Annotated in this window: 48 protein-coding genes (1 of these 48 running past the window's edge); 32 read left to right on the forward strand and 16 right to left on the reverse strand. The window is 53.4% G+C overall.

Features of this window, described 5'->3' with window-relative positions; all coding sequences use genetic code 11:
• Positions 1 to 1,011: LacI family DNA-binding transcriptional regulator (locus tag LZU96_RS22380; RefSeq protein WP_233988807.1), on the forward strand; the 1,011-nt coding region annotated here is incomplete at its 5' end.
• Positions 1,012 to 1,849: 838 nt separating this feature from the next.
• Positions 1,850 to 2,053 carry an Hha/YmoA family nucleoid-associated regulatory protein gene (locus tag LZU96_RS22385; protein ID WP_233988808.1) on the forward strand — a complete coding sequence of 68 codons (204 nt, stop codon included), beginning with the start codon at positions 1,850 to 1,852 and terminating at the stop codon, positions 2,051 to 2,053.
• Positions 2,054 to 2,177: 124 nt separating this feature from the next.
• Here the strand turns inward: LZU96_RS22385 and LZU96_RS22390 are convergent, their stop codons facing one another.
• Entirely contained in the window at positions 2,178 to 6,626 is a 4,449-nt protein-coding gene (locus LZU96_RS22390; RefSeq protein ID WP_267965526.1) for a S6 family peptidase, read from the reverse strand.
• 749 nt (positions 6,627 to 7,375) lie between these two features.
• Positions 7,376 to 7,639, reverse strand: coding sequence for a DUF333 domain-containing protein (locus LZU96_RS22395; protein WP_233988810.1), 264 nt, complete (start codon positions 7,637 to 7,639; stop codon positions 7,376 to 7,378).
• 637 nt (positions 7,640 to 8,276) lie between these two features.
• Here LZU96_RS22395 and LZU96_RS22400 point away from each other — a divergent pair.
• Complete coding sequence (locus tag LZU96_RS22400) at positions 8,277 to 11,324, forward strand: autotransporter outer membrane beta-barrel domain-containing protein (RefSeq protein WP_233988811.1); 3,048 nt, start codon at positions 8,277 to 8,279, stop codon at positions 11,322 to 11,324.
• Between the two features lie 53 nt (positions 11,325 to 11,377).
• The gene (locus LZU96_RS22405; protein WP_233988812.1) at positions 11,378 to 11,695 is read left to right on the forward strand and encodes a NirD/YgiW/YdeI family stress tolerance protein; all 318 of its coding nucleotides are present in this window, start codon (positions 11,378 to 11,380) and stop codon (positions 11,693 to 11,695) included.
• Positions 11,696 to 12,041: 346 nt separating this feature from the next.
• On the opposite strand, the gene LZU96_RS22410 is transcribed toward LZU96_RS22405, so the two are convergent.
• The 4 genes from LZU96_RS22410 to LZU96_RS22425 form a co-directional block, all read right to left on the reverse strand.
• Positions 12,042 to 12,272 carry a hypothetical protein gene (locus LZU96_RS22410; protein ID WP_233988813.1) on the reverse strand — a complete coding sequence of 77 codons (231 nt, stop codon included), beginning with the start codon at positions 12,270 to 12,272 and terminating at the stop codon, positions 12,042 to 12,044.
• Positions 12,273 to 12,326: 54 nt separating this feature from the next.
• Positions 12,327 to 12,869 (reverse strand): hypothetical protein, encoded by a 543-nt coding sequence (locus LZU96_RS22415; protein WP_233988814.1) that lies wholly within the window; start codon positions 12,867 to 12,869, stop codon positions 12,327 to 12,329.
• 106 nt (positions 12,870 to 12,975) lie between these two features.
• Positions 12,976 to 13,641, reverse strand: a complete 666-nt coding sequence (locus tag LZU96_RS22420; RefSeq protein ID WP_233988815.1) for a LuxR C-terminal-related transcriptional regulator — start codon at positions 13,639 to 13,641, stop codon at positions 12,976 to 12,978.
• A 12-nt stretch (positions 13,642 to 13,653) separates the two neighbouring features.
• A complete protein-coding gene (locus LZU96_RS22425) occupies positions 13,654 to 14,244 on the reverse strand; it encodes a helix-turn-helix domain-containing protein (protein ID WP_233988816.1) in 591 nt (196 codons plus the stop codon).
• A gap of 1,024 nt (positions 14,245 to 15,268) precedes the next feature.
• Here LZU96_RS22425 and LZU96_RS22430 point away from each other — a divergent pair.
• From LZU96_RS22430 to LZU96_RS22480, 11 genes are all read left to right on the forward strand, one after another.
• Positions 15,269 to 15,586 carry a hypothetical protein gene (locus LZU96_RS22430; protein ID WP_233988817.1) on the forward strand — a complete coding sequence of 106 codons (318 nt, stop codon included), beginning with the start codon at positions 15,269 to 15,271 and terminating at the stop codon, positions 15,584 to 15,586.
• 8 nt (positions 15,587 to 15,594) lie between these two features.
• Complete coding sequence (locus tag LZU96_RS22435) at positions 15,595 to 15,819, forward strand: hypothetical protein (protein WP_233988818.1); 225 nt, start codon at positions 15,595 to 15,597, stop codon at positions 15,817 to 15,819.
• Between the two features lie 113 nt (positions 15,820 to 15,932).
• Positions 15,933 to 16,463, forward strand: coding sequence for a fimbrial protein (locus LZU96_RS22440; RefSeq protein WP_233988819.1), 531 nt, complete (start codon positions 15,933 to 15,935; stop codon positions 16,461 to 16,463).
• Positions 16,464 to 16,527: 64 nt separating this feature from the next.
• The gene (locus LZU96_RS22445) at positions 16,528 to 17,265 is read left to right on the forward strand and encodes a molecular chaperone (protein ID WP_233988820.1); all 738 of its coding nucleotides are present in this window, start codon (positions 16,528 to 16,530) and stop codon (positions 17,263 to 17,265) included.
• Positions 17,266 to 17,292: 27 nt separating this feature from the next.
• Positions 17,293 to 19,887 carry a fimbria/pilus outer membrane usher protein gene (locus tag LZU96_RS22450; protein WP_233988821.1) on the forward strand — a complete coding sequence of 865 codons (2,595 nt, stop codon included), beginning with the start codon at positions 17,293 to 17,295 and terminating at the stop codon, positions 19,885 to 19,887.
• A gap of 14 nt (positions 19,888 to 19,901) precedes the next feature.
• Positions 19,902 to 20,960 (forward strand): fimbrial protein, encoded by a 1,059-nt coding sequence (locus LZU96_RS22455; protein WP_233988822.1) that lies wholly within the window; start codon positions 19,902 to 19,904, stop codon positions 20,958 to 20,960.
• A 67-nt stretch (positions 20,961 to 21,027) separates the two neighbouring features.
• Positions 21,028 to 21,690, forward strand: coding sequence for a response regulator transcription factor (locus tag LZU96_RS22460; protein ID WP_233988823.1), 663 nt, complete (start codon positions 21,028 to 21,030; stop codon positions 21,688 to 21,690).
• 79 nt (positions 21,691 to 21,769) lie between these two features.
• Positions 21,770 to 23,047, forward strand: a complete 1,278-nt coding sequence (locus LZU96_RS22465) for a TolC family outer membrane protein (protein WP_233988824.1) — start codon at positions 21,770 to 21,772, stop codon at positions 23,045 to 23,047.
• A gap of 26 nt (positions 23,048 to 23,073) precedes the next feature.
• A complete protein-coding gene (locus LZU96_RS22470) occupies positions 23,074 to 24,333 on the forward strand; it encodes an HlyD family secretion protein (protein ID WP_233988825.1) in 1,260 nt (419 codons plus the stop codon).
• A gap of 16 nt (positions 24,334 to 24,349) precedes the next feature.
• On the forward strand, positions 24,350 to 26,527 hold the full coding sequence (locus LZU96_RS22475) for a peptidase domain-containing ABC transporter (protein ID WP_233988826.1): 2,178 nt from the start codon (positions 24,350 to 24,352) through the stop codon (positions 26,525 to 26,527).
• Entirely contained in the window at positions 26,520 to 26,954 is a 435-nt protein-coding gene (locus LZU96_RS22480; RefSeq protein WP_233988827.1) for a DcrB-related protein, read from the forward strand. The genes LZU96_RS22475 and LZU96_RS22480 overlap by 8 nt, the downstream gene beginning before the upstream one ends.
• Positions 26,955 to 27,093: 139 nt before the next feature.
• On the opposite strand, the gene LZU96_RS22485 is transcribed toward LZU96_RS22480, so the two are convergent.
• From LZU96_RS22485 to LZU96_RS22510, 6 genes are all read right to left on the reverse strand, one after another.
• Positions 27,094 to 27,585, reverse strand: coding sequence for a FidL-like protein (locus LZU96_RS22485; RefSeq protein ID WP_233988828.1), 492 nt, complete (start codon positions 27,583 to 27,585; stop codon positions 27,094 to 27,096).
• Positions 27,582 to 28,409, reverse strand: coding sequence for a winged helix-turn-helix domain-containing protein (locus LZU96_RS22490; protein ID WP_233988829.1), 828 nt, complete (start codon positions 28,407 to 28,409; stop codon positions 27,582 to 27,584). The genes LZU96_RS22485 and LZU96_RS22490 overlap by 4 nt, the downstream gene beginning before the upstream one ends.
• A gap of 185 nt (positions 28,410 to 28,594) precedes the next feature.
• Positions 28,595 to 29,515, reverse strand: coding sequence for a substrate-binding domain-containing protein (locus tag LZU96_RS22495; protein ID WP_233988830.1), 921 nt, complete (start codon positions 29,513 to 29,515; stop codon positions 28,595 to 28,597).
• A gap of 70 nt (positions 29,516 to 29,585) precedes the next feature.
• A complete protein-coding gene (locus LZU96_RS22500) occupies positions 29,586 to 30,365 on the reverse strand; it encodes a TIM barrel protein (RefSeq protein ID WP_233988831.1) in 780 nt (259 codons plus the stop codon).
• Entirely contained in the window at positions 30,365 to 31,378 is a 1,014-nt protein-coding gene (locus LZU96_RS22505; protein WP_233988832.1) for a Gfo/Idh/MocA family oxidoreductase, read from the reverse strand. The genes LZU96_RS22500 and LZU96_RS22505 overlap by 1 nt, the downstream gene beginning before the upstream one ends.
• A gap of 12 nt (positions 31,379 to 31,390) precedes the next feature.
• On the reverse strand, positions 31,391 to 32,839 hold the full coding sequence (locus tag LZU96_RS22510; RefSeq protein WP_233988833.1) for a sugar porter family MFS transporter: 1,449 nt from the start codon (positions 32,837 to 32,839) through the stop codon (positions 31,391 to 31,393).
• A 189-nt stretch (positions 32,840 to 33,028) separates the two neighbouring features.
• Between LZU96_RS22510 and LZU96_RS22515 the strand changes: the two genes are divergently transcribed.
• From LZU96_RS22515 to LZU96_RS22530, 4 genes are all read left to right on the forward strand, one after another.
• A complete protein-coding gene (locus tag LZU96_RS22515) occupies positions 33,029 to 34,987 on the forward strand; it encodes a sigma-54-dependent Fis family transcriptional regulator (protein WP_233988834.1) in 1,959 nt (652 codons plus the stop codon).
• Between the two features lie 140 nt (positions 34,988 to 35,127).
• A complete protein-coding gene (locus LZU96_RS22520; RefSeq protein WP_233988835.1) occupies positions 35,128 to 35,742 on the forward strand; it encodes a TetR/AcrR family transcriptional regulator in 615 nt (204 codons plus the stop codon).
• 248 nt (positions 35,743 to 35,990) lie between these two features.
• Entirely contained in the window at positions 35,991 to 37,277 is a 1,287-nt protein-coding gene (gene fabF / locus LZU96_RS22525; RefSeq protein ID WP_233988836.1) for a beta-ketoacyl-ACP synthase II, read from the forward strand.
• A 307-nt stretch (positions 37,278 to 37,584) separates the two neighbouring features.
• Positions 37,585 to 38,469: an ROK family protein gene (locus LZU96_RS22530; protein ID WP_233988837.1), complete on the forward strand. Its 885-nt coding sequence runs from the start codon at positions 37,585 to 37,587 to the stop codon at positions 38,467 to 38,469.
• A gap of 14 nt (positions 38,470 to 38,483) precedes the next feature.
• On the opposite strand, the gene LZU96_RS22535 is transcribed toward LZU96_RS22530, so the two are convergent.
• Positions 38,484 to 39,437, reverse strand: coding sequence for a LacI family DNA-binding transcriptional regulator (locus tag LZU96_RS22535; protein ID WP_233988838.1), 954 nt, complete (start codon positions 39,435 to 39,437; stop codon positions 38,484 to 38,486).
• A 288-nt stretch (positions 39,438 to 39,725) separates the two neighbouring features.
• Here LZU96_RS22535 and LZU96_RS22540 point away from each other — a divergent pair, with 288 nt between their 5' ends.
• From LZU96_RS22540 to LZU96_RS22555, 4 genes are read left to right on the forward strand one after another with little or no spacing between them, the layout of a single operon-like run.
• Positions 39,726 to 40,055 carry a PTS sugar transporter subunit IIB gene (locus tag LZU96_RS22540; RefSeq protein WP_233988839.1) on the forward strand — a complete coding sequence of 110 codons (330 nt, stop codon included), beginning with the start codon at positions 39,726 to 39,728 and terminating at the stop codon, positions 40,053 to 40,055.
• On the forward strand, positions 40,052 to 41,380 hold the full coding sequence (locus LZU96_RS22545; protein WP_233988840.1) for a PTS sugar transporter subunit IIC: 1,329 nt from the start codon (positions 40,052 to 40,054) through the stop codon (positions 41,378 to 41,380). The genes LZU96_RS22540 and LZU96_RS22545 overlap by 4 nt, the downstream gene beginning before the upstream one ends.
• A 19-nt stretch (positions 41,381 to 41,399) precedes the next feature.
• Positions 41,400 to 42,800 carry a glycoside hydrolase family 1 protein gene (locus LZU96_RS22550; RefSeq protein ID WP_233988841.1) on the forward strand — a complete coding sequence of 467 codons (1,401 nt, stop codon included), beginning with the start codon at positions 41,400 to 41,402 and terminating at the stop codon, positions 42,798 to 42,800.
• On the forward strand, positions 42,797 to 43,111 hold the full coding sequence (locus LZU96_RS22555) for a PTS lactose/cellobiose transporter subunit IIA (RefSeq protein WP_233988842.1): 315 nt from the start codon (positions 42,797 to 42,799) through the stop codon (positions 43,109 to 43,111). The genes LZU96_RS22550 and LZU96_RS22555 overlap by 4 nt, the downstream gene beginning before the upstream one ends.
• 184 nt (positions 43,112 to 43,295) lie before the next feature.
• Here LZU96_RS22555 and LZU96_RS22560 read toward each other — a convergent pair whose 3' ends face one another.
• Positions 43,296 to 44,084 (reverse strand): MipA/OmpV family protein, encoded by a 789-nt coding sequence (locus tag LZU96_RS22560; protein WP_233988843.1) that lies wholly within the window; start codon positions 44,082 to 44,084, stop codon positions 43,296 to 43,298.
• Between the two features lie 131 nt (positions 44,085 to 44,215).
• Between LZU96_RS22560 and LZU96_RS22565 the strand changes: the two genes are divergently transcribed.
• The 4 genes from LZU96_RS22565 (at position 44,216) to LZU96_RS22580 (ending at position 50,357) form a co-directional block, all read left to right on the forward strand.
• Complete coding sequence (locus LZU96_RS22565) at positions 44,216 to 44,911, forward strand: response regulator (RefSeq protein WP_233988844.1); 696 nt, start codon at positions 44,216 to 44,218, stop codon at positions 44,909 to 44,911.
• A complete protein-coding gene (locus LZU96_RS22570) occupies positions 44,908 to 46,077 on the forward strand; it encodes a sensor histidine kinase (RefSeq protein WP_233988845.1) in 1,170 nt (389 codons plus the stop codon). Before LZU96_RS22565 ends, LZU96_RS22570 begins: the two co-directional genes overlap by 4 nt.
• A gap of 93 nt (positions 46,078 to 46,170) precedes the next feature.
• Entirely contained in the window at positions 46,171 to 47,307 is a 1,137-nt protein-coding gene (locus LZU96_RS22575) for an efflux RND transporter periplasmic adaptor subunit (RefSeq protein ID WP_233988846.1), read from the forward strand.
• Positions 47,304 to 50,357, forward strand: a complete 3,054-nt coding sequence (locus tag LZU96_RS22580; RefSeq protein ID WP_233988847.1) for an efflux RND transporter permease subunit — start codon at positions 47,304 to 47,306, stop codon at positions 50,355 to 50,357. The genes LZU96_RS22575 and LZU96_RS22580 overlap by 4 nt, the downstream gene beginning before the upstream one ends.
• 49 nt (positions 50,358 to 50,406) lie before the next feature.
• On the opposite strand, the gene LZU96_RS22585 is transcribed toward LZU96_RS22580, so the two are convergent.
• Positions 50,407 to 50,652, reverse strand: a complete 246-nt coding sequence (locus tag LZU96_RS22585; protein ID WP_233988848.1) for a hypothetical protein — start codon at positions 50,650 to 50,652, stop codon at positions 50,407 to 50,409.
• An 87-nt stretch (positions 50,653 to 50,739) separates the two neighbouring features.
• Positions 50,740 to 51,630, reverse strand: a complete 891-nt coding sequence (locus tag LZU96_RS22590) for a LysR family transcriptional regulator (RefSeq protein ID WP_233988849.1) — start codon at positions 51,628 to 51,630, stop codon at positions 50,740 to 50,742.
• A gap of 104 nt (positions 51,631 to 51,734) precedes the next feature.
• On the opposite strand from LZU96_RS22590, the gene budA reads away from it, so the two are divergent.
• From budA to LZU96_RS22615, 5 genes are all read left to right on the forward strand, one after another.
• A complete protein-coding gene (budA, locus tag LZU96_RS22595) occupies positions 51,735 to 52,517 on the forward strand; it encodes an acetolactate decarboxylase (RefSeq protein ID WP_233988850.1) in 783 nt (260 codons plus the stop codon).
• Between the two features lie 14 nt (positions 52,518 to 52,531).
• Positions 52,532 to 54,211, forward strand: coding sequence for an acetolactate synthase AlsS (alsS, locus tag LZU96_RS22600; RefSeq protein WP_233988851.1), 1,680 nt, complete (start codon positions 52,532 to 52,534; stop codon positions 54,209 to 54,211).
• 23 nt (positions 54,212 to 54,234) lie between these two features.
• On the forward strand, positions 54,235 to 55,008 hold the full coding sequence (locus LZU96_RS22605; protein ID WP_233988925.1) for a (S)-acetoin forming diacetyl reductase: 774 nt from the start codon (positions 54,235 to 54,237) through the stop codon (positions 55,006 to 55,008).
• Positions 55,009 to 55,213: 205 nt separating this feature from the next.
• Positions 55,214 to 56,665, forward strand: a complete 1,452-nt coding sequence (locus LZU96_RS22610) for a flagellin (RefSeq protein ID WP_262287811.1) — start codon at positions 55,214 to 55,216, stop codon at positions 56,663 to 56,665.
• Positions 56,666 to 57,019: 354 nt separating this feature from the next.
• On the forward strand, positions 57,020 to 57,671 hold the 5' portion of the coding sequence (locus LZU96_RS22615) for a CitMHS family transporter (protein ID WP_233988853.1). The gene runs 662 nt beyond the window's last position; 652 of the gene's 1,314 nt are visible here — the first part of the coding sequence; its start codon is at positions 57,020 to 57,022; its stop codon lies off the right edge, out of view.

Here is a 57,671-nt window from a genome sequence, read left to right on the forward strand (position 1 = left end):
ATGTCGCTGAAGGAGATCGCCCGGCGGGCGGGTGTCGGTCTGGCCACCGTGGATCGTGTGCTCAACGAGCGTGGCGGCGTGGCGCCGGCAACGGTACGTAGAGTCCTGCAGGCGGCGCGTGAAAGCGGCTTAAAACGCATTTTGCCGGAAGAGCACCGCCGGCCATGGCAGATAGAAGTGTTAATGAGCTGCAATGATTCTTTTTTCTTCCGGCAGCTGGCGCAGGATTTTACTGAAGCCGCTATGCATCCAGGCTATCGGCGATTGACGCTGCATCGTACTTACGTGCCGGAAGCGCAGCACGAGCGCCTGGCAAAACGCATTCTGGCGGGCAGTGAAACGCGCGATGCTCTGATCGTATTTGCGCATTCACATCCGATAATTTACGACGCGCTGGCTCACTGTCAGGCACGCGGCGTACCGGTGATCACGCTGGTTACCGATCTTCCTGACGCCGCCCGGCTCTGCCATGTCGGTATCAATCAGAAAAAGGCCGGGCGAACTGCCGGTCAGCTGATGGGGAAGATGCTGCACCAGCCGGGCGAGGTGCTGATTGTCAGTGGTCGCCTGGATTACACGGCGCACCGGGAGCGAACCGAGGGGTTCAGGGAAATATTAACCGATCGTTTTCCTCACCTTCAGCTACGTGAAGTAGTGGCGGCGCAGGAAGACCGCGACCTTATCAGCAGGTTACTGGAGAAGCAGCTGACCCGGAGCGGAAATTTGCTGGGGATTTACAATACCGGTATGGGTAACACTGAAATTGGCCAGGCGCTGGCGCGTCATCGCCGACTCAATCAGTGCGTATGGATTGCTCATGAACTCTATTCCACTACGCGAACGCTGATGGCGCAGCAAAGTATCGCCCTGACGCTGGATCAGAATACCCGGCAACATGCCCAGCTGGCACTGCAGCTGTTGCTGAATTATCTGGAACAGGGAGAAAAACCGGAAACCTACGCGGCAGGTCAGGTTGAGTTCGTGATTTACACCTCAGAAAATAGTGCTTAGCTGCGAATTACGCTGCCGCATCGTTGCCAGACGGCGTACGCGCAACAGGCACACCTCCCGCATGGATAAATGCTCAGGCGTATCAGCCTGAGCCATTCTCCTATTCGCCTGCTCAGTTCAAAAATGTCGACCAGCACATCCATCGCCTCTCTTTTAATATCAACCGTCCGTAAACTCCATTCCCTTTTACATGTTATTTCTGGACTAAGAGTTATCTTATTATTTATTAATTGTTGAGTTCAGGTGAATTAAAAATCGATTAAATTCCAGGCAGAGAGTAAATTATCTTTTAAAATACAGATAAATAGCGACGCAGATTGAAAGCCATATAAATATCAATGTTATTTGGCCCAAAAAAACCTGACCAATAAATAGTCAGCCAGCACGATTATAGCGATTTATATCAACTTTTTTATTACTTCAAATACCTGATAATGACGGCGCTGACAGCGTCGCTTTGTGCTTTTTGTCACGCCAGCACGCCTGAATCAGAGACAAAGGTACATTGACTCGTACAACCAGCACTGTGTGAACGGCATGATTTTAAATCATAAAACATTTCATGCGTTGCACATAAATTGCCATTTAACTTAACAAGGAGAAAAGCGATGTGAATCAGACTGGCGACCAGATGACGTCGATGGAAAAACAGGCAGAGTGGAATATCACGCCACCCGATGTTTCCGCTTCAGCTCTCGCTCTTCATGAGTGTGGATGAAACGTTGAGACCGGGCCCGCGCCTTGTTTTTCAAACGCCTGTAGCGGTCAGACGTCGTAATGACTGACGCCCCAATTGCAGTTGTTAGAAATATTTATGGCATTGATTTGACGAGGATATATGAACAAGATTGATTATTTAATGCAGCTTCGGAATTGTCCATGCAAGGACATTCTTGATATCGTGACCAGCTATATGCGTAACCGTGTTCCTCACGAAGATCTCTCTTCATTTGAAGGCGCTTATGATCACCGTAAAGCAGAACTGGTGATGAATGAAACTTATAGCGAAGTACCCAGTGAAGCATGGCGATATGTCAATTAACCCCGCCGCTTTCGCTCAGTTATCTATTACGGGTAACCTCCCGTGTTGTCTGAGTAGTGAATAAACAGGTGTCGGCCTGGGTAAAAAAACAGAGCACCACCGCCGGGGTGATGCTCTGTAAAATTCAGAAGTGATAAGAAAAACCGACCTGACCGCTATAGTCTGTTTTAAAGACACCGCCAAAACTATTATCCACTTTGGCATTCAGCGAAAGATTACGGCTGATCTCACCTTCTATGCCCACCGAAGAACGGTAGCGATTATCAGACCAGGCGCTATATTGACGATCTGACTGACGGTCAGAAAGCGTGGTCTTAGATCCGTTCTTCCCTGGCGAATATTGATATTCAATGCTCGCAAACAGATTAACGTTATCCAGTCCTGCACCCAGTCCGCGTTGTTTCACCATAATCCCTCCGGTTAAGAAATAGGGATTCGCCGAGCTTAAACTGACCGCAGCATCCTGCCCTTTCAGTGAATAACCGGAAAGCGTGCCGGCACTGACACCCACATAAGGTGAGATCGTCAATCGATCCTGCGCCAGCCCGAACTGATAACCACTCCGCAGGCTACCGACCAGCATCTGACTGTGACGATTTTGCGCGTTAATGCCCAGCGCCGGATCCAGCGTAATCTCCTGATTCAGATACATCAGGCGGCTCGCCGCATCGACGAACCATCCCTGTCCGGACTGCCAGCCATAATAAGCGCCAACGGTGGCCAGACGGTGGTTCTCTTTGCCTTTTCCTTCAACCTGTCCCTGGGTGTAGCTGGCGCTCAACCCAAAGAGCTGATTGTTGCTTTGCTTGTCCCAGCCGACGTTCAGGGTTTGCTGGCTGGCATCCAGACCCAGAAAACCGCCTTTTCTCTGCTCGATCGTGACCCAGGGCCCACTTCTCTCTGAAGCATCCCGCAGGCTGTCAGTACGCTGATGCAGCTGGCTTACCGCTTCGCTAAAGATATACTGCCGCGAAGCCATCATTGCGCGAGTGTTCTGAATCAGCGGCTGGTTATCATAGACAGTAAACCAGTCGTCCGGATTGAATACGGGCTCAGCTTCGGTTGCTGCCGCCGGTTCTTCGGCCGGTGTCTCTTTCTCAGCTTCCTCTTCAGCAGCAGCCTCTGCCGCTGCCGGAGTTTCTGGCTCCGCAGCTGGCGCGGTTTCTGCCGGAGCTGGCGTTTCCGGTGCCACTTCCGGGGCCGTTTCTGCCGGGGCTGGCGTTTCCGGCACCACTTCCGGAGCCGTTTCTGCCGGCGCTGGCGTTTCCGGTACTACTTCCGGAGCCGTTTCTGCTGGCGCTGGCGTTTCCGGTACTACTTCCGGAGCCGTTTCTGCTGGCGCTGGCGTTTCCGGCACCACTTCCGGAGCCGTTTCCGCTGGTGCTGGCGTCTCCGGCACCACTTCCGGAGCCGTTTCTGCTGGTGCTGGCGTCTCCGGCACCACTTCCGGAGCCGTTTCCGCTGGCGCTGGCGTTTCCGGCACCACTTCCGGAGCCGTTTCCGCTGGTGCTGGCGTTTCCGGCACCACTTCCGGCACCGTTTCCGCTGGTGCTGGCGTTTCCGGCACCACTTCCGGAGCCGTTTCCGCTGGCGCTGGCGTTTCCGGTACTACTTCCGGCACCGTTTCCGCTGGCGCTGGCGTTTCCGGTACTACTTCCGGCACCGTTTCTGCTGGCGCTGGCGTTTCCGGTACTACTTCCGGCACCGTTTCTGCCGGCGCTGGCGTTTCCGGCACCACTTCCGCAGGCTCTTGCTCCTGATTATGCTCAAGCACCCACAGAACGCGATCGTTCTCGTCCTTCACCTGATAGTTCGGGGTATAGACGCTAAAGCCGCTGTAGTTGCTGGCAAAGCTAAAGTAGTCATGTGACGTACCGGCGGGAGCGTCGATCATGACCAGATCCTGATTCAATGCGACCTGTTCATTACTCCCGACAATCAGTTTTACATCCAGCAGGTTATCGCTGCCGCTGGCGGCAGAGTTAATCGTCAGTTTATCGCTTTCCAGCGTGGACGGTTTTACGCCCAGCTTCAGATTAAGTCCGGTGGCGTCCAGAGTATCGACATCCAGACTTTTTGCCTGCCAGCCAGTCTGTGGCACCGTTGACAGCGCCGCGCCGCGTGAGGCCTGCAGCAGACTCACATGACTGTTTCCGGTCATGTTCCAGGTTGACTGACTATCCAGCGTCATGCGCGTTGTGCCACTGGAACTGACGGCGCCCTGATAGTTCACCTTCCCGAGATAGAGCGACGCATCATTGGCCAGCTGGACATCTCCCGTTACCTCACTGGCAGGAAGACGCGCCAGCGCGTCGGCATCCCGTACCGGCTGACTGCAGGAAACGTCATCTTTATAGATCACGGCGTAGCACCGCCAGCTCTTCTCCTCCGCCAGCGTACTGTCGTTATAACCCAACGAGAGGCGTGCGGATTCATCAGCCGTTATATCTGCGGTTACGCTGGCATATTCCCCCACCTGAAACAGAGCATTGCTGCCCACGTGGATTTTATCGGCCCTGAACAAGGAGGTCGTCCAGTCATCCTCAATGACCACGCTACCCGCATGGGCCACCGGCTGACCTGAGAGAACTGTTGTACCGCTGTTCGCATTTAACGTGCCATTCAGATTCATGCCACCCGTTAAGGCTGTTATCGCTGACCGGTTGCTCGGGCTGATATTGACGTCCATCGCGCCATTCACCAGGTTTTGTACTTTTTCGCCGATAAAGCCTCTGAAAACCTGCAGATTCAGCTGCGTTAAGCGATGGTTGATCGCCTCATCCGCATCCGTTCCCAAAAAAGTCCAGGTTGAGGTTGAGCTTTGATCTGTCGGGTAATACCAGTAAGAAGAGGTATTCAGCTGGAAATATTCCGTCTGCTTCGTATAAGGGTTGTTATAAACATAAATTGATCCTGGCGTGCCTGTCGGGTTACTGCCGCTAAAGGTATTAAAAGGCACATCTTTCGCGGTATAGCCGGTGATATTCAGGGTGGCCAGATCGCTGTTGTGATTGACCAGCAGAGCGCCACTGTCGGTATGATTGATTTTTTTGAAGGTCAGCGCATTACCGTTTAAGTCCAGGCGACCGCCGCGATAGCCGAAATAAATATTATCAGCACCAACCTGATTCTCATCGCTCAGCACCACGGTTGGCCGGCCACTGACCAGCGTGACGGATGAAAATGCGCTTTTATCCCCGTTCGCATCGGCGCGCTGATCGAGCACGACCGTACCATCACCCACATTGAGTGAACCCGGGTTGTTCCCTTCAGCATTGACGTGCAGCGTGCCCGCCCCGATCTTATGCAGCGCATCGTTCGCCACGCCGTTGACCTGCCACAGCACCTCTTTGCCCGCATCGACCTCAACACCGCCGCCAGCCCAGGTTGCGTTGGCCCCACTGGCCGATGCCACTGTGTAGTTATTCGAAAACTGGAGTTTTCCGGCCCCCATATTAATGGGTGCATTTAAGGTAATCAGACCACCTGCACCGTTAAATCGTAAATCTTTGGTGGCATCCAGCTCTTCGTTGGTGGCGCCCGACGGAGCAACGCCTGCGTAGGCGGTGTCCAGCCCGGACCAGGACCACGATAGCGTGTTTTGCCTGATCGCATCATTGTCCCAGCTAATCGCGCCACCACCGGCAACATCGACCACATCGGGTGAGGTATTCGCGGCTGCGATGGTCTGAATGTAGTTATCAGGAATATATTCCCAGATGCTGGTCTGCCCATAAATCTGGTCCGTTACATAGGCGCCGTGCAGAACACCAGCCACCTTCCAGACCTGCTCCAGTTCGTCATAGACCATGACAGGACTGCCGCTGTCACCGCCCATTGTTCCGATAGAAAGCGGAGAAGTCAGTGGGTTATCAGGCCCATAATTGGTTCCCTGTAGAGAGCCTGACGTCGCCTTCACCGTCGCCGCATTAATCGTTCCTCCGCTTACCCAGTTATAAGCACCGCTGAGGGTAATTTGCTCGGTCTGCGCCTCATTAACCTGGCTCTGCGTGCCGCCACCAATGCGCGTATACCAGGAGTAGCGTGATTTATCAGCCGCTATCATGTCTGATTTTTCGATCACGCTAGCGGGGGCCGACTCTGTGACCACTTTATTCAGGCGTGGCAGATGAAAATCAATATCTGACAGTGTTGATTCATTACGATTAATCAGCGTGTAATTGGCGGCATACTGCGCACCGTTACCAAATTTGAGCGTTTTATAGCCGGTGTTATGACGCACGCTGGCGACATAAGATGGCGCAACCAGTGTGCTGTAACCGTAAGTCGCCACCATGCCAAAATCCGGCATAGAAAAATCAAGATAACCTGACAGCGATCCATCTGTTTTATAGATGGCGATATTTTTAGCGCCAACAGAAAACTCCCCCAGGTTTTCAGCAAAATCGCGATAAGTTTGCACATCAACATCATGCCGCATAATTCCGGCATTTGAGCGCGTACAGATAGCTACAGTGCAGCAAAAAGCGACTCTTCCAATATATTTCAATGGATTCCCCTTGTGAAAAAATACACTTATTAATTTATTTTTTACTCGCAGGAATAATATCATTTCACATATCTGTTACCGAAATCCGCCGCCGCTTAAAGATTGATCGAGATCAATAAAACGCGGCCATTCAATGCAATTTAAACGCTAACTCTCTGAAATAAATAAATATATAAAAACACTGCCAAATAAGAATCAGCTTTATCAATATATTTAAGAAAACACCTAGTCCAGTCCAGAAATAGACTGCCGCCCATTCATTAGTTATATTTACTGTTTTCGCAACCAGACTGGCGAATAAATAGCGATTAGAAAAAATCTATTTTTTAAGGCAAAGTTATGTATTGTTGAGTCAGCCTTTCCGGCGGAGAATAAACAAACATCAATTCAGATATTTTCTATTGACATTAATTTAAGTTTGTTAGCTGCGTATTGTCATGATGGCAATTTATTTTCACAGCATTCTGCTCTTTGCCTCATCGATTCTGAATAACATCCATCACATTGACGTAACATCATCAGCGCCAGTTTCAGCGCCTGACGTTGCCATTTTCCGCTCTGCGCGGATAACGGTTCTGCCCAGCGTGATGATAGATCAGCGCGGCGGTTAATGAAGGGATAACGAGGAGAGGTAACGGGGCGGTGAGCAGTATAAACGGCGCGGGTTACTTACCGCTCAATTTCCTGTGTAAGCGGTAAAACAAGCCGTTAGTCAGAAATGAGGTTGATCTGACCGGACGGCTTATGCGGGGATATTTCGCAGGCGTGGAAGCGGAGCCGCATTCTGGACCCAGCCTCATGCAGCGCGCGGATTATTTCGCAGGCGTGGAAGCAGGATGCGCCTGGCGGTAGAGTGTCCACTGCTCGACTTGCTCACCGGAGGGTAACGTACAATATCCAACAACCCCGGCGTCCGTGTTCACCTGTGAAGGCGTACCTCCCACTTTAATGCACCAGTTTGTCGCCGGATTCGCCATGCCAATGCGTTCAGGCGCTGCGGGTTTTTGTGCGCAGGCCGTGAGCTGCAGCGCTGTCAGTACCCCGAAAATAGCCACACTCATTTTAATCAGCTGCATTAATCACCTCTTTTCCAGTTGTTCATGCGTTTGTTCTTTTCACTGACTCAGACGCAGGCCACTAGTTTCGGAACGGTCTCTTGAGTCATCATCACTGTTAGTGGAAAAGGTTAATCACACTCTTAGTTAATTAATGACCCTGTCATGGCCTTGTCATGTCAAAAAACGGATTGATTTTATCAGGTCAAGATTAAACAGGTGATTAATCACCCGCTGTTAACTGACTTTATCGACAAGAATTTCACAGCTTCCGATTATAAATATAGTCAAAAAACTATGCGTGTGATTTTTTTTAACAGGAATACCCACTTTGTCAGAGTCGCATAACCTTAATTTCAAAGAGGAACCTCATCAGACAGGCTCATTTATGTAACGATTGATTAAAAGCGGAGACTTTCAGCTTCTTTACATAATTCAGCGCTGCCCGGCATAATCCTGTCGTTTTCATTAAAGATGAAGTCGTAAATTATATGATTTCATTTAACATGACCGCTATTAATACATGAAGCTTATTCAATACGTTTAATCATTCCCTGATGGTGCCTGGATCAATTGAGCTGAATCTAAGTCATCAATAAAATCTTAAGGAAGAGTTACTGGTATGAATAATAAATTCAGAATGAGCAGGCTCGCAAAAATGCTGATGCTAGCCGGTGGTGTAGGCGTGATGCCGGGCATCGGCGATGCGGCAGTGACAGGAAGCCAGACGGGAGGCGATATTACCTTACCGGATGGTACGACACTGATTGCCGACCAGACATTGAATGGCGGACTCTACGGTATTCTGGTGCCAAACGGCACTGCCGGTACGGTAGAAACCGGTAGTGGCAGCACCGTCAGCGTTACCGATGTCGATCATTTTGCCCAGGGCATTTTTCTGAACGGTGCAAACAGCGATCTTCACGCCAACAAGTTAATTGTCACCGTATCGGGTAAAACCGCCAGCGCGATCGAACTTACCGGTAATCAGTCCAGTGCTGATTTGGGCACGGGAAGTTCGGTGACCGCCGTAGGAAGTGGCAGTGGATTCGCTGATGGCGTAACGGTGAAGAATGCCTCCACCCTGACAGCAGAAAAATTGCAAATATCGACGCAGGGCGATAACGGAATTGGCCTGCATGTTTCCGGCTATGGTACAGAGGCCGGTTTAGGTAATGACAGTGCCATTCAGACCAATGGCACCAGCAGCAATGCCGTGCAGATTGATGCCTTTACCGGTCAGGCCACGGACAGCGTTCCCCTGGTAACAGCAAATCACCTCACGATTAAAACGCTGGGCGACAGCTCTCAGGGTATTAACATTCAGGCCGACAGCTCGGTCGATCTCGGCAGCAATTCAACCATCATCACCACCGGCGAGACTTCCGTTGGCATCTGGAGCCTGGGTACTTTAACCGCCGATCACCTCAATATCAGTACCTCGGGTACGGCATCAGCTGGCCTGTCGGTCAGAGGAAACGGGCTTGCCGATGTTGGCGCGGGCAGTGTGATTTTCTCGGCGCAGACCGGTGCTATCGTGGCAATGGGCGATAGCGCCACGGTCAACTACCTTGGGACTGAAACAGAACGCAATACGCTGCAGTCGGCGGGTTCTTATGGCGCCTCTTCACAGTCAGCTGGCGCGACCGTCAACCTGCTGAATACCGATATTACCATTAACAGTGTCGATACCCTGGGTCTGGGCTTGTGGGCATTGGGCGGGCAGATCAACGGCGAAAACCTGACAATTACCGGTTTACCGGACAGTACCATCGGGGTTTACGCCATGGCTGAAGGCGAGGTTAATCTTCAGGGTGATCTGACCATTGATATGGGATCGCCTGAAGGGGTTGCGATGGCGACTCAGCATAATGAGGGCTATGCACCCAGCGTGATTAATGCTGACGGAACGATGGCGATTACCGGCAGCGTTAATTCGCTGGGAGGATTGATCGATCTCAATTTCGCCTCGGGTTCACTCTGGTCAGGCAGCGCTAACAGCGACAACGTCAATGGCGGCCACCTTAATGTCAATCTGACTGATAGCGAATGGCGCGTTGCAGGCGACTCTGTGCTCGACAATCTGCAAATGAGCAATTCCCTGGTCGATCTGACCGCCGCCACCGACGACAGCAGCTACTCCACGCTGACGGTGGCTAACCTGAGTGGCAGCGGTAATTTTGCGTTACGGACTGATATTGTCGGTGACGGGGATGGCGTTAATAATATTGGCGATAAAGTCGTGGTTACTGAAAGCAGCGCGGGTGATTACACGCTGCTCATTCAGAACCGCGGCAGTGCCGTCACGACCGGTAATGAAGTGCTGACCGTCGTCGAAACGCCCGACGGCGTCGCGACTTTCAAAGGGGATTCAGATGTTGAACTGGGCGGTTATGTTTATACCGTCAATCAGCAGGATACTAACTGGGTGCTCTCCTCGCCAAAAGCGGAAGCCGAGACGCCGGCCGACGATGCTGAGGCCACGCCGGTCGATCCCGCGGATAATGGGGCAGTCACGCCGGTCGATCCCGCAGATAATGGAGCAGTCACGCCGGTCGATCCCGCAGATAATGGAGCAGTCACGCCGGTCAATCCCGCAGATAATGGAGCAGTCACGCCGGTCGATCCCGTGGATAATGGGGCAACCGCGCCGGTCACGCCTGGGGATAACGCAACGATAACGCCAGCCTCTCCGGCAGATAATACTGCAGCAGAACCGGACAAAACCGGAGATCAAAGCAGTGCTTCACCTGCTGCCCCGGCGGGTACAGCGCCTGCAGCCAGTGGTCCGTCAGTCATTAGCAGTACTGCAAATGCCGGTGCGAATTTCCTCAATATTGGTTATCTGATGAATTACGCCGAAACCCAAACGCTGATGCAGCGTATGGGTGACGTTCGTCAGGGTAAAACCGCCGGCAATGTCTGGCTGCGCGGCATTGATGGCCGTTTCAGCGGTTTTGCGAGTGGCAAATTAAGTAACTTCAGCCTGAACTATACCGGTTATCAGTTTGGCGTAGATAAACGCGTTTCGGACGAAATTCCGCTTTATCTAGGTCTGTTTATGGGTGTGACCGAAGGCTCTCCGCACTATCGAGACGGCGACGGTAATACCCGATCCAGTCATGTCGGTATGTACAGTACCTGGATGAATGATGAGGGCTACTATGTCGATGGAGTGGTGAAATTTAATCGTTTCAAAAATCAGTTTAGTGTCAAAGACACACAGAATAATCGGGTTTCAGGTACAGCAGCGTCATACGGTTTCAGCGTATCGCTGGAGGCCGGTAAAAAATTCATTTTTTCAGAAAATGCTAACGGCTTTTATCTGGAACCGCAGCTGCAGATGACAGCAGGTTATCAGGATAGTAGCTCGCTTCGGGCATCCAATGGACTGAATATCAGCCTGTCGAACTACAAGTCTGTACTCGGCCGGGCGAGTGTGCTGGCAGGCTATGAGATGCACCAAAGCGGCTACAAGCTCAACAGCTATATCAAAACCGGAATGATGCGCGAATTTTCGGGCGATACACATTATGCGCTGAATGGTTCACGAGAGAATCTTTCCTTTAAAGGAAATGGCTGGAATAACGGCATCGGCGTCAGCGCTCAGATCAGTAATCATACCCTGTTTATGGAGGCGGATCTCGTTGATGGTAACCGTTTCAATCAGCGCCAGATTAATGCGGGTTATCGCTTCAGCTTTTAATTAACAGACATTCTTAGCTCAGGACGCTAAATTCTTCACGACAGGAGTTTAAAATGAAAAAAACCTTGCTGGTGATCTTTACCTTAATAGGTTCATCGGCGGCTTTCGCCAGTCAGCAGGTCTCGGTGGCTGAGGCGAAAAAAATGCGCGATGACCGGCATGTTACGCTCACCGGCACCATTACCGGACGTGCCGATGACGATCACTACTGGCTTAAAGATTCGACTGGCCGCATTCGGATTGATATTGACGAGGATGATGATGACGATGATCACTATCTGGTGGGTAAAAAGGTCCGGATAAACGGTGAAATTGATCGCGACGATGGCCAGACTGAAATTGATGTCGATCGGGTCGTTATTATTCAATAACGCCTCCGTTCAGAATAAACAAAGCCAGTGATTATGCTGGCTTTGTTCGACCCATCATGAAGATTTAGATTTCCTGTTCCGAAGCCGCCTGTACAGGCTCTTATGCTGCAGTTGCGGCAACCCACGCCCTCATCAATGAACAGCGTTGATTGCTGACGAATCGGCCGTGTCGTAATGCACGGTTGCCGCTTCCGCTTAGCCTGAGGTTATGGCTCAGTTAACTGAGGTTGCATCGACACAGGATCGTAATTCCCTTTTGATCTGCGTGCCGGCATACGCCTCTTCAGCCTTAATCAACAGCGCTGGCAAACGACTTAACGGCATTAATCAGGATTATACTGCCAGGTCACAATCGCGGCGTAATCATCATCATTTGATACGGCAGCAGGCATACCTGGAGGATGAAAATGCTGGCTGGCCTTCCCTGCTGCTCAGGCCTCTGGTGCTGCGGATAGGGTGTCATCGCGCGGTTTTGCTGCCGCGAATCAGGATGATAAAGAGTAATGCGTTGTCGCTTTTCGCTGACAGGAAATGAATAGTCTGCGCCCGGATTCTGTTCGCGCAATCCTTTACTCATACTCAGCGTTGTTAAATTTGTAGAGTGTCTGACTTTCTGTCTCCGCCAGAGAGATCAGGTCAGGCAGTGTTCATTTGCAACGCTGAACAGCGTCAGCAAATGTGGTTCGACGTTAAACAGCGCTTTTTCTGCTTCCTCTTCGGGTACCCAGCGTGCCGTGACCGCGTTCTGACTATTTAATGCAATCTGATAGAAATACCGCTTTCCCGCCTGAAATGTGGTTGAGCTACCCGGCAGATTTTCAGAACGGCCAAAGCGATGCTGGTCAAGCTGACCTATCGAGATATCAAGCGATCCTGCACCAGGGCAAAGGATAAGCTTTACCGCACGATTATGCGGAAGTATGCTCGTATGGTATTGATTATTAAGAAATACATTGACCACCTTATTTGACGCAGGCGATGTATCGCCATCTACCCGATACACGATAAGCTGCGCATGCGTACCGGGAGCAGGAATAACCGGCAAGGGTGAAGCCACTGCATAGTGACTGTAGAGATAACTCATCAAAAAAACCACCATACCAATAATGAGTGCCAAAATGGCCCTGATGGGGATAGAGATAATGATGGTTTTTTTCTGAGATTCATTGTTCATAACTGGCTCACACAAAAAATAGATCAAATATATCAAACTGAGAAAAATTTACTTTTTTCGCATAGCGGGATTTTACAGGCTGACTCGCATCTCATCGCCCTGCCCTCTACTCATCGTTTATCACACCCTTATATAATTCAATTAATGAAATTGAGTTGAGAAAAGAGTGGAACTCATAATCACCCTTAATATCAAACTTTTTCATTACATTATACTTGTGAGCGTATACCGTTTTAGTTGAAAGCCCGAGAAACTTTGCCGTATGCCGGACATTGTTCCCTTTCTTCAAAAAACTCATCACCTGCAGCTGCACCAGGGAAATCCGGGAAAAATGGCATCTTGTGCAATCGGATGGCTGGTAGCCGTTTTTATTTTCGTCATGCGCAAGCAGCCAGGCTTTGGTTATCTTATCCCTGATGTTTTTTACTGATTCTGTCCATGCAATCACGGTTAATGACTGATAGCAGACCGGCAGTTCTTCAGGAATAATTTTGTCAGGCTGATCGGTAAAGACCAACAATATGCTGCCTTTTTTTCTGTATTGATAGGCTGGCTGACACATATAGAGTCGCCATTGCGAAACATTGATGATGATTATGTCCGCTTTTGTCAGATTCTCACTATCAAAACCGTTTAAAAACCCCACGTTGGCGCTGAAGAGAAATGCTTCTTTTATCAGCTCAGATATACCAAATTTAAAATAATAGTTATCATCCTTGCATATGATCTTAACATCCATGTTTTTCCCTTTAACATCCAGATTTCCGAGCATGAAACTTTCCTGCTAGGTAAATTTACCGTTAACCAGCTCCAGTTCACCTTTCTCTTTCAAATCCTTTAAGACCCGGCAGATGGAGCTCTTGGAAAGATGCGAGCTGTGCTCAATTAAGTAGAGTGCTGAAAATCGTCTTTTCAGGTGTGGCGGCAGTTTTTTCCAGCGACCGATTAATGACAGCACCTCATCGTAAGAGTTGCTTTTAGGCAACTGAATATAATTCATCAGGTCAGAATACTGACCGGAGAGAATAGACATTGCATCATTAAACAGATTCTTTTCAAAAATCAACATCCAGAACTTTTCATAGTCGATAAAGCTGACTTTCCCATAATCAACCCTTTCAAGATAGATCGGTGGTTCATCCAGTGCGGGTGTCACGCCGACCACGGCAGGTGCTGACAGGATGTTAAGGACCTTATTTTCTCCTTTTAGTTTTAGCAAAAAATCGCCGTCCAGAATAAACATTACCCGGCGAACATTGTCTTTTGTCAAATGATAGCGGCGCTTTCCACGCGATATCTCATCGGGATTAGCAATTTGGGTGTAACCCGCTAATGCATCGATGATTCGCTCATGATTTTCAGTCACTCTATACATATCGATTAACTCAATCCAATTGATTCACAAGGCGATACTGGACAGCCCGTGATCACTATTTAAATTATAAAAAAACCAGTCTGCGCTGTTCTCTTTGCTTGTTCCTGGTGAAGCGATTTCTATAGCTATTTACCCCTCTAAATCCTCAGTTAGGGATAAGAGTATTATCGGTTTCGCTATAATAAAATCAGCACAGTAAAATTCAATCCCACAAACCAGCGAAAAGGTAGGATTAAAATCCAGCAACAACGAAAACAACCACACCATACACTGCTAAAAACTTATTTATCAGATCATATATCCACCAAACAGAGACATCCTGATTGCGTTATAACTTTTTTCCTAAAAATTGGTTTTTACATATCCATATGATAACTAATGTTATCCACACCGGAATTGAAACAATGAATTTCACATTAACATGATCTAAAAAGCACAAATAAAATATGAAACTCAATTTTGGAATCAATGTTAATACTCGCTAAAAAAATTGACTCCTCACATCAGCTCAGTGCCAGTAAATTTAATCACGCCAGTGCCAAAACAGACAATTAAATATAAAAATGCTCAATAAATAGTTTTTTATTCTATCTATTAGCTACTAAATAGGTTTTAGTTCCAGAAATAGAGTGAGAGGCTTATCTGCCCTCTTTCTGTAAGAGAGGCGGAATATAGCCAGCCAGGCGGACAGGCTCTGGTCGTCCGGCTACTGATACATTCATTCAGCTTGCCGACTGAGGCAGCGCTACATGATCCTCAGCTATTAATTTAATTCTTAAATAACACTAAAGATTAAAAAGCCAGGCAGTGATGGGAATTTTTAACTTCATACAAAAAAGAAATTATTATCGCAGCATTACAATTCAGGTTAAATATTTGTAATCGAACATCTGGAGTTTCATCTAATTTGCAAACGAAAAAATAAATTATGGATACTTTACTATTTAATTCGTTCGGATTAATCCATTTAATAGCGCAGCTCAGTTGATACAGCAGCAACAATTAATATTAGGGAGATAAATAAGTGAGAGAGTTAACATCTTTTGAAGTTCAGAACGTTTCTGGTGCTGGTTTTTTTGATTTTATTGGTGCCGTAGTGGTGGGTTCTGCTACTGGTCTGACTGCATTTGGCCTTAAATGGGGCATAAGCGGTGGCGGCACTGGTGGTGTCTTAGGCTTAGGTATTATCTCTGCTGGCGTTGGTTTTATCGTTGGTGGCGTTCTTGGCCTGGTTGATGGTGCACTGTACGGTGCAATGAATGGCTGGGATACAACTGCTGCCTGGTTCAACCAGGTTACAGAAAATCAGTTTGATCTCAACGTTAAACCTGTTTCTGTTTAAGGTAAATCATGCGCGAATTAAAAGAGAGTGAGATTCAAAATGTCAGCGGCGGCTCATTAACCTCGTTGATCCTCGACTTTTTTAAAAGCATAAACGCTTCCTCTCAGGAAGAGACCACCGAATGGACGCGTCCGGAAGAAGTTCCGGCGGCCAATCCAATTAGTGGCCAGGCCTTTGGCATGGGCATTGTAAGTGTTGTCGCAGCAGTCGCCTTTGGCCTGTTTGCTTTTTAAGTTACGGGCGGAGTGATCTCCTTCTGTAAATCCGATGTGAGTGATTGCAACCAATAGCAATCACTCATTGTTAATGCAGTTCATCTTTTTATTTTTTATACAAAGGAAAGTATATGAAAAAGGTTTCTATGATTTCTCTCGGTCTGCTGCTGGCAGCCGCTCAGGTTAATGCAGCTGAAGCATCTGATGGCACCATCAATTTCACCGGTCAGATCGAAAGCCAGACTTGTACTGTTAGCGTCAACGGCGGCACCAGCACCGGTACCGTAGTATTGCCAACCGTCTCTTCAAGCCTGCTGAAAACTTCAGGACAGACCGCTGGAAGCACCCGCTTCACTATCGATCTGAGCGATTGCTCTACTCAGACTGGTGACGTTTATGCTTATTTTGAACAAGGCTCTAACGTTAACGCCAATGGCCGTCTGAACAACACCGGTACTGCAGAAAACGTTGAACTGCAGCTGCTGGATAACGCAAGCAATGCTCTGAACGCGGGCAGCACCGCTCAGACAACTTCACCAGTGACTGCAACACTGGCAGCCGGTGCAGCAACGCTGACTTATGCCGCTGAGTACTTCGCTACCGCTGCTGCAACTTCAGGTACCGTTGCTTCATCTGTAACTTACTCAATCAATTACCTCTAATTGATTATGGTGGGGAGACACCGTCTTCCCACCTCTTTTCCTCTTTGTTAAATCCAGTAATATTATGAAAAAAAAAAGCGTTAACTTCATAGCATCATTGCTGCTTGCGTGCGTTTTTTCCACGCCAGCTCTTGCCAGTGTCACTATCATCGGCACCCGGGTTGTTTACCCTGCTTCAGAAAAAGAAGTAACGGTACGATTGGATAATCGCGGCGATCGGCCTGCTCTGGTCCAGTCATGGATTGATGCTGGTGATCCTAATCAGCCACTGGATAAGATCAACGTTCCCTTTGTTTTATTACCCCCGGTTTTTCGCATGGAAGCCAATAAAGGGCAAACCTTACGAATTGTTTATACCGGCAGTAACCTCCCCACAGATAAAGAATCAATATTCTGGCTAAACGTACTGGATATCCCACCGAAGGATAAAAGTCTCGCGAATAAAAACCAACTGCAAATGGCTATAAGGAGCCGCATCAAACTTTTCTATCGTCCCACTACGCTCAACTCCAAAGATGCAGCAGAGGCTGCGACTGCACTGGTTTGGCGTAAAGGTAATAAAAGCAATCAATTAACTGCAATTAATAACTCCCCCTATTACGTTAATGTGGCACTAATTACAGCAGAAGATACTGCTGGTCATAAAGTAGTAAGTGAAAAGGGAGACATGCTGGCCCCAGGCGGAAGTAAAGATTTCACCCTGAAAGGGGCTAACGTAAATCAAATAAAATCGTCATTCCATTACCAGTTTCTGGATGATTTTGGCGCAGCACGGGATGCAGAAGGCCTGATCAGCCAATAATTTTGGTAGTGATAATTAAGGGTAACTATGATGGCAAGGACAGTCTCTGTAAATAAACCAGCGGGCAGACATTTTTGTCGCTCTTTTTTAGCGCTTTTTCTTACCGCTGTAACAACCCCAGCACTGGCTGAGGATAATTATGACTTCGACGAATCCTTTGTAAAACATTTGCCAGGGGTGAAAGTTGATGTGTCTCGTTATGCAAATGGTAACCCAATTGACCCGGGCATTTACACATTAGATATTTTTCTTAATGGCCGTCAGGTCAGCCGCGACAACGTTCGTGTCGTACGTGAAGGAAACGAGACTAAAGCCTGCCTTTCCTACGAGCTTGTAAAAAACCTGTCAATTAAAGACAGCGTTTTTAATTCGCAACAAGCAGAAGAATTACGCGCCGGAAAACAGTGCCTGGCACTGGAAGACGTTATCGATAATAGTAATGCTGCAATAAATAGCGCAGATATGCAAATGGATATTTCCATTCCGCAAATCTATCTTCTGCGTTCTGCGCGCGGCTATGTTGCACCTGAGTTCTGGGATAAAGGTGAAACTGCGCTTACTCTTAATTATAACACTAACTATTATCGCTCTGTTTATAGCGGCGGTCGTGAATATGATTCTTTTTATGGCCGGGCGCTGGCGGGCTTCAACCTGGGTGGCTGGATGTTCCGTCACGATGGCGCACTCAGCTGGCGGCGTCAGCAGGGGCGCGAAGATCATCATTATGACGACATCAACACCTACGTACAGCGTGACATTCCACAACTGAAATCGCGTTTACTGTTAGGTGAAGGCAATACCAGTGGTGAAATCTTCGATACTCTTTCCTTTCGTGGCGCCCAGATTTCAACAGTTGAGCAGATGTGGCCCGATTCACAACGGGGTTATGCACCAGAAATCCGTGGTGTAGCCCGGACGAATGCTCAGGTCACAGTGAGCCAGAACGGCAACAAAATTTACGAAACGACCGTCTCACCTGGCGCGTTTAACATTACCGATCTCTATCCTACTGGTTACGGCGGTGATTTAGACGTCACAGTAAAAGAAGCTGACGGCAGTGAAACGCGTTTCTCAGTGCCTTACGCAGCCATGGCGCGATTGAAACGCCCAGGCATGACCTACTATTCCCTGACCGGCGGCGTATCGCGCCGCGATAATATGGTTTACACCCCTTCGGTGTATCAGGGCACCATCCAGCATGGCTTCACTAATAGTCTGACCGGTTATTCCGGTATTCTGGGATCAGATAACTATACGTCCGTGTTACTGGGTGGTGCGTTTGGTTTTCCGATTGGCGCCATTTCTCTGGACATCACCGGTGCACAAACAAAATATGGTGATGAAAAGAAACAGGGTGTCAGTTACCGGGCGACCTACAGTAAGAAAGTCTCTCAAACGAATACTAACTTTACCCTGGCAGCCTACCGATTCTCCTCATCTGGCTATTACAGCTTTGATAACGCATTGCAAATTAACAACTATTATAAAAAGAATGGCAGAAATGGCACTGTCAATTATCTTTCACGTCCTAAGCAACGTTTTTCAATGACCGCCAGCCAAAATTTTGGAGATTCATTTGGGAGTCTCTATCTTACTGGTTTCGTTCAAAACTACTGGAATGATACCGGTACCAACACTCAATTTCAGCTGGGGTACAATAATACAATTGGGCGAGTATCCTATACAATTTCCGCGAACCGATTATTATATTCAACCGGCGGACACGATACACAATTATCACTCGACTTCTCTGTGCCTTTAGGCAGCGATAACAGGCACAATTTAACTGGAAGTGCGACCCATACTAAAGATGGGGTCAACGCCCAAACGGGAGTTAATGGCGTTTTAGGCGAGCAAAACCAATTTAACTATAACGTTGGTGTCGCGCGTGATATTGATAACAATAAATCGGGCTCGATTGGCGGACAATACCGTTCTCCTTACAGCACGTTGACAGCATCTTATACCAAGGGTGAAAACTACTATTCGGCATCAGGTGGCGCCAGCGGCACTATCGTAGCGTTACCGGACAGTCTGACGTTCAGCGCTTATCAGTCATCTACCTATGCCGTGGTAAGCGCAGAAGATGCCGGCGGTGCGCGGGTACTGGGTTATCCGAACATTGTGCTTAACAGCAGTGGAAGGGCCATTGTGCCAAATCTTAACCCTTACCGGATAAACGAACTGGCAATAGATCCGAAAGGTATTCCGCTTGATGTCGAACTGGAAGCAACTCAACAACGCATAATTCCTGTTGAGGGCGCGGTAGTCAGACTTGACTATAAAACAACGAAAGGTAAGCCACTGTTGATTCGCGCTAATCAGCCGAACGGTAACGCGCTGCCATTTGGAGCATCAGTTAATGATGAAAATGGCAACCTGATAACAACCGTTTCACAAGGCGGCCAAATTTACGTCAGGTTGAATAAAGATGTCAGCCGTCTGCATGTGTCATGGGGTAAAGCACCGACGGATAATTGTCTGGTGAACCTAGAATCGGGCGCAGTGCAGGCGAGTGAAAATAAATCGCTGGCAAGGCTAACCACGACATGTAACAGCGATCAGAATCAACCTGTTCGTTATGTTTCAACTAGCATAAACGACAATGACAGCCAGGGTTAATTGGGTGAACTATTATGATATTTTTTAATATTTTAAAAAAATTAACGAGCGTATTGGCTCTGGTTATGCTGGCAATCAATATTGTTGTCGTTACCGCAACCGGTGCCCGCGCTGCTGATGATATAAAATTAACCTGTAGAGCGCCGTTCACCACAGCCGCAATCGATTTGAGAACGCTGGGGATTACCCTCTCATCGGCTGTCCCCATCGGTACAGTCGTTTATGAAGGCAGTGCAACAGTTGATGTACAGTGCGGTATTAATATTCTCACGACATGGCCCGAGGAGGGGCTTAGCACAGAAGTTTATTTTAAACGGCTGTCAATCGCCGAGGGTTCGCTGGGTTATGGGTTAACGTTATACCTGGGTTATGGGGGTGAATATTCCAACGAAGCAGGGACTATCGCCACCGGACAGATGGTTGACAAGTATGCGGGTATCACAACCGGCGGAGTACTGAATAACTACACCGAGTTTACGCTGAATGTGCCTTATAAGATCGTGCGTACCTCCTCATCACTGACCGCGGCACCACGTACGACGTTGAACTTATTTCAGATCGGATCGTTAGTAACGGGAAGTGATGAAGCTTTCATCGCCAGCAACCTCAGGAATAATGCGATTACGGTAAAAGATGAAACCTGTTCTGTGGCCGGAAATACTACCCAACAGGTGCCACTGGGCAGTTATTCAGTCAGTAAAAGTGGCGGGTTAGGTGCTGGCATTGGACAGACCAGCAATGCGATTCCTTTTGATATTCAGCTAAACTGTGAATCACTGCTATCAGGCACCTTTGAAGTCATGATGCAGTTCGACGGCGATGCGGTCAGCGGTTTGTCAGATGCAGGTGTCGTTGCACTGAATACAACCTCAACCGCGACCGGCGTTGGCGTTCAGATACTGAATGAAAATCAGCAACCCGTTGCGCTGGCGTCACCCTTTAACGTTGCCTCCTATCCTTTGTCTGCTGCGTTAATTACTGTGCCTTTATATGCACGTTATTATCAGACTGCTGAGAAAGTGAGCCCGGGAACGGCGGATGCAGTAGCAACTTATACATTGAGTTATCAGTAAAAATACCGGCAAGGCTCTTCGGAGCCCTGCCATTTCAATCATCTCTAACTGATCAAAGGATTCGTCAGTGGATTTGCCCCAAGGAAAAAATACGCTACGGATTGGTGTATCTGATGAGAGCCCCTTCATTATTTACTCAGTCCAGTCAATTTTATCAACCGAATTCGTTCAGCACGAAATTAACGCTTATCCGGTTGATAAAGAGGATTTACTATTAAACCTTAAGGAGGATGCCCCAGACATACTCATTACAGACTTTAACTTTAGCTTTGAGCGTTATGATTTGAACGGCGTCAATAAAATTGAGGAGATTCATAAGAAGTTGCCTGACCTTAATATTATTATCTTCACCGCTCAGACCAGCCAGGCTATTCTGAATAAAGTATTGCAAATTCCTATCAAGGGCATTATCAGTAAACGTGACGATCGCAGGCAGCTGATTGAGGCTTTTCGATGGATATATTCAGCCAACAAGGGGGTTTATTATTCAGAAAAAATGAAACACCTGGCACTTGATACCCAAGCCAGCAAAACAAACAGTCTGCTGTCTCCCTCAGAGAATGAAATCATCCGTTTATTCGCGATGGGCTACAGCCTGATGGATATCGCCAAAATACGTAAGCGCAGCGTCAGCACCATCGCAACGCAAAAATATAACGCGATGCGCAAGCTACAGCTGCACTCAAATACAGATCTAATAAAGTATGTTTTTGCCCAGGAATTAATTTAACCCAGGCATTTAATTTTTTGAAACAGCGAAAAACATGAAAATCCATAAATTAAATAAACTCATGCTGATGTTTATGTGTATGCCTGTTTATGTGCATGCCACAAATCTGCAGCAGGCTGCACAGGCCGCATTAAATTATGACTCGGCTTTACAGGCGAGTAAGCAAACCAGCGAAGCAGATAAACAAAAATACTGGCAGGGAATGTCAGGAATGCTGCCGACGCTCACGCTTGAAGGAAGCTGGGATCGCCAGGAGCAACCCGATAAGAAATACCAGAGCGGCGTCACTTCGCATAACTATGATGTCCGAGTCAGGCAACCGTTGTTTGATATGAGTAAGTATGCGGGCTGGCGTAAAGGTATCGCGATTGCCAACACCGCCGAAGCACAGGCACGTCAGGCAGAGGAAAAACTGCTGGGTACCGTTGCCAATGCTTATTTTACCGTGCTCTATCAGCAGGAAGTCTTACAGGCCGCACAGGCCGCTAGCCATAACTTCAAACAGCAAATGGACAAGCTTCAGGCGGGTTTGAGTAACGGGCAAAATACGCGTACAGAAGTTGATGAGGCGAAAGCGAACTATGCCATCGCTCAGGCCAAAGAAATTGAAGCCAGCAATCAGTTACTGCTTGCCGGTGAAGCGGTTCGCCGATTATCCGGCGTCAATCCGGATACGCTGGAGCCGGTTAATTTTCAGTGCCTTAATTCAACGCCCTACTCCACGCTAACCGAAGCGATCAGCGCCAGTCAGCAGCGCAACACCGATATCAAAGTTGCGATGTTCCAGCACGACCAGGCCGATGCCGATGTGCTGGCTGCCGATGCTGCTCACATGCCTGTGGTGTCGCTTTATGCCAGTTATGGCAAAAACTGGAGCCGCAACGATAACGACCAGAACTTCCTTTACGATGCAATTTTCGGCACCAACTCGAAAAGTAATAACCTGCAATACGGCGTAAACGTCTCCGTTCCGCTCTTTGCCGGCGGCAGTCAGCTGTCACAATCATTTGAAGCGTCTTATCGCCGCGAGGCCTCCAGGTACAGCACCATCGAAGCGCAACGCAAAGCGGTTCAGGACACCCGTTCTGCCTGGCTGAGCCTCAAAAATGGCAAGGCGCTTATTGATGCGGAAAAAAATGCGGTTTCTTCGGCGCGCGAAAAAGTCGTCTCGGTTAAGTATGGGCGCGAAATGGGCTTTCGTACGGTCAATGATGAAATGGATGCCCAACAAAAATATTACAGCGCGCTGAAAGATCAGGCTGAAGCACGGCTGAATTATTTAACCGCCCTGCTTAATCTGGCACTCAGCACCGGATCGTTATCAATCGACATGCTGAATTTCTTTCAGTGCCGTTAACCCACTTACATATGATGAATAGTTAAATGGAACAGTCACTTTTTCGCCAGGAAGCACTTGATGCTGCTAATCGCGGCAGTCTGGGTACCGTCGCACTTTATTGTCCACCTTACCGATGGCTGGTTATTTCCATCGTCGTGGTGATTACTGCAGCGACCACACTTTTCTTTATTTTTGGCAGCTACACCAAATATGAATCGTCTACCGGCGAGTTATTACCGAAAAACGGCATGTTGATTATTCCGCCTCCGGTCAGCGCGACCGTTATCGATATCCCGGTAAAAGAAGGCCAGCGCGTAGAGAAAGGCGATGTGCTGATGGTGCTCTCATCTGAAGTCTCGACGCAATTTGGTCAGACGCGTCAGGTGGTCTCAGAAAACCTGGCCGCGCAGCGCGAACGTCTGCAGCAGGATCTGGAAACCCTTAGCAAACTGCATGACGTTGAGATGCAGGGGCTGAAAGAGACGATCAGCAGCCTGAAATTGCAGCAAGAGCAACTGCGGCTTCAGTTAGCGCATCGCAGAAAGCAGGTTGAGCTGGCGCGCTTGCAGCTGACCAAGCTGAAAGCGATGCATAACGAGGGATACGCCTCAAGCCGCCAGGTGGAAGAGCAGGAATCAACGCTGCTCGACGGCCAGGCACGCTATCAGGAATATCAGCGGCAACTGCTGGATATTGCGCAGAAAATCCTGCAGGCGCAGCAGCAACTGCATGAGAAGCCGCTCGACGACGAGAAAAAACGTAACGATATCGAGCGACAGCTGGCAGATAACCGTCAGTCACTGGTTGAAAACGAAGCGCGACGTTCTTTTGAATTACGTGCCCCCAAAAGCGGTTACGTCGGCATGATTATGATCAAAAACGGTCAGATGCTGAATGCAGGTCAGTCGGCCATTGCCATCCTGCCCAGTGACAGTGAACTGGTGGCCCGCATCATGGTGAATACCCAATCTATTGGTTTTATCCAGGCAGGACAACGTGTCGTGCTGCGTTATAAAGCCTTCCCTTACCAGAAGTTCGGTCAGCAATACGGCAAAGTCATCGAAGTTTCACGTACGGCACTGACACCTCAGGAAGTCTCAACATTAACCGGTAAAGGCAACATTCAGGAGCAGCAATATCGGGTACTGGTGGCGCTGGATAAACAGACTATCAAAGCCTACATGCAAAATGAGCCGCTGAAACCCGGTATGGCGCTGGACGCCGATTTTATCGTCGATAAACGTCGTCTTTACGAGTGGGTCCTTGAGCCGTTATTCGCGCTCGGTCACAAAATTTCGCTCTGATTAAAAGGTCTGTGCTGTGTTGTTAAAAGATAAACTTAATTTCAGATGGTTTAACCGTCTGCCTGTCATCCGTCAGTCACAGGTGACCGAATGTGGACTCGCCTGCCTGGGCATGATTGCCAACTATCATGGGCATGAGATCGACATGATCACTCTGCGCAGGAAGTTTGCTACCTCGCTCAAAGGTGCCACTCTTGCCAATGTCATTTCGATGGCACAACAGCTGAATATGAGTTCGCGCGCGCTGCGCGTTGACCTGGAAGAGCTGTCTAAGTTGCGTATGCCCTGCATTCTGCACTGGGAGCTCAACCATTTTGTTGTGCTGAAAAAAGTGAGCGGCAATAAAATTACGCTTCACGATCCCGCGCGCGGCGTTCGGGAGCTGACATTCAAAGAAGCCTCTAAAGCCTTCACCGGCGTGGCACTGGAACTGATCCCCTCTTCAACCTTTGAAGTAAAAGAGGAAAAAGCCAGCATTTCAATGATGAAGCTGGTCGGCAGCGTGACGGGCGTGAAGTCCGCTTTCGTTCAGGTGCTCATCCTGTCAATCTCACTGGAGCTGTTTGGTGTGTTATCACCCTTTTTTATGCAATGGGTGATGGATATGGTGCTGGTCTCCGCCGACTATTCGCTGTTAACCCTGTTGGGGGTTGGCTTCATCATGATTGCGTTGTTCCAGACCATGATTTCCGCTCTGCGCTCATGGGTGATGGCCTGGTTCTCCAGTCAGCTCAGCGTACAGTGGACGATCAACGTCTGTCAGCACATGCTGAAGTTACCACTCGACTGGTTTGAATCGCGTCACGTCGGCGATATTCTGTCTCGTTACGGTTCGCTTAATACCATTCAAAGCACGCTGACTTCACGCTTTATCAGTACCGTGCTGGATGGGGTGATGTCGATCGTCACCGTAATGATGCTGTTTATCTACAACGCCAAACTCGCCTGGTTAGTCATTGCGCTGTTCATTGCTTATGGCATCTTGCGCTTCATGGCCTACGAGCCGGTGCGCCGCGCCAATGAAGAGCAGATCATCAGCTCAGCGCGCACGCAGTCCTCACTGCTGGAAACGCTACGCGGTATCCAGGCGGTGAAAACCAACAACAAGCAGGTTCCGCGTCTCGCCGCCTATATGAATTATCTGGTGGATAGCACCAATAAAGGGATAGTGATGCAGAAGCTCAATATCCTGTTTGGGTCCGCACAGGGGATACTGACGTCGGTGGGCCGGGTGGTGCTGGTGTGGCTGGCGGCATTACAGGTTCTGGATGGTAACTTTTCTGCCGGTATGCTTACGGCCTTCATCAGCTTCTCAGATCAGTTCATGAGCCGTGGTGCCGGTTTGATCAATGCGATCATTGATTTCCGTATGCTGCGTATGCATGGAGAACGTCTGTCAGACATCGTGTTGTCTGAAACTGAGCCGAATGACGAAGCCAGTCCTCATCAGATCGAGCACGATGACGAACCGCAGACATCGAATGATATCGCGCTGGAGCATATTTGCTTTCGCTATGCGCCAACCGAATCCTGGGTCATTGACGATGTCAGCCTCTCTATTAAAGCCGGTGAGAGTATCGCTATTGTCGGGCCGTCGGGTCAGGGTAAAACCACGCTGGCCAAAATTATTCTCGGTCTGTTACATCCCGAAAGCGGTGTGATCAGCGTAGGCGGTCTGGATATCAAGCAGACCGGCTTACAACATCACCGCAATCGCATTGGTTGTGTCATGCAGGATGATATTCTCTTTTCGGGTTCGATCAGTGAAAACATCAGCTTCTTTGATAATGAACCTGACCAGGCGAAAATCACTCGCGTGGCGCGGCTGGCACAAATTCATGGCGATATCATGAAAATGCCAATGAATTATCAAAGCCTGGTCGGCGATATGGGCTCCTTTCTTTCCGGTGGTCAGTTACAGCGTATTTTGCTGGCGAGAGCACTCTATCGCGATCCACAAATTCTGGTGCTGGATGAGGCCACAAGTCACCTCGATATTTATAATGAAACGCAGATCAATACTGCCATTAAGAAAATGAATATCACACGTATTATTATTGCGCATCGCCCGGAAACTATCCGCAGCGCAGACAGAATCGTTATGTTGAATAACGGTAAAATCAGCGAAATTACTGCCGAGCAGTTATTTTCCCGTGCAGACAATGGCCAAAAAATGGAAGGACCGAATGAATAATCACATGTGCAAATTTAGCGAAGGCACCATTACGCTACCTGAAGGATACAGTGAAAGAACGATCAACACGCTGATTGACAAACGATCTGGCCTGCCTCCCATTACCCTTTCCCGGGATGGGCTGGGCAATCACAACAGCATCGAAGAATATATTGAAAGCCAGCTCAGCATGTTAAGAAAGCAAATAAAAGAGTGGCATCAGGCGCCGTATGAACCGGTGGTGCTGGGTAATAATGTCACTAATGGGATATTAATCAGCTATGATTTTTTACGCCCTGATAACATTCGTCAATACCAGAGGCAGGCTATTTTCACCCTGGATATGGATGATCTGCTGATTTTTTCAATCTCGAAACCTGGGCCGTTAACTGACAAAGAGATAGCTGGCTTCTCCGGGACGCTGGCCAGTTTCAGGACCCATAATTAACCCTTGCCCGGCGAGCCGCCGGGCAATACCCGTTTCTTTGTTCATTTTTCAGTTGTTTCATGCTTGTCATGATTTTGCCGCTTTTTAGCGGCTTTTTTTTATCAGAAAAACAGACAAAGCCACTAAGGGATCTTCATGCTCAGTAACGCTGGCAGGTAAACAGGTAAGAGAGAGGCCCGCCAATCAGATAAGAACGTGCGTCGATTTTATCGACATCAAACTGCAGATAAGAAGGGTCCAGTGTCAGCTCCGCCAGCAACAGAGTGAACACCGCATCGGGTGTCGTATCTGTTGAAGCGCTTACGATGTCGTTAATCGCGTAGCGGTAAGTGTCGTAATCAACCTTCTCGCCGCGGGAAAGGACAATCCTGCGGTTAACAATCGTAGTTTTACTATCTGCAACGGCCTGCCCGTTTAGTAAAAGATAGCCAGAATTTTTACTATCAAAGCGTAAGTCCTGGGTTAACTGAAACTCTATCCGGCTTCCTTCGTTTCGGCTCAGATCGTAATGGGTAAAGGTCGAGCAGCGAAAGGGGAATGGCTCAATCCGGGAGCTGAAATAATCGAATCCAACGGTCACCATCAGCAACAAAGCGGCCGGCGCCAGAATAAATGCAATGCTCCTTTTCAAATGTTCCTCCAGTCGAGATAATAAAAGTTGTCACATGAAATTATATCCCCGCGACCGTTAATCTTGCAGGAGGATAAAATCGTCCGGCCAAAATTACGGGTCGTAAAGGCCGTATTATTATCAAAATAGAAGCGCCGACTGGCATCACAAGGTTGATTATTTTCTTTAATAATCTCCAGCAACTGTTTATCCAATGACTGCCGTTCAGTATCGTCCACCCCCTTTAATATCACCACGTCACACCCGCCAGGCAATTTTATTGTTGTCGAGACCAGGGATCGTTCAGACGAAACGATAAACCAGTAATAGCCACAGGCAGCGAGCAGAAGCAGCGAAAAAAAGACGAAAAAGAGTTCACGACGGGAAAAATGGCTGGGCTTACTGATGACATTTTGTGGGGATTCAGGTGTTATCGGACTGCTTTCAGTCGGTGCCACCGTTAATGCTTCGGCTGCAATATCGGGCTCAGGCTCCGCGACAGGCATGGCGGGTGACGGCTGCGTTTCAATCTTAATCTCTGTGTTTATGCGTATCCCAATCTTAGGAATGGTGATAATCAAATTTTCACAGCCATAGGCCGCAAGCGCACGTCGCAAAATACTGAGATACTGATTCAGGTTGCTATTCGAGCCGCGCAGGCCATATTTATCCCACACTTCTGTCAGCAGGTTATCCCGCGCCAGGATTTCCCCTTCTGAATTCAGCAGGCGTTCAAAAAGGCGGCCGGAAGAGATGCTCAGACTGATAGATTCCTCAGTAGGAAGATGAGTCAGCGTACAATCATCTGAATTATAAGTAATACTGTCATCGATTATATAAATCATTAAGAAATCACTGAATTTAAGCTAATTGCTCACAGTATAAGGCAGCTTATATAAAGAATCACTAAAGGTGACAGAATGGCGGGAAAGGCATTAACATAGCAGGACGGTTTGTTACGCGCCAGGCAAACTCTGCGTTGCCTGGCGATGGATTCAAACACCATTAATATCAACAGCTTAAATTTATATTATGGCTGGTTTGCCGCGGCAAATTCCGTGTAGTTGTCGTGGGTAATGGTCTGGTAAGGGATCCAGTTCAGCTCTTCGACTTTTTGTTTATCCAGCAGCGCTTTTGCCACTTTTACCGCGCCGATCGCCTGCCCTTTTGCATCCTGAAAAATGGTCAGCGTCATTTTTCCGTTTTTAACAAACTGCTGACCATCCGGAGTTCCATCAATGCCCGCCACCAGAATATGACTGTTTTTCGCCTGATTCAGCGCCATAATTGCTCCAATCGCCATTTCATCGTTATTGGCGGCGATGGCATCGATGGGTCGCTGATTCAGCAACCAGCCCGAGACCACATCCACCGCTTCATTACGCTGCCAGCGCGCGGTCTGTTTTTCGATCACCGCCATCTGCTTATATTTTGCAATTACCGCTTCTACGGCACGCGTACGCTCACGCGCCTCTTCGTTCGATAAAGCCCCCATCAGAATGGCGACGTTGCCGCGATAGTTCATCTTTTTTGCCAGCGCTTCCATCTGCATCTCGCCGCCGAGCGCAGAATCTGAGCCCACATAGGCCATATTTGCCGGCAACCTGACTTCCGGTTTACGGTTAACAAACACCAGCGGGATCCCTGCTGACTGGGCGGCTTTGATCATCGGCTGCACACCCTGGGTATCCACCGGGTTGAGAATAATGGCATCCACACCCTGGTTGATAAAATCATCAACCTGCTGAACCTGAAGAGCAACATCGCCCTTAGCATCCACGAACTGCCCGTCCATCTTCAGTGTCTTGATTTCCCCGACCATCTGAGTTCGCAGGATCGAGACAAAATTAAGGTCAAAATTTGCCAGTGCGACGCCAATTTTTGGCGTTTTCGCACCGGCCGACACGCTGACCAGCATACCGAGAAACAACGCTAACAGTCTGGTTTTCATAGGGTAATCCTGTAGGTTTTTATTATTAATAGACCGTCGGGCAACAGGCAAATACCCGACGGGGAAGTGATTACAGGGTAAAATGTTCGCGGAACTGCCTCAGCGCCGTCTCGCTGTCGCCCTCGGCCCAGCCTTCCAGTGCAACAATGCCGGAATAGCCCACTTCAGCCAGCGTGCGTGCAATGGCGCGGTAGTTGATTTCCCCGGTGCCGGGCTGCTTCCGTCCCGGTACATCCGCCACCTGAATTTCACCGATCGCCGGACCACAGCGGCGGATCAGTTCAATCAGATTGCCCTCGCCAATCTGGGCATGATAGAGATCCAGATTCATCTTCAGCGCCGGGCTGTTAACCGCCTCGACCAGCGCCAGGGTATCCGCCGCGCGGGCAAACGGCGTCCCCGGATGATCAACCGCCAGGTTGAGGTTCTCCAGGGTAAAGACGCGTCCGGCCCGTTCACCCAGAGCGGCAAGTTGGCCCAGCGTCTCTGCCGCTTTGAGCCACATCGTTCCGGTCACCACCTCAACCGGTCTGACCGCCTGGCCGTTGGCATCAAGTCCGGTGCCGTGCAGATTCAGGCTTGGGCAGTTGAGCCGTTCCGCAATCGCCAGCGACGTTTCAGCACTTTGCAGCAGCGGTTCGATTTGGTCCTCATCCGTCAGGTTACCGCTCAGATAACCAGTCATCGAGGTGAAACGCGCACCGGTCGCTACCAGCGCATCGATATCTTTATTAGCCCAGTTCCAGATCTCGACGCCAAATCCCAGCGCATGAATGCGCTCAACCCGGTGGATAAACGGCAGATCGAGAAACACCATCTCGGCACAGACAGAGAGCTGATAACTGGCCATTAGCGTGCTCCCAGCAGGATGGGCTTGTGCTGCTGCACCGACGCGATACAGGCCAGCGCAATTTCCAGCGCATTCCGCGCATCGATACCGGTGGCGCGCGGCGTCTCACCGTGCAGGATGCAGTGTGCAAACTCGGCCATCTCCGCCACGTAAGCGTCACGCAGCAGATCGGTGTCCATCCGTGAGGTTGCTATCGCAATACCGTCGGCGTGATAGCGCACGCAGTTATCCTGATTAATATTGCCCGCCTGCAACATGCCTTTACTGCCAAACACTTCGCCGCGCACGTCATAACCGTAGACCGCCTGGAAATTCGCTTCAGCCGTGGCAATCGCCCCGTTATCAAAGCGGATGGTCACCACCGAGGTATCCAGCAGCCCTTTATCTTTGAAATCGGGCCGTACCAGCGCATCCGCCAGCGCATAGACTTCAACCGGTCGTGCGCCGGGGTTGAAATGCAGCAAGGTGTCAAAGTCGTGGATCAGCGTTTCAAGAAAGATGGTCCACTGCGGGATCGGCGCCGGATCGCGTAACGCGGGATCGCGGGTGACCGAGCGGCTCAGTTGCGTGGTGCCGTTTTCTCCGGCTTTTACTGCGCGGATAGCGGCAGCAAAGCCAGCACTGAAGCGACGGTTAAAGCCGACCTGTAACACCACGCCCGCCGTTTTTGCCGCGGCGATCGCCCGATCTGCTTCCTCCAGCGTCACCGCCATCGGTTTTTCACAAAAGATATGCTTACCGGCCTGCGCGGCGGCAATGACCAGCTCTGCATGGGTACGGGCCGGGGTCGCAATCGCCACCGCATCAATGTCACTGTCGTTCAGTAACGCCTGTAAATCGGTGTAGGCTTTCTCTACGCCCAGCCGGTCCGCCAGCTTTTGCGCAGCACCTGGCTGCAGATCGGCGACCGCCGTCAGCTTAGCCCCTGGCACCCGCAGTGCCAGATTCTCCGCATGGAAACTGCCCATTCGGCCTGCGCCGATCAATCCCACACGCACAGTTTTATGATTCATAACAGCTCCTGTTTATTTATTGTTTGCCCAGTCAGGCTGGATAGAGGGTTCAGAGGTCTGCTGTGCCTCAGCGGCAAAGCGACGGGATTTGGATAACATCAGCGGCTCAATATGCTCCAGCGAGACGCCGCGGGTTTCCGGCAGAAAACGCTGTACGAACCAGAAGGCCACGAGACAGCCGACGGTGCACAGCATCAGTGGAAACGCGCCGTGGAAGTGGGTCATCAACAGGCTGCTGCGATTCATCATCGGGAAGCTCTGAGTGACAATAAAATTGGCCAGATACATGGACGAGAAGGCGTAACCCATTGCGACGGCGCGGATTCGGTTGGGAAAGATTTCCGAGATCAGTAACCAGGCGCCCAGGCTCCACGACATGCCGAAAATCAGCACAAACGCCACCAGGCCGATCACCGGCAGCAGCCCGCCGGTCTGGGCAATAAAGGCCCAGCTGGTCATCATCAGGCAGAGCGCACAGCCCAGCGCCCCCCAGCGCAGTAAGCGGGTCCGGCCCCAGCGATCGACCGCATTGAGGCAAAAGGCCACACCGGCCAGCAGCGCCACTCCCAGAAAAATGCTGTGGAACAGGGAGGTTTGAGTGTCGGAGGAGATGTTCTGCAGCAGCGACGGTGCGTAATAGAGCAGGATATTGATGCCGGAGATCTGCTGCAGGATGGCGATGGCACAGCCAATCAGCAGGATATAGCGCGCCCGGGCATCCCGCAGCAAGCCGGTGCGGGCATGACCATCACCGTGGCTGGCGGCGGAAGCGCTGATTTCTGCCAGCAGGCGGGCAGCATGTTGCGGCGTCGATAAACGTGTCAGCACCGCCAGGGCCCGATCGCGTTTACCGTTCAGCGCCAGCCAGCGCGGTGATTCCGGCATGAACGGCACCAGTGCCAGAAACAGCAGGCAAGGCACCACGCCGGACGCCAGCATCCAGCGCCAGCCCTCGCTGACGATCCACGCATGGGACATGCCGCGGGCGATAAGATAGTTGACCACATAGACCGCCACCTGCCCGCCCACCATCAGCATCTGCTGCAGGCCAAGCATCCGGCCGCGCCAGTCTTTTGGTGAGATCTCAGCAATGTAGAGCGGCGTAATCGCCGAGGCCATGCCGACGGCCAGCCCGCCGATCAGCCGGTAAAGTACAAACTGGGTCAGGGTATCGGCCAGCGCAGACCCTACCGCTGACAGCGTAAATAACAGGGCGGTGATCACCAGCGTCGGCTTACGACCGATCCGGTCAGAGAGCGCGCCGACGCACCAGGCTCCCGCCACACACCCGAGGATCACATTTGAAACAGCCCAGCCACTTTGCCACGGCGATAAAGCCAGATGTTCTGTTAACGGTTCAATCACTCCGGAAATCACCGAGGCGTCATAGCCAAGAATGACGCCACTGAGTGAGGCAATCGAACAGATAAACAGCAGTAACTTCAGATTATGTTTTCGCATAACGCTTTAACTTTCCCGTTATTTTTTACAGGTGGCCGTTAGCGTCAGGATTGCAAAACAGGTGCCAGTTTTTTAGCTGGGTTTTATGTGAACGACCTCTCAGATAACCGCTCTCAGGTGAAAATAAAATTTACATGTCAACTTAACATGTCATTAAAATGGACATTTCATCCCGACCCGGAGAGTGCAATGCCGACGCTGCATGATTTGTTGCCGAATAAAGAAGAGAGCGACGCAATTTTCAGTCTGCCGGAAGGCAGCGAAGCGGCGCGCTGGGAACAGCTGCTTGCGCAGGGATGGCAGGCCTTTGTGGCGGATGAGCAGCCGCACTGGATCCGCAGCAGCATCCTGCAGTCGTGGACACGTTCCCGGCAGCGCGGCATTGATCCGGGCCGGTTCAGCTACAGCGCACCAGAACCGGATGAAGTGTCCGCCATTCTCAGCCACAACAGTGAACTGATCGCCGTGGCGCACAGCGTGATGCAGAATCTGCTGGCCTATAATCCGGATGGCCACATCAATCTGACCGATGCGCAGGGCGTGGTGCTGAGCTACTGCGGCAGCGACCTGACGCCGGTCGGCAGCATCCTGCGTGAAGAGGTGCTGGGCACCAACTGCACCGCACGCTGCTTACGCGAACAGCGGCTGGTCTATGTGCTGAGCGGAGAAAACTGGAAGCTGGCACTACGCGAACGCAACCAGCAGTGCGCTGCGGCCCCGATTCGTGATGCCAGCGGCCGGATGATCGGCGTGCTGACGCTGACGGCCACTCCCGACAGTTTTAATGTTCACACGCTCGGTACCGTCCAGGCCGCCGCAGAGGCGATTGGACAACAGCTGACTCTGCGCCGTCTGCTGGCCGAACAGCAATCGATTCTGGAAACGCTGAATGAAGGCGTCGTGGTCTGCGATCGCGATGGCCGCATCAAAACCCTGAATCGCTACGCCCGGCAGATTTTCGCCGGAATAGATGCCGACAATGCGCATATCGATCGGTTGCTGCAGCCGCAATCGGGTTCGCTGCTCACCCTTCCCTGCTGCAACGACCGTGAGATGGTGTTTCGCCCCGATGGCAGACGCAGCGTCTCCTGTCTGGTGTCACTGATGCCGGCACCGGATGGCGGCCGTATTTTATCGCTGCGTGAAAATCAGCGTATCCGGGCAATCACCCGGCGGGTGCTTGGCGTCAGCGCCAGCTACACCTTCGGGATGATTCGTGGCAGCGCGCCTGTGCTGCAACAGGCGATCAAGGATGCACGCGCCAGTAGCCGCAGCGACAGCACCGTGCTGCTGACCGGCGAAAGCGGTACCGGTAAAGAGCTGTTTGCCCAGGCGATTCATAACGCCAGCAGCCGGTCACAGGAGTCCTTTGTGGCGGTCAACTGTGGCGCGCTGCCGCGCGATCTGGTGCAGAGCGAGCTGTTTGGCTACGTCGACGGTGCCTTCACCGGTTCACGGCGCGGTGGCTCGGCAGGGAAATTCGAACTGGCCGATGGCGGCACCCTGTTTCTTGATGAGATTGGCGAGATGCCGCTGGAAGCGCAGACCAGCCTGCTGCGCGTACTGCAGGAAAATGAAGTGTTGCGCATCGGGGCGGCGCAGCCGGTTAAAGTGGATGTCCGCATTGTGGCGGCAACCCATTGCGACCTGCAGCGCGCCGTGGAACAGGGTGCCTTTCGCCGCGATCTTTTCTATCGCCTTAACGTCATTTCCCTGACCATTCCCGCCTTACGGGAACGTCAAAGCGATATCCCCGATCTGGTCACGACCTTTATCCACGCATTATGCCAGCGACTGAATAAGACACCGCCGCAGGTGGCACCGGAAGCGATGCGCTGCCTGCAGGCCTGGCACTGGCCAGGCAATGTCCGCGAACTGGAGAACCTGGTGGAGCGGATAGTGAATCTCTGCCAGAGCAGCAGCATTGAACTGACCGATTTACCCGCGGAATTTATCAGCAGCATGTCACCGGCCACCACCGCCGCCACCAGCCTGCTGCAGGATAATGAGCGGGCCTGCATCCTGGAGACAATTCGCGCGCAGGGCGGCAACGTGCGCCAGTCGGCTAAGCTGCTGGGGATTTCACGCACCGCGCTCTACAACAAGCTCAGTCAGTGGAACATTCCGATCAGCAGCCTGCGGCAATAATTTTCCCTCTCCTCAGCGGCGCGATCCGCGCCGCGCCCGCTTCAGGCCGGAAACATGGCATTCGGCCGCTAAAAGGCTTAAAATGTGACCATATCCTTCACCGGTCACTTTGCAACCGACTCTACCTATCAGGCGTTAAAATGACAGAACAGTTTACCGATAACGGCGGCCGCGGCCCGGCTGAACATAACGTTCGCGACCAGATCGTCGATGCCGCGATGCAGCACTTCGCCCATTACGGCTACGAGAAAACCACCGTCTCCGATCTCGCCAGGGCGATTGGCTTTTCAAAGGCTTATATCTACAAATTCTTTGAATCCAAACAGGCCATTGGCGAAGTGATCTGCGCTAACCGGCTGGCAATGATCATGCAGCGTGTGGAAGCCGCCATCAGCGAGGCACCTGGCGCGGCTGAACAGCTACGCCGGCTGTTTCGCACGCTTTCAACCACCGGCAGCGAACTGTTTTTCCACGATCGCAAACTCTATGACATTGCTGCAGTCGCCTCGCGCGATCGCTGGCCATCGGCCCAGGCGCATGAAAAACGGCTGCTGAATCTGATTCATCAGATCCTTCGTCAGGGCAGAGAGGCGGGCGAATTTGAACGTAAAACGCCGGCAGACGAAGCCGCAGAAGCGATCTACCGGGTGATTAAACCCTATGCCAGCCCGGTTCTGCTGCAGTACAACCTCGATGAGGCGGAAGCAGCCTCAGTACAACTGGCGGCGCTGGTGTTACGCAGTCTGGCACCCTGAATGTGACCATTGACTTAATTGGTCACTTGATCAATGCTGGTAGCCGGTCTGAGAACATCTCCAGACACCCTGTGCTGCTGCGCCTGGCATTTCCTTCCGGTTAAACACGGCGGGCTGGACGTGGCGTTGTGCGTCCCTGTTACGCAGGGTACCGTCATCCGCGCTAAGGTTGAAAGCGTGCATCGATCAAACCACGGCTCTGCAACCGGTAAATCACCACCTTGCAGAGCCACTACAGGAGGAACTGCATGAGTCATTCAGCCGCGTCTGAACGTATTGTGATTACCGGTATGGGCATCGTCTCGCCATTGGGTTGCGGAGTGGAGACGGTCTGGCAACGCCTGAACGCGGGTCAGTCGGGGATACGGGGGTTGTCCGAAGAGATGAGTGCCGGCACCGGCATTTCGGTGGGCGGCAGCGTCCCGACGGTCGATGAAGATCCGCTGGCTGGCTACGATCCTGAAGCCTTTATCCTGCCGAAAGAGCGCAAAAAGATGGCCCGCTTTATTGAGTTTGCGCTATTGGCCACAGACGAAGCACTGAAGCAGGCGGGCTGGCATCCTCAGCCTGAAGATGAAGCCGCGCGTGAACGCACCGCCACCCTCATTGCCTCCGGCGTGGGTGGCTTTGGCGCGATTGCGGAAGCGGTACGTACTACCGACGCACGCGGCCCGCGCCGGCTTTCTCCCTTCACGGCGCCTTCTTTTCTCGCCAATATGGCAGCGGGTCATGTCTCGATCAAACACGGATTTACCGGACCGCTGGGCGCGCCCGTCACCGCCTGTGCCGCTGGCGTGCAGGCGATTGGGGATGCCGCGCGTCTGATCAGAAGTGGTGAAGCCGATATCGCCATCTGCGGCGGCACCGAGGCCGCGCTGGACCGGGTAACGCTGGGCTGCTTTGCGGCCGCACGCGCGCTGTCGGTCGGTTTTGCCGATCATCCGCATCAGGCGTCGCGTCCGTTTGATCGCGACCGTAACGGTTTTGTGATGGCGGAAGGGGCTGGTCTGCTGGTGATCGAGTCGCTGGCCCATGCCGAAGCGCGTGGCGCAACACCGCTGGCAGAACTGGTCGGCTACGGTACCAGTGCTGATGCTTATCATCTGACCGCCAGCCCGGAAAATGGCAGCGGCGCAGCCCGGGCGATGAAACTCGCTCTGCGTCAGGCCGGTATCGGTCCGGAAGCGGTCCAGCACATTAACGCCCATGCGACCTCGACCCAGGTCGGCGATCGCGGTGAACTCGCGGCCATTCGCTCAGTATTTGGCGACGATTCAGCGGTGGCGATCACCTCAACGAAATCGGCAACCGGGCATCTGCTGGGCGCGGCGGGCGGCATAGAGGCAATATTCACGCTGCTTGCGCTGCGCCATCAACAGGTGCCGCCGACGCTCAATCTGCATCATCCCGATGACGCAGCGGGTAACCTCGATCTGGTGGCGCTGAACGCCCGCCCGATGGCGCTGGAGTATGCCATGTCGAATGGCTTTGGTTTTGGCGGGGTTAATGCCAGCCTGCTGTTGCGTAAGTGGTAGCCTTCTCTGGGCGCATCCCAGGCCACTATGCCGTGCGGCTTATCACTGCACGGCATGGAAACGCAGCCTCATCCGTGTGGTTGGTTATTTGTGGTCAGATCACAGGCTAATAACTGACTGCCCGCCGCCGTGCCGGAAAACGTTGGTTAAGATTGTCTCTTGCCAGATAATTCTTATTCCGGGACGGCGTGCGCTATCAACTTTATATTTCCGTACTTTTCCTGACAATATTACCCACCTGCCACCGCTTACGATTAATTTTCAGCGCTACACTAGATATTCACGACAATAAACGCAGAGAACGTAGATGAACATTGCAGCCTTTGATATTGGCGGGACCTCATTAAAAATGGGCGTGATCGACGCTCAGGGAAATATTCTGGCCAGCGACAGTGCTGATATCTCACATAACGATCGGGATAAAATACTGGAACAGATTATCGCCTGGCTAAAGCAAAACCCATCATGCAGCGGCATTGCGCTCAGCACGCCGGGTTATATTGATCCGGAGAGCGGATATATTGCGATGGGCGGCACGATTCGCGATTTTGATCAGTTTAACCTGAGCCAGTGGCTGACTGATAAAACCTCGCTGCCGGCGACGGTTGAGAATGATGCGCACTGTGCTTTACTGGCCGAGCGCTGGCTGGGAAAAGCGAAGAAGCTGGATGATTTTCTGATGCTGACCATCGGCACCGGCTTAGGCGGCGCGGCTTTCTGTAACGGTGCGCTGATCCGCGGTGGCCGCAATCGTGCCGGAGAATTTGGCTGTCTGCTGACGTCACGCCCTACCGACAACAATATCGAACCCCATACCATGGCAAAGAGTTGCACCATGACCGCCCTGCGCGAAAATTTCAGTCGGCTCAGCGGTCAGCCGGTCGATGATGTCAGTGGTAAGGATGTGTTCGACGCGTTTGATCAGGGCGATGAGCAGGCACAACAGGTGGTTGATCGCTTTTATCAGGATCTCGCCGCCGGTTTATATAATCTTTTCAGCGTATTTGACCCGCAGACTATTTTCATCGGCGGGGGAATTACCGAACGTGAACCCTTTATTGATGAGCTCTCACGGCAGCTGGAAAAATATCAAATTGATATTCGCATTGATACCGCTACCTACGGCAACGATTCCGGCATGCTGGGCGCAACCTGTCACTTTTTACAACATCAGCAAAGCGACGTCGCCTAATCCGCCTTGCAAAATCAGCGCTGCCGCCAGTCAGGGATAATCAGATCGCCACGTAATACCGAACTGCCCAGCATCTGCTGGGTGGTGGCGGTTAACCAGCCGACAATACGTGATGCCATCGCATCGAGAGAGTATTCAATTGCCGGAATAGTGGGTAAACCGGGTAAATTCACCGATCCCGCCAGGCTGAATACCATTACGTCATCCGGTACCGCTTTATTAAAGGCCTGTAACTGCGCCATAACGCTTTGCGCTTCCTGCTCATTAGCCACCAGCAAGGCGTTGAAATTCCGGCTGCTGGCATTATTCAGCAGCATCTGAATCGCCACCGACGAAGAGACCGCATCAGTAATCACCAGGTTACGGTTAAAAGGTAAGAGGTTATTTTCCAGCGCCAGCTTGTAACCCTGTAAGACCTGCCCGGCGGTGCCCCCGTTCTCAGGCTGGATGAGGGCGATCTGGCGACGGCCCTGATTAATCAGGAAATTGCTGGCGGTCTCGGCGGCAAAAGCGTGATCGAACTGGATACTGTTCGGCCCTTCCGCTTCGGCGCAGTCGACCAGAATGACATGTTCATCATCAATATTAAGGGGAAAACGCGCGCCAATGATCAGCACATCATCGCACAGTCCACAGCTCAGCTCGTCAAGCGCGGTCAGGACGTCACTTTTGCTATGGGCAAAGCGCAATAACAGATGCTTCTGATGCTGACGAAGCTGCTTTTCCAGAGCGAAAAGCCAGGCGGTGATCTGATTAACGTTTTCCTGCGCGCAGATAACGCCGATACAGTGGGTGGTCTGGCTGAATAACGACTGGGCAATAACGTTTGGCCGGTAGTTCAGCTCTTCGACGGCTTTCAGGACCGCCAGCCGACTGGCTTCCTTTACGCCGCGTGAACCGCTCAACACCCGGGAAACTGTGGCTTTCGATACCCCAGCCAGCCGCGATACATCGTTGATAGTAGACATTTTTCTCCCCTGAAAACGGCGCTATGCCAAAAAATGCTCACTTTGCTTATCTGCGCAATGGTTCGCCGGCCAAAGTATAGCCATTTCATCCAGTCGTGGAAACCGATTTTCCATAAGCCACCCCCTCTTCGCTTTTACGGTCAATTTTGTGACCCTAATCGAATTAAAAAAAACCGCTAATCTGGCTTATTGACGCGCATCACACTTCTGATTGCTGTCGATGGAAACCGGTTTCCATATGATATCCAATCAGCCTCACTTTAGTGTCAAAGGCGAGGAACAGTAACCATGTACAGAATCATGTTGTGTTGTTCAGCAGGGATGTCCACCAGCATGCTGGTGCGGAAAATGGTGGAAGCCGCCGCGCAACGGGAATTAGCCGTTGAGATCAACGCGTTTGGCGTAGCGGAGTTTGACGAACAGTTTTCCCGCTATCAGGTGGTGTTACTCGGACCGCAGGTAAAATATATGCTGCAAAGCCTGAGCGAAAAAGCAGCAGGCCAGGCGATTCCGGTCCAACCGATCGATATGATGGATTACGGCATGCAACGGGGTGACAAGGTGCTGGATTTCGCGCTGTCGCTGATTGCAGCTGCGCAGGAAAAGGCGGCCTTATGAGCTCACTCTATCAATCCATGATCGCGGTGATTGAGCAATCGATTACGCCGCTGGCCGGCCGGCTGGGCCAGCAGAAATATGTGATTGCTATTCGTGACGGTTTTACTGCCGCGCTGCCGTTTATGATCATCGGCTCCTTCATGCTGGTGTTTATCTTTCCTCCCTTCTCCGCCACCAGCACCAACAGCGTCGCCCGGGCCTGGCTCGACTTCTCCGCCACCTACCGTGACCAGTTGATGCTGCCGTTTAACCTCAGCATGGGGGTGATGACCTTTTTCATCTCGGTGGGGATTGGTGCCAGCCTGGGACGGCAATTCTCACTGGACCCGGTGATGTCAGGTCTGCTGGCTTTTATGGCCTTTTTACTGGTGGCGGCCCCCTACTCCAATCACACCATTTCCACTGAATACCTCTCCGGTCAGGGGATTTTTACCGCGCTGCTGACCGCCATTTATGCTACCCGCGTGTATGCGTGGCTGAAGCACAACAACGTCACGATCCGCCTGCCCAAAGAGGTACCGACCGGTGTCGCACGCTCGTTTGAGATCCTGATCCCGGTGGTGGTGATTATCGGGACTTTGCATCCGCTCAATCTGCTGATTGAGGCCAAAACCGGGATGATCATTCCGCAGGCCATCATGCATCTGCTGGCACCGCTGGTCTCCGCTTCCGACTCGTTACCGGCGATTCTGCTGTCGGTACTGCTGTGTCAGATCTTCTGGTTCGCCGGCATCCACGGGGCGCTGATTGTCACTGGCATCATGAACCCGTTCTGGATGGCCAACCTCTCCGCTAATCAGGCCGCCCTGGCGGCGGGCAATGTGTTACCGCACATCTATCTGCAGGGCTTCTGGGATCACTACCTGCTGATTGGCGGCGTCGGCTCCACGCTGCCTCTGGCCTTTCTGCTGCTGCGCAGCCGTGCCACCCATCTGCGCACCATCGGCAGAATGGGCATCGTGCCGAGCTTCTTCAATATCAACGAACCGATCCTGTTTGGCGCACCGATCATCATGAATCCGCTGATGTTTATTCCGTTTGTCTGCGTACCGATGCTTAACGCCGTGCTGGCGTATACCGCTACCCGGCTCGGCTGGCTGGCGCAGGTGGTGTCGCTGACGCCGTGGACCACACCGGCACCGATTGGCGCGTCATGGGCAGCCAACTGGGCAATCAGTCCGGTGGTAATGTGCCTGGTCTGCATGGTGCTTTCCGCCCTGTGCTACCTGCCGTTTCTGCGCGCCTACGAACGATCGCTGATGAAAGCCGAACTGGAGAAGACGCAGTCGCAAGCGCCGCTGGCTGAAACCGCCGGTACCCACTAATTTCCTGGAGAGAGGCACCATGCACTACACGTTTCCCGATAACTTCTGGTGGGGCAGCGCCAGTTCCGCCTTACAGACCGAAGGTGATAGCCTGAACGGCGGCAAAAGCGCCACCATCTGGGATCACTGGTACACGCAGCAGCCATCGCGTTTTCATCAGCAGATTGGCCCGGCTGACACCTCAACCTTCTATCAGCACTGGCGTCAGGATATCGCCTTGCTGAAGCAGCTGAACCACAACAGTTTCCGCACCTCAATCAGCTGGTCGCGGCTGATCCCGGACGGCAGCGGTGATCTTAACCCGCAGGCGGTAGCGTTCTATAACCAGGTGATTGATGAATTGCTGGCGCAGGGCGTCACGCCCTTCGTAACGCTGTTTCACTTTGACATGCCGATGGCGATGCAGCAGCTGGGCGGCTGGGAGAACCGTGACGTCGTCGCGGCATTCAGTCGCTATGCCCGCCTCTGCTTTGAGCTGTTCGGCGACCGGGTAGCGCACTGGTTTACCTTTAACGAACCGATCGTGCCGGTTGAAGGCGGTTACCTGTACGACTTCCATTATCCGAACGTGGTGGATTTCCGCCGGGCGGCCACGGTGGCTTACCACACGGTACTGGCCCATGCTTCGGCGGTCCGGGCCTTCCGGGCCGGTTCTTTTCCAGGTGAAATCGGCATTGTGCTCAACCTGACGCCCTCCTATCCGCGGTCGCAGAATCCGGCGGACCTCACCGCGGCGCATCACGCCGATCTGCTGTTTAACCGCAGTTTTCTCGACCCGGTGTTACGCGGCGAATTTCCGGCCGATCTGGTGGCACTGCTCAGGCAGTACGGCCAGTTACCCCCAGCACAACCAGAAGACAACGCCCTGATCGCCGAAGGCGTTATCGACCTGCTCGGGGTCAATTATTATCAGCCACGGCGGGTAAAATGCCGTGACAGCGCAATCAATCCGGCTGCGCCCTTTATGCCGGAATGGTTTTTTGACAGCTATGAGATGCCGGGCCGGAAAATGAACCCTTATCGCGGCTGGGAAATCTACGAGCCGGGTATCTATGACATTCTCACCAACCTGCGACTCAATTATGGCAATCCACGCTGCTTTATTTCAGAAAACGGCATGGGCGTAGAGAATGAGCAACGCTTTGTTGAGGATGGGCAGATCAACGATCAATACCGTATCGACTTCGTTGCTGAGCACCTTAAATGGGTTCACCGGGCGATCGGCGAAGGCAGCCAGTGTCTCGGCTACCATATGTGGACCTTTATTGATAACTGGTCATGGTGTAACGCCTATAAAAATCGCTACGGCTTTGTCCAGCTCGATATCGCTACGCAGCAACGCACGGTGAAAAAAAGCGGTGAGTGGTTTGCCGCAACATCGGCCCGTAACGGTTTTACCCACCCGGAGAACGTAGCATGATCGATCAGGAAGAAGCGGTAATGGAGATTATTGTGAATGCCGGTCAGTCGCGCAGCCTCTGTTTTGAGGCACTGCAGGCGGCCCGTCAGGGAGAGATCGAACAGGCGCGGGATCTGCTGCGTCAGGCCGATACCTTCACCCGCCAGGCACATAAAATGCAAACCCGGCTGATTGAGCAGGATGCCGGCGAAGCCCGGCAGCCGATGACCTTAATTATGGTCCATGCTCAGGATCACCTGATGACCTCCATGCTGGCGCGTGAGCTCTCTGAAGAGCTCCTTCATCTGTACCAGCGTGACGTACGCACCTGAAGCCAGGGATATCAGCGCGGGCGCAGTCACCCTGCGCCCCGCGATCGAGCCTTACCCCCGAATCGGCGAATCAAACAGGCTGATCGCCAGCCCGGTCAGCGCATAGACCAGCAGATACAACAGGATCAGCGCCGCCAGCAGGGTTCGATGACTGCGCATACCGCCTCGCCTTTTCATGCCCTCATCAGAAGGAGTAGCTGAGCGCAAGGGTGGCCGATGTCCCATTGCGCTTCTCAACAATCGGGCTATCGGAGGCGTGCTTGTCGAGCCAGGTATATTCACCAATGACACTGGCCGACCAGGCGGGCGTGAACTGATGGCTCCAGGTCAGGCTGGTGTCGGTGCCATAGAAACCGCCGGCGGCGTTGTAGCGGGCAAAACCCGTGCGTGCGCTTTGCTGGCTGTTGACGCCGTAGAAGGTGTTCATGTAACGACTATCCCCGAACAGACCGGAAACCTGCAAGGCGACCGTGTCGCTGTTGGTTTGCCACGGGACCAGGGTGGCCGAAGTCCGATACTGCACACCCTGACCGTCACTTAATGGCAGCGTCGCTTTGCCTTCCAGCGCCAGCCAGGGCGTCACTGACCAGCCCAGCGCCAGCGAGGTGTTGACCGTCGCATCGATGTTGCCCATCCCTTTGAGCCGATCGTCACCGTCACGCCACGCTGAATTTTTATCCGCGCGTCCCAGACCATAGCCCAGGGTATGTTCCAGATAGAGTCCATTATCCGCCTGCAGGTCGTAGCCGATCCCCTTTTGCGTATCCAGGAAGAAGGCCCCGTCGCGCGTCTGAATCAGCGGCATCAGCTGCCAGTGACGTTTATCCGCTCCGCTGTAGCGCGGCGCATAGATACCGGCCATGCCCAGTGTCACGCTGGGCGCTGGCGTTGCGCTGTCATCCGCCACGGCAGCGGCGGCGCTTAACCCCAGCGAAAAACAGACCATGTGAAGCTGTATTTTTCCGGTTATCATCACGTTTCCTCATTATCACATCACGTTGCGGAACCGAGTGGGATCAGTTACGCATCTCTGGCCGGAGTATGTGAAACCTGTGTCAATGAACGACCAGGGATTTATGAAGAAACAGTCAAGGTGGTCCGAAAATGCAGTCAAAACGTGTGCTGATTATTGAAGATGACGCGGATGCAGCCGGTGTGCTTGAGGCGTATCTGAAACGTGAAAGTTATGAAGTTACCGTCGCCGGTGATGGCCTGAGCGGCCTGGAGGTTGCCCGCCGCTGGCAGCCCGATCTGATCCTGCTGGATATCATGCTGCCCGGCATGAACGGCACCGAAGTGCTGGCGGCGCTGCGGCGGCGCGGCGACACGCCCGTGATTATGGTCACCGCGATGGGCGACGCGCCGGATCGCATCGGCGCGCTGCGCTATGGCGCAGATGACTATGTGGTGAAACCGTATAACCCAGGCGAAGTGGTGGCGCGCGTTCAGGCCGTGTTGCGCCGCAGTCAGTACAACACACCGCAGCCGGAAACCCTGCGCTGGGCGGGATTAGAGGTCGATCCGCTGGCGCTTACCGCCGTGGTCAATACTGACGGCGCCGGCCCTCGCCGCCTCGATCTCACCCCGACCGAGTTTTCTCTGCTGGTGACGCTGATGCGTGCGCCGACCCGGCCGTTTACCCGCCTGTTTCTGCTGGAGCACTGCCTGCCGGAGAGCGATGCGCTGGAGCGGGTGGTCGACACCCATGTCTACAACCTGCGGCGTAAACTGGAGGTGGCGGGCATCTCCGATCTGTTACCGGCCGTTCGCAGCGTCGGCTATCGGTTCAGACAGCCATGAAAAACGAGACCCATCCCTCACTGTGGCGCTGGATTTGCGTCCGGGTCATGTTTCTGGCGATTGGCAGCGTGATTCTGATCGCCTTCTGTATGTGGCTGCGTTTTGCCGTGCAGGCATTCTGGGTCTATTACCGGATGCCGCCCGCCCTGCTGGAGGAGTTCTCACAGCTGCGGCACCATCCCGCCAGCGATCCGGCCCGTTTTCATCAGATTGTCGATCAGTGGTGGGGCATCAACTTTTCCGACCCTTCGCTGGCCTCGTCAGACTGGCTTACCGTTGGCGTGCTGGTGGCGGTGATGATCCCGTTTATGGTGCTGATGGCGCTGCGTTTCGCTCGTCCGCTGTCGGCGCAGTTCAGCCAGCTGGCGACGGCGGCCCGCGCCGTCTCTGAGGGCGAGTTTGGCCGTTCCGCGGCGCTGGTGAAAGAGGCGCCACAGGAGCTGGTGCGCTTCACCGAAGACTTCAACCAGATGACGCAACAGCTGGCGCGCTACGAGCGGGAACTGCGTGCTTCACACGTCGCGATGGCGCACGAATTGCGATCCCCGCTGACGGCGGCCATTGGCCGGCTACAGGGGATTCTGGACGGCGTATTCCAGCCTGAACCGCAGCAGCTGGCGATGATCATGAAACAGCTGACGCAGCTCAGTCGGCTGACGGATGAGCTGCACCTGTTATCGCTGGCAGATGCCGGTCAGCTCACCCTGAATCGCGATCGGGTGAACCTCAGTGAACTGTTACGCGAGCGGATCGGCTGGCTGATGCCGCAGGCGCGGGAAGCGGGCATGGCGATCAGCGTGACGCCGGCACAGGATCTCTATCTGACTGCCGATCCGTTTCGTCTCGGTCAGGTAGTGACCATTATCTGCGAAAACGCGCTGCGCTACGCTGCGGAGGGCGGACGGCTGGAGATCACCGCCAGCCAGGGCGATCGATACACCGCCCTGACCTTCCGTGATTATGGTCAGGGCGTGGAACGCCATTTTTTGCCGACGCTGTTTGACCGCTTTACCCGGGCTGAGTCCTCCCGTGCACGCCACTCCGGCGGCAGCGGTCTGGGATTGTCGATTGCCAAAGCCATTATTGAAGCCCACGGCGGCACTCTTCACGCCAGCCTGCCGGCGGAGGGTGGGCTATTAATCGGCGTTAACCTGCCGGTGAACTGAAAAGCGATAACTTGACCGTTTCTTGACGGTTCATCGAAGGATTCTGGACACAAGCCGGGTTCAATGAGCACAACTCATTACAGGAACCCGGCTATGACAGACTTAATTCAGGATGCTGCCCGTCAGGTGTGGCGTCATCTCCTCAGTGTTCACCTCTTTGCGCCGATCGTGTTCCTGCTGCTGGGGATCTTCATCATGACCGGCTGCCGGGATGATCATGCCGAGCCGCCCGTCGCCCCGTTACGACCGGTAAAAACCGTTATTGCCCCGGCGTTCAGTCACGATGCCTCACAGTCGCTCACCGGCGAAGTCCACGCCCATCAGGAGGTGGCGCTGGCCTTCAGGCTCGACGGTCGGGTTATCCGCCGCACGGTTGAACTGGGTGACAGTGTCACTGCGGGTCAGCCGCTGGCAACGCTGGAAGACAATTCAGCCCGGAATCAGTTGAGCAGCGCCCGGGCCGACCTTGAGAGCGCCCGCGCAGCCGAACGCGTCGCCGCACTTAACTTACACCGGATGCGGTTGCTGATGCCGGGCGGCGCCATCGCCCGCAGCCAGCTGGACAGCGCCCAGGCGGACTTTCAGAGCGCACAATCGCGGCGTCTCAGCAGTGAGGCTGCGCTGAAAAATGCACAGGATACGCTCAGCTGGACCCAGCTCAGGGCCCCGTCATCCGGCAGGATCACCGCCGTCAACCTGCAGCCGGGTCAGGTGGTCAGCGCCGGGCAAAGCGTGATGACGCTGGCCGCCGGGGATACGCGCGATGCGGTATTTGATCTGGCAGAACCCAGCCTGATTCGGCCAGATAACCGGATGCCGCTGAATATTGCGCTGCTCTCCGATCCCGGCGTGCAGGTCAGCGGCAGCGTGCGTGATATCAGCCCGCAGGCCGATCCGCAGACCCGCACCTGGCGGCTGCGGGTCACGCTGAACAATCCGCCTGCCACCATGGCGCTTGGCGCCACGGTCATGCTCAGTCTGCCGGATGGTCAGCCGCCCGTGATCGCCTTACCCGCCAGTGCCCTGACCCGCGCCGGTGAAAAACCCGCGCTGTGGGTGGTTGACCGCGCAACCCGACGATTGCAGCTGCGCCCCGTGGTGATGACCCGCTTCACCGCAGAGCAGATTTTTATCAGCACCGGCATCCAGCCGGGTGAAACGGTGGTGACGGCCGGTGTCAGCACCCTGCAGCCTGGTGAACAGGTCGCGTTATCTCAGGAGGCGCCATGAAGCCTGCTTCCTCCTCATCCGCTTTTAATCTCTCTGGCTGGGCACTGGCGCATCAGCAGCTGGTGGTATTTTTCATGCTGCTGGTGATGGCCGTGGGTGTGCTGAGCTATGAACACCTGTCGCGCAACGAAGATCCGGCTTTTACCATCAAAACGGCAGTGATCTCCGCGCAGTGGCCGGGCGCTGATGTGAATACCACCGTGCAGCTGGTCACCGACGTACTGGAAAAAAAGGTGCAGGAGATCCCGTCGCTGGACGCAGTTGAAAGCGAAACCCGGGCCGGGCAGACGGTGATTTACGTTAATCTGCGCGACGATACGCCTCCCGCAGCAGTGGCGGGCATCTGGTACCAGCTGCGGAAAAAGATGCAGGATATCGCGCCTTCGCTGCCGCAGGGCGTTCAGGGGCCGGCGGTAAATGACGAGTTTGATGACACCTTTGGCACCCTTTATGGCTTTACCGCCGAGGGTTTCACCGCGCGGGAACTGCGCGATCAGGTTGATAACCTGCGTCGTAGCCTGGCCGATCTGCCCGATATTGGCAAAACCCTCTTACTCGGTGTCCAGGAGCAACAGGTGGTGATTGCCTTTTCGCCGCGCAAGCTGGATGGAATGGGGCTGGATTTGCAGCAGGTCAGCGATGCGCTTAAAGCCCAGAATGAGGTGGTCCCTGCCGGCAGCCTGCGCACCGATCGCGAAAATATCGCGCTGCGGGTCAGCGGCACCTTAACCTCGGTCGCCAGCCTGCAGGCGGTGACGCTGCATATCGGGCAACGCTTTATTCCGCTGACCGATCTGGCGACCATCAGCCTGCAATCCGCCGAGCCGCCAGCTCCCGCCTTTCGGGTTAACGGTAAGCCTGCCATTGGACTGGCCATTTCCATGGCCGCCGGCGGCAATATGCTCGACTTTGGTCAGCAGCTGGATCAGCGGATGAGCCGATTAGCCAGCCAGTTGCCCCACGGCATCACGCTGACCCGGGTTGCCGATCAGTCCGCGGTGGTCAAAACGGCGGTCAGCGGCTTTGTCCGGGTGCTGGGCGAGGCGATCGTGATTGTCTTAGCGGTCTCGTTTGTGTCGCTGGGACTGCGGGCTGGCCTGGTGGTGGCCGCCGCTATACCGCTGGTGCTGGCGATGACCTTTACCGGCATGCTGCTGGCGAATATCGGCCTGCAACGGATCTCGCTAGGCGCACTGATTATTGCGCTGGGATTGCTGGTGGATGACGCCATGATCACCGTGGAAGCGATGGTGGCGCGGCTGGAAGCGGGTGACAGCAAATGGCAGGCCGCCACCTATGCGTTTAAAACCACCGCTTTCCCGATGCTGACCGGCACGCTGGTGATGATAGCGGGTTTCATACCGGTCGGATTCGCCGCGTCCAGCGCCGGAGAATATTGCTACTCGTTGTTTGTGGTGATCACCCTGGCCTTGCTCTGCTCATGGGGCGTGGCGGTGCTGTTTTCCCCGCTGACCGGAAGCTGGCTGTTATCGGCAGGCAGCGTAAAGGCACACCGTCCGCCGGGCATCCTGATGCGCGCTTACCACCGGCTGCTGGAGCAGATCCTGCAACACCGGCTAATCACGCTCGGCGCCGCGCTGGGGATATTGCTGGTCAGCCTTTACGCCACCACTTTTATGCAGGGTGAGTTTTTTCCGGCCTCCGATCGCCCTGAACTGCTGGTGAGCCTGACGCTGCCCGCTAATACCGCACAGGCTGAAACGGCGCGCCGCACTGAACAACTGGAACAGGCGATCCGCAACGATCCTGACGTTGCCAACTTTACCAGCTACGTTGGCTCCGGCGCGGTACGCTTCTATCTGCCGATGGATGTGCTGCTGGATAATGAAAACACCGCCCAGCTGGTGGTGGTGGCACATAACCTCGCCGCGCGCGATCGGCTGCGCAAGCGGCTCGAACGGGTGATGGTGCACCATTTCAGCGACATCACCACCCGGGTATCACCGCTCGAACTCGGTCCGCCGGTCGGCTGGCCGCTGAAGTATCGCATTACCGGTCCGGACAACGCCAAAGTACGCCAGGCTGCCGACCAGCTGGCGGCGGTGATTGCCCGCTCGCCGCTCACCCGCGAGGTGAATCTCACCGCCGGAGAACCGGAACGAGTCATCACCCTGGCGGTGAATCAGACCGCTGCCCGCGCGGTCGGGCTTTCGTCTGACAGCATCGCCTCCGCCCTTAACACCGTGATGTCCGGCAGCGTGGTCACTACACTGCGCGACCGCAACCGGCTGATTGACGTGGTGCTGCGCGGTAACGATCGCGAGCGGCAGGATACCACTGTGCTGGCGGGCATGATGCTCACCACCGCCAGCGGGCAAAAAGTCCCGCTCAGCCAGGTCGCGACCCTGACGTGGGGCGTGGACGACCCGGTGATCTGGCGACGTCAGCGGCTGGCTTACATCACCGTGCAGACCGATATCGCGCCCGGCCAGCGCGCTGAAACCGTGTCGCAGCAGCTCGCGCCGCAGGTCGCCTCGCTGCGCGCCGCCCTGCCCGCCGGATACGGGATTGAAGAAGGTGGCGTGGTGGCGGAATCGGATAAGGGTAACGGCTCGGTGTTCGCCCTGTTGCCGATCACCCTCTGCGTCATGCTGGTGTTGCTGATGATCCAGCTACAGCGTTTCTCCAGCATGGTGCTGGCATTTTGCATGGCACCCTTTGGGCTGCCGGGCATTGTGTTAGCCATGCTGCCGGCGGGGACACCGCTGGGGTTTGTTGCGCTGCTGGGGATTATCGCGCTGGCTGGCATCATCATCCGTAACGCGGTGATCATGATCAGTGAAGTCGACGCCAACGCCCGCGCCGGACTGCCGCCGGATGAAGCCATCCGGCAAGCGGCGCAGCACCGCGTTCGTCCTATCCTGCTGACCGCCTGCGCTGCGATCCTCGGCATGATCCCGATCTCGCATCAGGTTTTCTGGGGACCGATGGCGTTTGCGATTATTGGTGGTCTGGTGACCGGCACGCTGGTAACGCTGACGGTGCTGCCTGCATCGCTGAGTCTGTTAATGAACAGGAAGCGGGCCTGATTCAGGCTGACCGTCCGATCCCGCCACCGGGCGGGATCGGACGGCCGGGTTACTTCATCACTTCAACCAGGATTAACGGGCATTTCCTGACTTTGCAGGCCTGAGAGTAGGCCAGCGAACAAACTGAACAGAGATCGCGTATGTCAGATTGATACTCATACTCCATGAAATAGCGGAACCTGCCGCTGGCCGAATCTGTTCTCCAGAATCGCTGCGGCTCCAGAATCTCATCCAGTTGCCTGAATGTCAGGGCTGACGGGTTGTGAAACCCGACTCGAACGCGGTATGTAGTCATGGTTCGATTATTCGCAACCCGGACGCGCGGTGCCAGTCGGTTATTGTGCTCAGTTCAATAGCCTGCGCTTATCAACGCCGCTGCGTTTCAGGCTGGCGGTTTCTCCGCCAGCAGCGACAGCAGATGCAATATCGCTTTTGACGGAGGGTAGCGCCGCCAGGCGAACGCCACGTCGGTGAACAGCGTATTATTTTCGATTTCACAGAAGCTGATCTGAGGATTGCCCACACAGCGCATCGACGCCGGCACCAGCGCGACACCGCATCCGGCGCCCACCATGCCGAGCGATGAGGTGATCTGTGGCGCCTGCTGAAAGGCGTGGCGCGAAAAGCCCGCCCGCAGGCAGGCGCTGACAATCAGTTCATACAGGCTGGGCGCCACCTCGCGTGGGAAGATCACCAGCGTTTCAGCGGCCAGCGCCGATAACGCCACCGCGGGTGCCTGGCTGAGTGGATGCTGACGCGGCAGCGCAATCAGCATTCTCTCGGTTGAGATCACCCGCAGATTAAAGGCTTTACTGCTTTCACACGGCAGGCGAATGAACGCCGCGTCCAGCAACCCTTCCTGTAAATCCTGCATCAGCAGCGCCATGTTCTCTTCGCGCGTCAGCAGCTCCATCGCCGGATAGCGCTGCGTAAACTGGCGGATTAACACAAATATCCGCGGATTAAACGCCACCGAACTGGCAAAGCCCAGCGACATCTGGCCGCTGATACCGCGGGCAATGCCCCGCGCATTTTCCAGCGCATGATCGGCCAGTTGCACAATCTGCTGCGCTTCGGCCAGGAAGGCTTCACCGGCTTCGGTAAGCTCAACGCCGCGCGTCAGACGCTTTAACAGTGGCGTACCAATTTCCTGCTCCAGCCGCAGTATCTGTTGACTCAACGGCGGCTGCGAAATCCCCAGCATTTCAGCAGCCCGGGTGAAATGAAGCGTCTGGGCGACGGCGACAAAATAACGCAGATGACGCAGTTCCATATCAAAAACGTCTCAAAGTTAACAGGTTTCGCTATTGGACCCACCGACTGAATCGGTTCAACATTAGGTTAACACGGCTTAATGGTTAACCTATGAGGCATCAAATGAGCAATTATGTAACTGATTGTTCCTGTGAGGATCAACTGAAACATACTGTCCTAAAACTTTCCCAGGATGCACCAGAAAGTGTTATCTATCAGACCTCATTGATGAGTGCGCTGCTGAGCGGCGTTTACGATGGCAACACCCGGATCGCTGACCTGCTGCGCAAGGGCGATTTTGGCTTAGGCACCTTTAACCGGCTGGATGGCGAACTGATCGCCTTCGACAGCCAGGTCTATCAGCTGCATTCAGACGGCAGCGCGCATCCCGCCGATCCACAACAGAAAACCCCGTTTGCGGTGATGACCTTTTTCAAACCGCAGCATCTGTATGAATTTGAACGGCCGATCTCACGCGAAGCGATTCACCGCGTGATCGACCGTGAAATCACCTCCGACAACCAGTTCTGTGCGCTGCGCATCAGCGGACGCTTCAGCCGCGTCGAGACCCGCACCGTCCCCTGCCAGTGCCGCCCTTATCGTTCGATGCCGGAAGTGCTCGGCAACCAGCCGACCTTCACTTTCAGCCAGCGTGCGGGTGAGCTGATTGGCTTCCGCACACCGCAGTATATGCAGGGCATCAACGTGGCTGGCTATCACGAACATTTTATCACTGACGATCGCGAAGGCGGCGGTCACATTCTCGATTATGCGCTGGAACAGGGCACCCTGACCTTTGGCGCCATCAGCAAACTGGTGGTCGATCTGCCTCAGGACAGCGATTTTCTCAATGCCAACCTCAATCCCGCCAACCTCGACGCCGCCATTCGCGCAGTTGAAAGCTAAACAGAGGAATGAAGATGAAAAACTCCACCGACAGCATGCTCTGGACCTGCGGCGCCGACCTGGTGGTCGCGCAACTTGAAGCACAGGGCGTGAGCCACGTATTCGGTATTCCCGGCGCAAAAATTGACAAGGTGTTCGACTCCCTGCTGGATTCCCCGATTCAGACTATCCCGGTGCGCCACGAAGCGAACGCCGCCTTTATGGCCGCGGCTGTTGGCCGGCTGACCGGCAACGCGGGCGTCGCGCTGGTCACCTCCGGTCCCGGCTGTTCCAACCTGATCACCGGGATGGCAACCGCCACCAGCGAAGGCGATCCGGTGGTGGCGATCGGCGGTGCCGTGAAGCGCTCTGACAGCGCCAAGCAGGTACACCAGAGCATGGATACCGTTTCCATGTTTCGTCCGGTCACCAAATATGCGGTCGAGGTGACCGATCCGGCTGCGCTGTCTGAATGTCTGTCGAATGCATTCCGCCACGCCGAGCACGGTCGCGGTGGCGGTGCGTTCATCAGCCTGCCGCAGGATATCGTCGATCAGCCCGTCACAGGCCGGGCCCTGAGCAGCAAAGGCCGCCCGGTTCTGGGTGCCGCGCCCGATGCAATGATTGATGCGGTCGGTCAGGCGATAGCGGCGGCGAAAAACCCGGTGATCCTGCTGGGACTGATGGCGAGCCAGCCAGAAAACAGCGAAGCGATTCACCACCTGCTGAACAGCACGCATATTCCGGTTACCAGCACCTATCAGGCGGCGGGCGCGGTCAGGCAGGAACATTTCTCCCGCTTTGCCGGACGCGTCGGATTGTTCAACAACCAGGCCGGCGACCGGCTGCTGCAACAGGCCGATCTGATCATCACCATCGGTTACAGCCCGGTGGAGTATGAACCGGCAATGTGGAACACCGGCAACGCGACGCTGATCCATATCGACGTGATGCCCGCCGAAACCGACAACCGCTATTTGCCAGACGCAGAGCTGGTCGGTGATATCGCCGCCACGCTGCGCAAGCTGGCAACCCGCATTACCGCGCCGCTGCAGCTCAGCCCGGAAGCCGCCAGCGTGCTGGAGGATCGGCAACAGCAGCGCAAACTCCTGGCGATGCAGGGTGCCAGCCTCAATCAGTTTGCGCTGCATCCGTTACGGATTGTGCGCGCCATGCAGGACATCATTAACAGCGATGTCAGCCTGACCGTCGATATGGGCAGCTTCCACATCTGGATCGCCCGCTATCTCTACAGTTTCCGCGCCCGCCAGATCATGATCTCTAACGGTCAGCAGACCATGGGCGTGGCGCTGCCGTGGGCGATTGGTGCCTGGCTGGTCGATCCGCAGCGCAAAGTGGTGTCGGTATCGGGCGACGGTGGTTTCCTGCAATCCAGCATGGAGCTGGAAACTGCGGTACGGCTGAACGCCAATATTCTGCACATCGTCTGGGTCGACAACGCCTACAACATGGTGGCGATGCAGGAAGAGAAGAAATATCAGCGTGTCTCCGGCGTGAAGTTTGGCCCGGTCGATTTCAAGGTTTATGCCGAAGCGTTTGGTGCCGCCGGTTTTGCGGTCAACAGTGCGGCAGAACTTGAACCGACCCTGCGTAAGGCGATGGATGTTCAGGGACCTGCCGTGGTGGCGGTACCGGTCGATTATGCGGACAACCACCTGCTGATGGGCCAGCTGCATCTGAGCCAGCTTCTTTAATTTCAACCTGAAAGGATATGATGATGAAAACCAGAGTGGCATTTGTTACCGGTGCGGGACAGGGAATTGGTGAAGCGATCGCCCTGCGTCTCGCCAGAGACGGCTTTGCCGTGGCCGTGGCTGATTTCAACCCTGAAACGGCCCGCCAGGTGGCAGAGAAGATCATTCAGCCTGGGGGCAAAGCGCTGGCGCTGAAAGTCGATGTCTCCCAGCGTGATCAGGTGATGCATGCCGTTGAGGAGGCGCGCCAGAGGCTGGGCGGCTTCGATGTTATCGTCAATAATGCGGGCATCGCCCCCTCCACGCCGATCGCCGAGATCACCGAAGCGGTGATAGATAAAGTCTACAACGTCAATGTGAAAGGGGTGATCTGGGGTATGCAGGCCGCCATCAGGGCGTTCGCTGCTGAAGGCCACGGCGGCAAAATCATCAACGCCTGTTCACAGGCCGGCCATGTCGGTAACCCAGACCTCGCCGTCTACAGCTCCAGTAAGTTTGCGGTGCGTGGCCTGACCCAGACCGCCGCGCGCGATCTGGCATCTGCCGGTATCACGGTCAATGCTTTCTGCCCCGGCATTGTCAGGACGCCAATGTGGGAAGAGATCGACCGGCAGATCTCTGAAGCGGCCGGAAAACCGGCCGGTTACGGCACGGAGGAATTTGCCAAACGCATCACCCTTGGACGCCTCTCCGAGCCGGAAGATGTGGCAGCCTGTGTCGCCTACCTTGCCGGACCCGACTCCGATTATATGACCGGACAGGCGTTACTGATTGATGGCGGTATGGTGTTTAACTGATTGCTCCTTCCCATTCCCTGCTGCGCCACGCGCAGCAGGGATTGCTGCTCGCTGAATCGTTAATATTTTTTATCAAAAAACCCCACTCCCTTCAGCCACTTGCCCATACGGCCGCTATAACAGCCAGAATATGCGCCGTCGCAGGTTAAAGCTGCTAATCATCATGCCGATAAAACACAGACCCTACTCCCTGTTCGAAGCGACTATGTTAACGATCAACCATAACGAAACCGCCGCATTAACGAACAAAATGCGGTACAGCACTGACACAGTTCTGGGAAGAACGATTGAACGCTTATCATCAGGGATGCGGATTAACAGTGCTAAAGACGATGCAGCAGGCCAGGCGATTGCCAACCGGATGACGGCCAATATCGGTGCCGATAATGTGGTCGCGCGCGGCCTGAACGATGCGATCAGCTATGCCCAGACGGCAGGCGGTGGCCTTAGCAGCATCGTCGACCAGCTGGTCCGGGCGAAAACGCTCTCGGTCCAGGCTGCCACCGGTACCCTGTCGGAGGTGGATCGCCAGACCCTTAACAGTGAATACCAGCAGATTCTGGCTGGCATTAACGACATCGCCAGTCACACCGAAATTTTCGGTAAATACCCGTTAGCCACCAACGATCCGGACCTGCCGCCGGCGTTGCTCGGCAACGTCCAGCCGATCAGCAGCCGATTCCCGGTAGCGGGCCAGAGCTATTCGTTTACCTCCGGGGTGATCCCGCTGGCCTATATCCCGGCCGGCTCGACCGCCATCACCATCACCATTGACTCGCTGGGTCAGGATGATGACCTGCAGCTGTTTACCCGCGACGGTAAGCACCTGGCCGGCACCCCGATTGACGGCAGCACCCCCGATTATACCTGGGTGAGCAAAGGCATCACCGACGACGCCAGCGCGCAGTCTCGCCTGCTGACCAGCAACAACGGCTTCGCCAGTGGCGCAACCTATGACGGTTCGCAGCTGCTGGAAGGCAGAGCGAGCTGGTCGCTGGCAGGCAGTAACAGCGGCAGCTACAACGGGATGAACATCACCTACAGTGGTGACGGCGATCGCTATGAAGATGTTGCCAGTGGCGACTTCAACAACGGCACCAACACCGGTACCCGACTGGAGCGCATTACGCTCGATACCGTCAGCGAAGATTTGATCGTGGTGGTGGTGGGTAATGGATCGTTCACCAGTAACCTGACCTGGGGAAATCTGCCTGAGCCGAAAGCGATTCCGCCCACGCCGCCACATCAGAGCGAACCGTTAGAGGTGATCACCAGCGCCGACTATGGTCAGCCGATACAGTCAGATCATATTCCGGCCACGCCGTCAGATACCAAAGCGCTGGGGCTGAATAACACCACGCTTCTGACTGAGGGTGATATCAGTAACACCATGAAGGCGCTCGACAGCGCGCTGGAAAAAATCAGCCGCTATCAGTCAACCTATGGTGCGAAGATTAACCGTTACGAATCTAACCGCGCGGTGCTGTCACAGCAGGGCGTGGATACTGCGTCCGCCCGCAGCCGCATTCAGGATGCGGACTATGCAGAGGAAGCCAGTCAGCTGGCGCGCAGTCAGATACTGCAACAGGGCCAGAATGCCGTGATGAAAATGGCGAATAAGACGCCTGAATTAATCATGCAGTTGTTAGGCAGTTAATCCCGTATCCTTCCCTTTCTGGCTGAGCTTTCCGGCTCAGCCAGGCTACAGCTCTTCTCCGTTAGCAGTGACATCTTCCGCGACCTCTTTCCTTTGCTGGCCCTGATAACCGGGTGAACCGGCAGCCTCAGTTGATCGCAATCACACAATTTCGTTTAACAGCCGTTTAAAAACGATCGGGATCACTCTTTTTTGTTAAATAAATGCTAAATCCTGACGGGTGATTATTATCGTCTTTACAGACAGTGTTAATTAAAACAAGAGGTTAATCATTACCGCGCTAAGTATACCTTAAATTTTTGTCGCACTATTTCACCGTTTCATAACTTTAACGCCATGACGAGGGCCTTTAATTTGCTGACCATACTGGGTTTTTCCATGGTTGTTTGCTTCATGTATCTGATCATGACCAAACGCATGTCAGCCTTGATTGCGCTGATCCTGATCCCGACGCTGTTTGCCCTGATTGGCGGCTTTTATCAGGGCCTGGGCGCCATGATGCTGGACGGCGTTAAAACGCTGGCCCCGACCGGCGTCATGCTCACCTTCTCTATTCTCTATTTCGGACTGATGATTGATGCTGGCCTGTTCGATCCGCTGGTACGCTTTATCCTGAAAATCGTACGCGGCGATCCGCTCAAGGTGCTGGTCGGTACCGCCGTGCTGACCCTGCTGGTCTCACTGGATGGCGACAGTTCCACCACCTACATGATCGCTATCGCTGCCTTCTTACCGCTTTATCAGCGTCTTGGCATGAACGTGCTGGCCATGACCTGTCTGGTTAACCTGGCCAGCGGCATTATGAACCTTTCGCCGTGGGGCGGGCCGACGGCACGTGCGGCAGCAGCGCTGCGCATTGATGCGCTGGACATTTTCATTCCGATGCTGCCCGCCATGCTGATGGCCTGCATGAGCCTGGTGGGGATGGCGGTGCTGTTTGGCCTGCGTGAACGTAAGCGTTTGGGCGTGATGACTCTGAAGGATCATCACCTTGATAATATCGAAC

This window comes from Pantoea agglomerans (assembly GCF_021397715.1).
Taxonomy (GTDB): domain Bacteria; phylum Pseudomonadota; class Gammaproteobacteria; order Enterobacterales; family Enterobacteriaceae; genus Pantoea; species Pantoea astica.

Excerpts from the sequence above, each read along its gene's own strand:
- LZU96_RS22495 (WP_233988830.1), bottom strand. The coding sequence starts at position 29,515 with ATGAAAACCAGACTGTTAGCGTTGTTTCTCGGTATGCTGGTCAGCGTG.
- LZU96_RS22610 (WP_262287811.1), top strand. The coding sequence starts at position 55,214 with ATGTTAACGATCAACCATAACGAAACCGCCGCATTAACGAACAAAATG.
- LZU96_RS22550 (WP_233988841.1), top strand. The coding sequence starts at position 41,400 with ATGCACTACACGTTTCCCGATAACTTCTGGTGGGGCAGCGCCAGTTCC.
- LZU96_RS22565 (WP_233988844.1), top strand. The coding sequence starts at position 44,216 with ATGCAGTCAAAACGTGTGCTGATTATTGAAGATGACGCGGATGCAGCC.
- fabF (WP_233988836.1), top strand. The coding sequence starts at position 35,991 with ATGAGTCATTCAGCCGCGTCTGAACGTATTGTGATTACCGGTATGGGC.
- LZU96_RS22575 (WP_233988846.1), top strand. The coding sequence starts at position 46,171 with ATGACAGACTTAATTCAGGATGCTGCCCGTCAGGTGTGGCGTCATCTC.
- LZU96_RS22395 (WP_233988810.1), bottom strand. The coding sequence starts at position 7,639 with ATGCAGCTGATTAAAATGAGTGTGGCTATTTTCGGGGTACTGACAGCG.
- LZU96_RS22490 (WP_233988829.1), bottom strand. The coding sequence starts at position 28,409 with ATGATTTATATAATCGATGACAGTATTACTTATAATTCAGATGATTGT.
- LZU96_RS22545 (WP_233988840.1), top strand. The coding sequence starts at position 40,052 with ATGAGCTCACTCTATCAATCCATGATCGCGGTGATTGAGCAATCGATT.
- LZU96_RS22585 (WP_233988848.1), bottom strand. The coding sequence starts at position 50,652 with ATGACTACATACCGCGTTCGAGTCGGGTTTCACAACCCGTCAGCCCTG.
- LZU96_RS22425 (WP_233988816.1), bottom strand. The coding sequence starts at position 14,244 with ATGTATAGAGTGACTGAAAATCATGAGCGAATCATCGATGCATTAGCG.
- LZU96_RS22570 (WP_233988845.1), top strand. The coding sequence starts at position 44,908 with ATGAAAAACGAGACCCATCCCTCACTGTGGCGCTGGATTTGCGTCCGG.
- LZU96_RS22445 (WP_233988820.1), top strand. The coding sequence starts at position 16,528 with ATGAAAAAAAAAAGCGTTAACTTCATAGCATCATTGCTGCTTGCGTGC.
- LZU96_RS22435 (WP_233988818.1), top strand. The coding sequence starts at position 15,595 with ATGCGCGAATTAAAAGAGAGTGAGATTCAAAATGTCAGCGGCGGCTCA.
- LZU96_RS22540 (WP_233988839.1), top strand. The coding sequence starts at position 39,726 with ATGTACAGAATCATGTTGTGTTGTTCAGCAGGGATGTCCACCAGCATG.
- LZU96_RS22390 (WP_267965526.1), bottom strand. The coding sequence starts at position 6,626 with ATGATATTATTCCTGCGAGTAAAAAATAAATTAATAAGTGTATTTTTT.
- alsS (WP_233988851.1), top strand. The coding sequence starts at position 52,532 with ATGAAAAACTCCACCGACAGCATGCTCTGGACCTGCGGCGCCGACCTG.
- LZU96_RS22385 (WP_233988808.1), top strand. The coding sequence starts at position 1,850 with ATGAACAAGATTGATTATTTAATGCAGCTTCGGAATTGTCCATGCAAG.
- LZU96_RS22500 (WP_233988831.1), bottom strand. The coding sequence starts at position 30,365 with ATGGCCAGTTATCAGCTCTCTGTCTGTGCCGAGATGGTGTTTCTCGAT.
- LZU96_RS22455 (WP_233988822.1), top strand. The coding sequence starts at position 19,902 with ATGATATTTTTTAATATTTTAAAAAAATTAACGAGCGTATTGGCTCTG.
- LZU96_RS22400 (WP_233988811.1), top strand. The coding sequence starts at position 8,277 with ATGCTGATGCTAGCCGGTGGTGTAGGCGTGATGCCGGGCATCGGCGAT.
- LZU96_RS22580 (WP_233988847.1), top strand. The coding sequence starts at position 47,304 with ATGAAGCCTGCTTCCTCCTCATCCGCTTTTAATCTCTCTGGCTGGGCA.
- LZU96_RS22605 (WP_233988925.1), top strand. The coding sequence starts at position 54,235 with ATGAAAACCAGAGTGGCATTTGTTACCGGTGCGGGACAGGGAATTGGT.
- LZU96_RS22510 (WP_233988833.1), bottom strand. The coding sequence starts at position 32,839 with ATGCGAAAACATAATCTGAAGTTACTGCTGTTTATCTGTTCGATTGCC.
- LZU96_RS22505 (WP_233988832.1), bottom strand. The coding sequence starts at position 31,378 with ATGAATCATAAAACTGTGCGTGTGGGATTGATCGGCGCAGGCCGAATG.
- LZU96_RS22440 (WP_233988819.1), top strand. The coding sequence starts at position 15,933 with ATGAAAAAGGTTTCTATGATTTCTCTCGGTCTGCTGCTGGCAGCCGCT.
- LZU96_RS22410 (WP_233988813.1), bottom strand. The coding sequence starts at position 12,272 with ATGAGTAAAGGATTGCGCGAACAGAATCCGGGCGCAGACTATTCATTT.
- LZU96_RS22515 (WP_233988834.1), top strand. The coding sequence starts at position 33,029 with ATGCCGACGCTGCATGATTTGTTGCCGAATAAAGAAGAGAGCGACGCA.
- LZU96_RS22470 (WP_233988825.1), top strand. The coding sequence starts at position 23,074 with ATGGAACAGTCACTTTTTCGCCAGGAAGCACTTGATGCTGCTAATCGC.
- budA (WP_233988850.1), top strand. The coding sequence starts at position 51,735 with ATGAGCAATTATGTAACTGATTGTTCCTGTGAGGATCAACTGAAACAT.
- LZU96_RS22405 (WP_233988812.1), top strand. The coding sequence starts at position 11,378 with ATGAAAAAAACCTTGCTGGTGATCTTTACCTTAATAGGTTCATCGGCG.
- LZU96_RS22415 (WP_233988814.1), bottom strand. The coding sequence starts at position 12,869 with ATGAACAATGAATCTCAGAAAAAAACCATCATTATCTCTATCCCCATC.
- LZU96_RS22535 (WP_233988838.1), bottom strand. The coding sequence starts at position 39,437 with ATGTCTACTATCAACGATGTATCGCGGCTGGCTGGGGTATCGAAAGCC.
- LZU96_RS22420 (WP_233988815.1), bottom strand. The coding sequence starts at position 13,641 with ATGCTCGGAAATCTGGATGTTAAAGGGAAAAACATGGATGTTAAGATC.
- LZU96_RS22555 (WP_233988842.1), top strand. The coding sequence starts at position 42,797 with ATGATCGATCAGGAAGAAGCGGTAATGGAGATTATTGTGAATGCCGGT.
- LZU96_RS22450 (WP_233988821.1), top strand. The coding sequence starts at position 17,293 with ATGATGGCAAGGACAGTCTCTGTAAATAAACCAGCGGGCAGACATTTT.
- LZU96_RS22520 (WP_233988835.1), top strand. The coding sequence starts at position 35,128 with ATGACAGAACAGTTTACCGATAACGGCGGCCGCGGCCCGGCTGAACAT.
- LZU96_RS22560 (WP_233988843.1), bottom strand. The coding sequence starts at position 44,084 with ATGATAACCGGAAAAATACAGCTTCACATGGTCTGTTTTTCGCTGGGG.
- LZU96_RS22530 (WP_233988837.1), top strand. The coding sequence starts at position 37,585 with ATGAACATTGCAGCCTTTGATATTGGCGGGACCTCATTAAAAATGGGC.
- LZU96_RS22465 (WP_233988824.1), top strand. The coding sequence starts at position 21,770 with ATGCCTGTTTATGTGCATGCCACAAATCTGCAGCAGGCTGCACAGGCC.
- LZU96_RS22590 (WP_233988849.1), bottom strand. The coding sequence starts at position 51,630 with ATGGAACTGCGTCATCTGCGTTATTTTGTCGCCGTCGCCCAGACGCTT.
- LZU96_RS22480 (WP_233988827.1), top strand. The coding sequence starts at position 26,520 with ATGAATAATCACATGTGCAAATTTAGCGAAGGCACCATTACGCTACCT.